Genomic DNA, 42199 nt, shown 5'->3' with positions numbered 1-42199 from the left:
GATCACGCACTGCCAGTCGCCCGGCGCGTCGGCCTCGGCGCGGCAGATCTTCGAGCCCCACCCCATCGGGTCCGCCGCCTCGACGCGGCTGACGGCGATGATCGTCCTGTCGTCCAAGATCGCGAAATCCGTCTCCGACGAGCCGCCCTCCAGCACCACCGGCTCCCCCGGCACGACCGGCGTCCACGTTCGGCCATCCTCGGTGGTCAGCCAGTGAACCTTGATGGGATCGCCGGAAAAGTCGTAGATCGATCCGCCGCCGACGTAAGTCAGCATGTAGGGGATGCCGTCCACCGCCTTCGTCCGCCACGGAATGAATCCCTCGTCCGGCTCGTAAAACTCCTCCGGCTCGGTCCAATCGCCCGCGCCCACGCGCTCCGTCACCATCATCCCGCCGGGCTCGAAGTCGAACGGGTCGGTGCCGAGCAGCGCGAAGTACAGGAACAGGCGACCGTCGAATGACAGCAACCGCGTCTCGCGCAAATCCGTGTCGTAATCGAATCTCGCCTCGAAATCCCAGTTCTCCTGATCCTCGCTCGACACGATCCACACGACGACCCGGTCGCTCGCGAAATGCGTCGGCGCGGTACGCCAAGCGAGGTAGACGCGACCGTCGTGACGCACGACGTCGAGGTTGTTGTTGGCGTCCTGCAATTCGACCTCGTCGGGCAGCCCGCCCGACGGCACAACCGTGACCGGATCGCCGAGCCGCCACGTGTCCGGCGCGTCGTCGTCCGCCGTGTCGTCGTCCGAATCGTCATCGGCGGTGGCGTCGTCGTCGCCCGGCTCTGAGCTTGTCGAAGAGTCGTCATCGCCGTCATCGGTCGAGCACCCGATCGCGGCGATCGTCGACAGGGCCAGAGTAAACACCACCTCAACAGCCGCACGCATCGTCATCATCATCCCCGCCGCCTTGGCCCGTGGCGTCGTCATCGTTCGAGGCATCATCATCAGCCGAATCATCGTCCGTTTGGTCGTCATCGGAGTCATCGTCCATCGTGTCATCGTCGAGGGAATCGTCGTCGCTCACGTCGTCGTCCACCGTATCGTCATCCGTCGCGTCGTCGTCATCCGACGCGTCATCATCGGTCGTGTCATCGTCCATATCGTCGTCGGAGTCATCATCCGTGTCGTCATCGGCCGGCGCGAGATCCGGCGCGTACAGGCCGATTTCGCGATCGAGCCCGAGTGGCTCATCCCCCACGCGCACACCGCCGAGCGCGATGAACATCTGCTCCGCGTAGTCCTGCGAGCCCGCTTCGCTCGGATGCACCTCGTCGATCAGATAATCGTCCAGCCACGCGTCGCCGTAGAACGCATCCATGTCAGCGAGCAGCGCGTCGGTCTCGCCCGCCACCACCACACGGCCGATCCCCATGTAAAGGTCGACGATCACCGCCGCGAGCGGTTGAAGATCCGGACCGATGCGGTCGTAGATGAAGGTGCTGTTCGCGAAGTTCGGGTAGATCGCGTAGACGATGTCCGCACCCGGATTCGCCGTGCGAATCGCGTCGATCAGGTCGAGCAGCCGCGGATACGACTCCAGCACGTACTCGGGATGATCGATCACGCGGCCCAGCACCTCCCACACGTCATACGGGGGCGTGAGCCCGTCGATGTAAGCCTCCATGTCGTTGCCGGTCAGCGTGATCGTGAAGAGGTCCGCGTCCTCAAGCAGCGGTTCGAGCAGGTCCTCATAGTGACCGTCGCCGCCCCCGCCCGGCAGCCAGTCCCAGCTCTTGCTGCCGCCGACATGGATATTGTGCAGATCGACCGTCGTGAGTTCACCCAGCAGATCGGCGAGGCGCGATGGATACGGCGTGCCGGTCGCGCCGATGCTGTCACCCAAGCTCACCATCACGAGCTCGCCTTCGCGGATCGCCTCTGGCACGCGGCGCGCGACGTTGCTCGACGTGGCGTCGTGCCCGCCGTCCTGCGTGTCGAGCAGGTAGAAGCCGTCCGCGACGCCCTCGAACACGAACGCACCGTCGGCGTCGGTTTGCGCCGCGACCTCGCCGACCGCGTCGATGAGCGCGACATCCACGCCGGGCAGCACAACATCGGTCGCGTTGCGATGCAGCACGTAGTGAGACCGCGCGGAGTGATCCGCGTCGTGAAAAACCACGCCGGTCACGTCATCGCCGCTCGCAAATGTCGCAACACCGACGATCAGAACGAAAACATAAATCCCGCGCGCGCGCACGTCGCCCTCCAACGAAGATCCGAAGCGATTATGAGCGCGCTGGCGGCTCGTGTTAAGAGCCCGTCGATCCGAAGAATGCCGCGATCCCCTCCGCGGCGGCATAGCCGCTCGCGACCGCGTGATCGACGCCGACGCCCGTGATGTAGTTGCCGGCGAGCACGAGGCCGGGCACTGCGCGGACGCGCGCGGCGAGCGCCTCCATCCGCTCCGGGTGATCGGGCGTGAGTTGGGGGATGGCGTGCGTGTAACGCAGCACGCTCGCGTAATCGAACACGGTGAGACCCATCAATTGCTTCTGGTCCGACTTCGCGAGCACGATAAGGTCGTCGTCGGAGAGCTTCAGCGCGTCGGGATCGAACATGCCGCCGATGAAACTCGTGTTCAGGAACTTGCCCTCGGGCGCGCGGCCCGGGAAGAGTTGCGACGCGAAAAGCGATCCCAATGTGCGGATCTTGTAATGCCTGGGAATGAGCGCGCCGAAGCCGGACGGCAGGTTCGGCGTGATCGGCCCGCCGAGATGCACGACGGCGACCGGCGCCATGGGGATGCTCCCCGCGATGCGCGCGGCCTCGGCGTCGATGGGCGCGAGGAGGCGCGCGGCGACGTGCGGCGGAGCGGCCACAACCAGCGCCCTCGCTTCGTATTCGCCGCCACCCGCGCGAACACACCAACCGCCATCGATTCTCTCGATCGCCTCGGCGGGCGCACCGGTAACGATGTTCGCCACGCCGACTTCGCGCGCCACGGCTGTCGCGAGAAACCCGAGCCCCTCGCGAAAGCTGTAGAGCCCCTTGCGCGACGTCTTGCCCTCGGCGCCGAGGCGCCTTTTCTTTTCGCGCATGAACTTGATCGAACCGCGAATCATGCTCCCGTGGTCGCGCTCGAAGTTCCAGAACTTCGGAAACGCTGCACGCGCACCGAGCCGCGCCGGGTCGCCAGCATAGATCCCCGACACGAACACGCCCGCGAGAAACGTCGTCGCCTCGACGCCGAATCGCCGGTGGAAGAACTCGAGCGCCGTGTCGTTCGGCTTCGCGCCGCCCTTGCGGAACGGCTCGGACATCAGGCGCAGTTTCGCGCGCGCCGAAAGCAGCGGCGACGCGATGAACTTGCCCGGCGACAGCGGAATCGGAATCAGCCGCCCGTCGCGGTACACGAAGCGGTTGTCGGCGGCGGCCGACGCCGCGAGCGCGCGGTCTTCCATCTTGAGATCCGCCAGCAGCCGCCAGATGGCCTCCGCGCCGCCCATGAAGCTGTGCGGTCCGCGTTCGAGCACGTAATCGCCGTCTCGATAGGTGCGGATATTGCCGCCGACCTCGCCCTCGGCCTCGATCACGAGCGCGTCGCGCCCGGCCGCGCGAATCCGCCACGCGGCGACGAGCCCGGAGATGCCGCCGCCTACCACGATCACGTCGCGCATCGCGCTCATGCCGCTCCTCCCACGCCCTTCGCCAGCGCGCCGTGCACCAGTTCCGCCAGCGCCTCGATGAAGAGCGGATGATCGCGCACCGTCGGCACGCGGATGAAGTCCTCCACGCCGTGCGCGTGCGCGATCTCCTTCATCGTCACGTCGAGTTCGTAGAGCGTTTCCTGATGCTCGCTCACGAACGCGATCGGCATGACGATGAGGCGCTTCACGCCCTCGTCGCCGAGCCGCTCGATCTCGTGGTCGATGTACGGTCCGGTCCATTTCACGGGCCCGACGCGGCTCTGATACGCGATGCTCACGGGCAGATCGGCGGGGATGCGCGCGCGCAGCTTCGCCGCCGTTGCCTCGATCTGCTTGATGTACGGATCGCCGCGCCGCACATATGCCCGCGGGATGCCGTGTGCGGCGAGCAGAACGTGCGTGCGAAGGGGCGCGCCGAGCGCCGGGCCCGCCGCTTCCTCCCAGCGCTTCACCAGCGCCTCGATCCACATGGGGTGCTCGGGATACTCGCGCACGTCGACGACCTCGATGCCCGCGCGCGCCGCCTCTTCGCGAAGATCGACAAGGGACGTCTCGGTCGTCGTACGCGAAAACTGCGGATACAGCGGCAGCGCAACCAAGCGGCGGATTCCCCGAGCGACGCACTCCGCGATCGCGTCGACCGCGCGCGGCGGCGTGTAGCGCATCGCGACAAAACACGGCAGCCCCGTGCGCCGCTCCAGCGCCTGCGCCTGTTGGCGCGTCTGCGGCAACAGCGGCGAGCCGCCGAGCTTGCGGTAGATCGGAATCATCTTCGGCGCGCGTTTGCGCGAGATCATGCGCGCGAGCGGCTTCTGATACAGCCGCCCGAGCGGAAGCTGGATGATATAGGGGTCGGCGAAGAGTTCGTAGAGGAACGGCTCGACCATGGCGTCGTCGTGCGGCGCGCCCATGTTGAGCACGACCACGCCGGTCGCGATCGCGCCCTCGGGCGAAGCGAACGGAGAGACGAACGGTGTCGCCGTCATCGAACCATCCTTATCCCGCGCAACGCCGCGCTCAGACGGTCTTGGAAAAACGCGCCGTGTCCGCGCCGAGGTAGCGGTCGAACACCATGCACACGTTGCGGATGAAAAACCGGCCCAGCGGGTGGACGTGAATCGCTTCGTCCGTGATCTCCAGCAACCCGTCGGCGACAAGCGGCGCGAGCCGTTCGATCTCCGGCGCGAACGCATCCGCGAAACGAAGGCCGTGCGTGCGCCCGAACGCCGCCGTGTCGAGATGAAAGTTCGCGAACAGATCGATGATGATGTCGCGGCGCACCCGGTCGTCGTCGGTGAGCACGTAGCCCTTGATCCACGGCAATTCGCCGCGGTCGATCGTCGCGTCGTAGTTCGTCAGTTCCTTCTCGTTTTGCACGTACACCGCGCCGACCGCCGCGATCGACGACACACCCAGCGCGACCTGATCGAGACCGCGGTGCGTGGTGTAGCCCATGAAATTGCGGTGCAGCACTCCGTGGATCTGCGCGCGATACAGCTCATCCTCGGGCTCGGCGAAGTGGTCCATGCCGATCGGCACGTAGCCCGCCGCCTGAAACTTCGTGAACGCCGTGCCCCAGATCGCAACGCGCTCGGCGTCGCCCGGCAACCCGAGCTTTTCCACGCCCGCCTGATGCGGCCGGATCCACGGCACATGCGCGTAGCCGAAGAGCGCAATGCGCGACGGACGCATCGCGATCACCTCGTCCACCGAGCCCGCCATCGTCTCGGCGGTCTGGCCCGGCAGGCCGTACATGAGATCGAAGTTGAGCGCGTTCATCACGCCGCGCCGACGCAAGTGCTCGACCACGCGGCCGACGTAATCCGACGACTGGTTCTTGCGCAGCCGGTCGATCACCTCGACGTTCAGGTCCTGAACGCCCAGACTGAAGCGGTTGAAGCCCAGATCGAGCAAGCCGTCGATGTAGTCCTCATCCACGGTGCGCACGTCGATCTCGATGGATCGCTCGCCGTCGGCGGGAAACTCGAAGCGCTCGCGCAGCCCCTCGATCAAGCGGCGCATGTCCTCGGGCAGCAAGAAGTTCGGCGTGCCGCCGCCGAGCGCGAGTTGCAGCACGCGCCGCCCGCGCCCGGTCAGAGCGGTGACGAGTTCGGCCTCGCGCAGCATGCGCGTGACGTATTCGCGGCCCACCGTGCGGTCTTTTTTGATGAACAGATGGCACCCGCAGTACAGGCAGCGCCGCTCGCAATACGGAATGTGCAGATAGAGCGATATGGCGTCGCGCTCGCGACACGCCTCGTATTCCGCGCGCGCGCGGTCGCGGTCGAAGCCATCGTGAAACTGCGGCGCGGTGGGATAGCTGGTGTAGCGCGGGGCGCGGGTGGAGTAGCGCGTCCACATCGCCTCGGGTACGTCGAGGGGGCTCGGCAGTTTCGCCGCCGCCTCGGGCGAGAATTCGTTCTGAACCTGTCCGCTCATCGTTCTGCTCCGCACGTTCAGGCGCCTAATTGCGCGACGGTTTCAACAAACGCCGCGACGCCCTCGACCGGCGTGTCGGGCAGCACGCCGTGACCGAGGTTGAAGATGTGCCCGCGCGGGCCGAATTGCTCGTGCATGCGCAGCACCTCGATCGCGACGCGCGCCGGCGGACCGTAGAGCGCCAGCGGATCGAGATTGCCCTGCAGCGCGATGCCTTCGCCGATCCGCGACCGAGCCTGCGCCGGATCGACGCGCCAGTCGATGCCCAGCACCTCGGCGCCCGACTCGGCCATGCGCTCCAGATACGGCGCCGCGCCGTTGACGAACAGGATGCGCGGCACGTCGAAATCGGCGAGCCCTTCGAAGATGTGCCGGTGCGAGCGCGCGCAAAAGCGGTCGTAATCCCCCGGGGAAAGTTCGCCCGCCCACGTGTCGAAGAGCTGCACCGCGTCCGCGCCGTGCGTGATCTGCATGCGCAGGTATTCGATGACGACGGGCGTGAGCCGGTCGATGAGCGCCTCGAGCAGATCCGGGTCGCGCTGCATCAGCATCCGCGCGCCGTGGCCCCGGTCGCCCTTTTCCGACTGCGTCATGTAGCACGCGAGCGTGAACGGCGCGCCGGAAAATCCGAGGATGGGTTTGTCGGGCCCCACGCGCCGCTTGACCTCGGCGATCGCCGCACCGACGTAACCCATGTCGGTGTCGATGTCGGGATCGCGCACGCGGTCGAGATCGGCCACTGTGCGGATGATCGGGTCCATCTGCGGCCCGCCCTTGGGGTAGCTCACGGCGATGCCCATCGCCTCGGGCACCACGAGGATGTCCGAGAAGATGATGCCCGCGTCGAGTTCGGGGAAGCGATCGAGCGGCATCATCGTCACGTCCGCCGCGAGCGACGGCGTGTGGCAGACGTCCAAAAACTCGTGCGCCGCGCGGTGCTCGCGGTACTCCGGCAGATAACGACCGGCCTGACGCATCACCCACACGGGCGGTCGGTCCACCGGCTCGCACCTGCACGCCGCCAAAAAGCGCTCCCGACAGTTCATCGCCCCATCCTTTGCCCACGGCGCACACGCGCCCGAAAAAACGGTGGTATTCTACACAATCGCCCGCACGACCCAAGCGAGAGCCGTCACGAAACGGTTAGCGGCGACCATCGCCGAGGCGGCAGCGGCGTTGTTGCGGAATGGCCGGGGGAAGTCAACGGGGTGCCGAATAGACCGGCCGCTCCTGGTTCCTCCTCGTCGTTGATTTGACGCGCACCCTCCGCTAAATTCGGGTTCTTCGTCGAAGTCAGTGGCTAGAGGGCTCCGCCCTGGTTTTCGAGGAAGAAACGCAGAGGTCGAACCGCGATGAAAGCCTCGAAAGAAGATTTGGGAAGTCTTTGAAAATACGTCGATTTGCTTGCAAACAATTCGGCCCGTCATTCCTCGAAGCGACTGCCGCAATTGGCCGAGGAACGAGGTATCCACGGACTTTGGCGAACACCCCATTTTTTTCCGGCGGGTGGATCTATTTGAACATGAGGTAGTCGATAGCGCCGACGGAGTCATAGATTTTGTCGCCGACGTCGGAGATGGTGACGATGATGGTGATCGTGGACATGTCCGTGGGGAGCGCGACCGTGGCGGTGCGACCGAGGTTGTCGTTCTCGGGCAGGCCGCGGGGCGTGGTATCGCCCGAGCCGCCCCAGACGAGATGGCCGTCGAACTGGTACGGGCCGTTGCTGTGCGGCGAGGAGCCCGACGGATTGTACTGGGCGTCGACCGACGACGCGATCTGGGCGATGGTCGCCGCGGCAGAGTCGGCCGCGATCTCCGACCAATCGTTGACCAGAGCCACGTTGTTCACGGTACGGTTGACCAGGTATTCGGGCGAACCCTGAACGATGACCGTGAAGATGTCATTATACACGCTGCCGACCCATTCCTCGTACTCCTGACTGATGAAGTCGTAACTGATTTCCAGTTCCGACATTCCATCCGGGACCACGGTCGTGAGGGTCATGGTGCAACTCGGAACCATGTTGCCGCCGGACGAAGCGTAGAGGTAGTTGGCCTCGGAGCCGCCGGGGAACGGGGCGCCGTGTGCATCGCCGCTGATGCCGTAGATCGCGCAGTCCGAAGTGACCTGCCAACCGTCGAGCGATCCATTTTCGAAATCGATACCGCCCGAGTCGTCGTCGTCAGACGTGTCGTCATCGGCCGTGTCGTCGTCGGCCGTGTCGTCATCGGCCGTGTCGTCGTCGGTGGTGTCGTCATCGGCGGTATCGTCGTCGGCGGTATCGTCGTCAGCGGTATCGTCGTCAGCGGTATCGTCGTCAGCGGTGTCATCGTCAGCCGGGAGCGGCGGACAGCAGACGCAGATTTCGGCGTCGATGGTCGGCGTGTCGTCGGGGAAGGTCTCGCACTTGGGGGTGTCATCCGGGTCATCCGACTTGGGATTGGGGTTCTTGTTGGTGTCGGTGACCGGGACGGCCGACGCGCAAACGCACTCATCGCTGGACACGGTCACGACCCCGGGCAGGCCGGCGAGCGTGGGCAGGGCCCAGGCGCCGTCACTGGCCGAATACGTGAAAAATCCGCCCGCGGTCACAACCGCCGGGGCGCCCTCGATCGGATCGCCGTTGCATTCCACGGTTCCACGGATGTAGCCGTTTTGCACATCGGCGTAGTAGATCGCGTACCATCCTTCGCCCGAAGGGCCGATCGAATCGCCGAGCAGACTGATGGCCTTGTTGTCCAGACGCAGGATGTTGTCCTTGATGATCATTTTGTTGGCGTAGCGGAGGCGCTTGCCGAATCCGGATAGTCCGTCCACCCGCGCCATCGCGATCATGTGGTCAATTTCGGACAGGTCGATCCCGTCGATCTCGTCGAGCAGCGTCAGATCGATCTTGAAGTCGTCGACCACGAGATTGACGTCGTCGCCTTCCAGCTTCACCGCGAAGAGGAAATTCCAGCCGTCCGGCGTCGATACGCCCAGATCGTCGCTGTTGAATTCAACTTCGAGCCCGAGGGCATCCTCGATCGCGTCCTCGGCATCGTCCTGGCTGTCATCCGTGCAGGCGGGCAAGGCGAAAAGCGCCGTTGCGAGAAACATCAGAAATCCGAACCTGAAAAAGTGTCTCATGAAACGCTCCTTTTGTGGGTCGGCGTTGGCGTGTGCACGTCTCGTGCCCGGCTCGCGCCGTCGTGGAAGTGCCGGGATTCACGGCCCTTTGAGAAATCGCGTTCCGAAACAACGACCGGCGGGGCGCATCAAATTGATCCGACGTCGATCATTACGGGGGTGCAACGGCTCGCCGCGGACATGCGTCGGCGTCTTCGATCACGTGGTGCCGATGAGGATGGATGACCTCGAATTCTTCGGAAGCAGACCGCCCGACGAGGGCTCCGGGCGAACCCGGCGAAAAAATGCTTGCTGAAACGATCAAATGGGCAGACCATCCATCAAAATGAGGGAATGCCATGCGAATCGACGACCTGAATATTCAGGAATTGGTGGAGTACGACGCCGAGAGCGGAACGATCCTCTTCGCGGGTCAGCGCGCGCTCATCATCGACACGACCGCGATCGGGAGTCTGCGCAAGGACCTCATCGAACATTTCGGTCTCGCGACCGCCCGGGGATTCCTCACCCGATTCGGCTACATTCACGGGTGGCGGATGGCCGAGGCGATGCAGGCTCATTACAAGTGGGACAGTGACGAGGACCAACGGATGGCCGGCGGTCACATCCACATGCTGGCGGGGATGTTCCGGTTCGATCCCGATAACGCCGATCCACTTTCGAAAGCAGGTCGAACGCTGTTGAGTTCGTACGAGGCGGAGCAGCACATCGCCCACCTGGGACGCAGCGAGTCCCCCGTCTGCTGGACGATCTGCGGCCTGACCAGCGGGTACCTGAGTCGGACATTGGGCCAGGACATCTACGTCCTGGAAGAGCGTTGCATCGGCCGGGGCGACGCGGCGTGTCACCTGCTGGGCCGAACCCGCGAAGAGTGGGGCGACGATCGCGCGGAAGAGCTGCATTTCTTTCGTCTCGAAAACCTGAACGGCTGGCTCGACGTCTCGCTTCACCAGATCACCGAGACACTCAAGGAAGTTGAACACAAGCTGCAGGAGAGGACGCGCGTGCTCGCCCGCGTCGCGAGCGAAGTCGATGAACCGCTCGGAATGGTCTCGAAGAGCACCGCCATGCGACGCCTGATCGATCTCGCCCAGCGGGTCGCCAAGGTGGACACCACGCTGCTCATCACGGGAGAGAGCGGGACGGGCAAAGAGCGCATCGCGCGGTTTGTGCATGACCAATCCGCGCGCGCGCGCGGACCGTTCATCGCGGTTAACTGCGGTGCGATCACCGAAACGCTTTTGGAGAGCGAGCTGTTTGGACACGCGCGAGGGGCGTTCACGGGCGCGGTGCAAAACCGCCCGGGGCTCTTCGAGGCCGCGAATGGCGGGACGCTGCTGCTCGACGAAATCGGCGAGGTCTCGCCGGCAATGCAGATCAAACTCCTGCGCGCATTGCAGGAGCGCGAGATCCGCCGCGTCGGGGAAAACCAATCCCGGGCCATCAACGTCCGCGTCATCGCCGCGACGAACCGCGAACTGATCGAGGACATCGCGTCGGGCCGCTTTCGCAAGGACCTCTATTACCGGCTGAACGTCGTGGAGTTGCACATGCCCGCTCTTCGCGATCGGCGGGACGATATCCTCCCGCTCGCCCGCGTCCTGCAGGCCGAGGCGGCCCTTCGACTCAAACGCCCGATCTCCAGTCTTTCGCCGCGTGTGGCGGATCAGCTCCTGCGTTACGACTGGCCGGGCAATGTCCGTGAACTGGAAAACGCCATGGAACGCGCGGTCGCACTGGGGCGCGTCAAGCGTACGGAACTCGACGATCTCCCCGAAGAAGTCCGACAGGCGATTGCGATCCCGGCGAAATCGGGCGAGGTGAAGTCGCTCGAAGACGTCGAAAAAGAATATATCCTGTCCGTTCTCGATCGGAACGGCGGCAACCAAACGCGCAGCGCCGAGCAACTCGGCATCGGATCGGCGACGCTTTACCGCAAACTCAAAAGTTACGGCGCCATCGGCGGGAAACGGGGCGATCGATCGGATGCGTAGGAGCCACCGTCTTCCCGGAATTTCGTCCGGTCATGCTGCTTCGAGTCGCGGGTTGTTCGCACGCTGCCGGCGAGATCGAGGAAGATCTCGCATCAGAGCGCGTCAGGTCGTCGGTTTCTTCTTGTAGATGTTGAGACCGATCTTTTTCTCATCGTCGTCCGGTATGGACACATTGCCTTCCGTGGTCGCGATCATGATCGTCTTTCCGGAAGCGGAAGGTCCGAACTCCCGGCTCAGGTCGACCTTGATCGTCAGGATGTCGCCGTCCCGGCTCATTTCCACGTTCTTCATTTCGATTCCCCCTGTTCTGTGAATCATGCGCGCGCGGTCACGTTCGTCCGGGCGACACGCATGTCGCCGAGCTCAGCATCGGGCCTGCCGTTAAGTCTGCCCGAATAATTCGAACGTTTCTGGACGATCCCGATCTTAAATTCGGACGGCGCCGTTGTCACGTCGTGTTTTTCCGCGTCGTCAAGCTTTCGGCGAGACGACCGAATGATCGCTCCCCGTCACTGGCGATGTGCGAACGCGCGGATCGATTCCGCACGTGTGAATATCCGATCGTTCAGGGCCCCTTGAGCTTCGAGAGCGCGTTTTGCGCCTCGGCCGCGTATGACCCGCCGGGGTTGCGGGCGAGGTAGGCCTCGTACGCCGCGATGGCGTTTCCCGTGCGTCCCGCGCGTTGCTCCAACGCACCGATCCAGTACCACGCTTCGTCGCTGCCCGCCGCCGAAGCGCGTTTGGCGGCCTCGAGCGCGCCGGTCGGGTCGGTGTCCGCCACCCACCGCGCCTTGGTCAGCAGCAGCGACGCGTTGGGACGTAGGGCGATCGCCTGATCGAGTTGCGCGGCGGCCTCGGCGAATCGGCCCTCATTCCGCATTCGGACAGCCGTTTGATAATACTGCGTGAAGGCGTCCTCGTTCGTCGTGTCCTCTTCGTCCTCGCCCGGCTTCAGCGCGGCCTTGTACTCAGCGAGTTTCTTCGCGGCGATTTCGCTTTGCGGGGCGATCGCCAGCGCCGCCGTTTGAGCCTCGATCGCTCCCTTGAAGTCGCGACGCGCGGCGCGAACCTCGGCCGCGAGATGCCGGGCTTCGAACAAGCGCGGGCCGAGCGACGCGGCTTTTTCGTACGACGCCAGCGCCTTGTCTCCCTGGCGATTCGCTTGATGGATTCGGCCGATCAGAAGGTGCGTCTCGGCGTCGGGCGGAGCGTCGCCGGACACGGACAGGATCGCGGTCGCCGCGGCGAGCGCCGGGCCGTATCGCTTTCGCGCGTATTCGCAAGTCGCCCTGGCACGACCGGCGGACGCCGGCGGTGACGGCGCGGCGAAGTGCCGCTCGGCCGCTTCGCAAGCCTTCGCAATGGCCTCGCGGTCGCGCCCGGTCTGCGCGGCGAGCAGCAACTCGATTTCCGCGATGCGAGCCTCGGCCTCCGCGGATGGCGGCGACGCACTCGCCGCAACGCGGAGTTCGACCAACGCCTCGGCCGCCTTCTCGGGACCGCGGGTCCACCAAAGCTCCGTCCCCTTCGCCAGATGATCAACCGGCGGCGGTGTCGGCGTAGGCGTCGGAGAAGGCGTTGGCGACGCCGCCGCGACCGGGGGCGGCGCGCTGGGTGCCGGGGAAACGCCGGCTTTTGTGATGTAGGCGTACCCAAGTGCCAATACGGCGAGCACGACCGCTCCCGCGACGACGAGCGCCCACGGAAATTTCTTGGGAGGAAATTCGTCGTCGAAACGCGACCCAAAGGAAACATCCCACGGACGCGGCTGTTCGCCAATCGGTTCGGGCTCCGGTTCAGGCTCCGGCGCGGGTGCCGTCTCGGGCAATTCGACCCGTGGAACGGGAGCGGGCGGGGGAGTTGGAGTGGGAACGGGAGTTGGAGCGGGAGCGTGAACGGGCGTCGGAACGGGCGTGGGTGCAGGAGCGGGAGTCGGTGCGGGAGTCGGAGCGGGTGTGCGCGGGGCGGCGGCGAGTTGCCGGTCCACATCCGCGAGCTTGGATTTCTGTTCCGCCAGCAGCTTGTCGAGGATCTCCGGCTTCGCCGTGGAGCGACGCTCCTCGAGCTTGGCGATCCGAGCAAGGATCGAACGCCGCCCTTCCTCCAGGGCGCCCCGGTCGAGCGACGCCTGGACGCCCTTCGAATCACCGGTCATGAGCCGCTCCCCCGCAATCGCGAAATCCAAGCCATTGGGATCGTCGCGAAGACGTCCCGATTCCCATCTCCCCGTTTACCACGAAACGCGGCGTCGCGCATGGAAGATTCGCGTCGCGCCCGACGGATTCTTGCACCGGCGGCACGCATCGCCAATGATGGAACGGTCGTCATTCACTTGAGGGGTGACTCCCGCGATGACCGGTCACTTCTTACGCGGTTTCGTGTTCGCCGTCCTGGGCGTGTGGTTGTTCGTCGGGTGCGGATCATCCGGCGATGGGGACTCGACGTCGCCGGATGACGACGATGCCATCGACGACGACACGGGCGACGACGACGCGATTGACGACGACGCGGACGACGACACGTGGCCGCCGCTTCCCGACGACGATGGCGATGACGATTCCGCGACGCACGAGGATCCTCCGCGTCTGCGCGCCGTGACCGGTCCGGCAGCCCATATCGCGGACGATCTCGGCCGCGAGGTACTCCTGCGCGGCGTGAACTTCAACCACCTGGGCGACTACTTCGAGACCGATCCCACGCTTCCTACCGTGGCGGAACTGAGTGACGAGGACTGGGACGACGTCGCAGCCCTCGGCCACAACGTCGTGCGTCTCGTCACCACGTGGTCCGCGTGGGAGCCGGAACGCGACGCGTTTGACGAAGACTACCTTGCGCGCGTGCGCACCGCCGTGGACGACGCCGGGGAGCGCGGCTTGTACGTCGTGATCGACATGCATCAGGACGCGTGGTCGAAGTTCGTCTTCACGCCCGCGGAAGAGGTCTGCCCGCCCGGTACGAGCCATCAGCGCGGGTGGGATGGCGCGCCCGAGTGGGCGACGATCACCGACGGCGAACCCACCTGCACGCCCGGACGACGCGAGGAGAGCCCCGCCGTGATCCGCGCGTGGGATCATTTCTACGACAACACCGACGGCATTCGCGACGAGCTCGTCGATCTGTGGGCGACGATCGCGACCGAATTCGCCGGCGATTCGCGCGTGGCGGGTTACGATTTGATCAACGAGCCGGGTCGGGGCTCCGACGTCCTCGCCACGTACCAGGGTCTGAGCCAGTATTACCTCGACGCCGAAGCGGCGATTCGCGCGGCCGAGCAGGAGGCGGGCACGGCGGGACACATCCTCTTCTTCGAACCGGTCGTCGACGGCATCCCCTCGGCGTTCGTCCCGCGAATCGACAACGCGGCGTGGGCCGTTCACCAGTACATGGAAATCTTCAACCCGCTCTCGCTGGAGTTCGGATTCCTCCTGTTCGATCTGGTGGGCCGCCTCTACGGCGCGCCGCTGTGGTACGGCGAGTACAACCACTTCGGCGGCGACGCGGAAGCCGACGACTGGATGCGAAGGTTCGCCGCGCTCGAAGATTCGTATCGGCACTCCGGCGGCGCGTGGTGGCAGTGGGAGCAGGAGTGCGGCGACCCACACAACGTCATGTGGCCGCCCACCCCCGGATGGATCGAACAGCAACAGGCCGCTTGCGGCAACGCGCGATTTCCCATCCGCGAATGCCTGAACCGCGCCTATCCTCGCGCCGCGCCGGGACGTCTCACGCGCCTCGAAGCCACGCCGTGCGACGGCGACCTGCTCGTCGAGGGGACGACCGACGCGCCCGGCGTCGCGGATTTGTGGATGCCGTCGGACATCGACACATCGCCGACCGTGACGGGCACGGGCATCGGCGTGGTCACGCCCATTCGCGTGGACGGCGGCTGGCGGATCGACGTGGAGGTCAGCGGGGAGTACGCGATCCGCGTGAGAGAGTCGTGACGGCCGGTTCCCGCGGGTGCGGATGGGAGAAATCTCGAGCAGGTTATCGCGTCCGGAATTTGAGCCTGTATCCGTTCGAGCGCATTGATTGAATGCATGACCCCATGCGTCGTATACTGGCAGTAGCCTGATGAACAGTTTCATTTGGGTCGTTCGGGCCGACGCCTAGACGAAACGGCCCGCGCGCGAAGTTTCATGATCGAACCATGACGGATTGTCGCTGCCCGAGGCGGCGCGATCAACAATGTGCGTTTTCGAGCAAAGCCCGAACCGGGGGGGAAACATGTCCGAAGACGTTGCGATGGCCAGCGCGGAAAAACGTGCGATCGATGTGGAGAGGTTTCGATTTCGGGGTGAACCCGTGTTCGCCGACTCGTTGTTGGCCACCGGCATTTTCAATTCCGGTGGGGCTGTGAATCTCGAAAAACACGACTCCGAACGTATTCGACGACGCCTGCTGACGACGCACGTGAAACTCTCCGAAAACATGGCGCCCGACGTGTTCGAATACGCCAAATCGGCGGCCGGCGCACTCGGACTCGATCGCGCGATCGAGATTTATCAGGCGAGCGGCGAAGCCCGCGCGGCGAATTTCATCTGCCCCGACGTGGTATTCATCAGTCTTCAGGGTCAGTGGTCCACGCTGCTCGACCGGGGAAGTTTCATCGCCCTGTTCGGCCATGAATTCGGCCATCATCTCGCGCACACCAACGCATTCGCGCAGACAAAGCGCCGTTTGGCCATGGATTTCGCGTCGGCTATCGCGTGGGATCACCGGCTCCCCGACTCCGTACGTGTCCTCGCCTCGCGCGTCTCGATGGCGATGGAATTCACAGCGGACCGTTTTGCGGCACTCGCCACCGGTTCGCTCGACGACCCTATCCGGCTCATGATGGCCATGGTGACCGGACTTCCCGCCGAACGACTCGCGGGCGACGCCCCCGCCTACATCGAACAGGCAAAAGTGCTCTTCGGCGAAACGGAAAAAGCCGAAACCGAAAAGCTCGGCTCGCATCCCGAACACTTGTTGCGGGCTTATGCGCTGCTGCTGTTTTCGGAGACGGACGCCTTCTGCGCCGCCACGGGCCGCGGCCCGGGAACACGAACGCTCGCCGACGTGGATGACGTGCTCGAAACGATTCTCGGCGGTTCCGCGGAGAGATTCTACGAAACTCAGGACGATGGGACGCCGGCGCCCGAAATCCAGGAATTCGCGCTGTGCGCCGCTTCGCTCGTGGCCATGGCCGACGACAGCCTTGACGACACGGAGACCAAGGCGCTCGAAGACACGTTTTCGACCGTGGTTCCCGGCTGGAAGGATCTGCTCGACGGCGAAAAGGCGCTCGCGCGGTTCGGCGAGTTGCTGCCCGTCGCCATCGCGGGCGGTGAGCCGGTCGCCGCCAGCGTCTTCAACATCATGATGCACGTGATTCTCGCCGATCGCGAAATCCACGTTCGCGAGCTCGACGTTTTGGCGGCGGTCGGTCGCAGCCTGCAGCAGGAGCACTTGTTCCGTTATCTGCTGACCGCCGCCGCGCGGGCGCTCAAGATCGAGCGCGTGGACCGGCCCGTCGAACGCCCGCTTCCATCGTTGCCGCCGGGCAAGTTCGAAGCGCGAACGGCGCTCGCGGGATTATTCGCGGGTCTCGCGCGTCGCGGCGGCGGCGCGGTGGGATTGCGCCGGTTGGCGCGGATTCTCGGGAAAGCGTCGTGGGACGAAACCGCCACGGCGACCATCGAATCGTCCGTGCAGGAGCATCGGCTGGAGGTCGAATCGCCGCCGGTCGCCGACGCCGACGGCGCGGTGCGTCTCGATCAGTCGCTCGTTTTTCGACTGACGCAGGCCGAACGCAAACGACGCGAGGATGAGGAGAAGGCGGCGCGTGCGCGGGGGCTGGCCGAGGTCAAGACACGCGACGCGCTGGCCGGCGCGCTCAAGCATCTGCGCGAGCGGCTTGTGAGCGGCGACGGCCGCAGCCCCAGCGTGCGCCTGTACAAAGCCGTCACCGGCCGGCATTTCGATCTCGCTTCGCTGGACCGGATCATCGACGGACGGTCCGAGCGCATCGTGGCGTTGCTGTGGTCCGAAAACGTCATTCCCCTTCTGAGCGGCGACGAAGCCGGTCTGCACAAGGTCGCCGCCGACACGGCGCGGACCCTGCGCAATCTGGACCGCGAGTTCCGGGCGCGGGTCGAGGAAACCGGATGTCGCGACCTGTTTGTCGGATATCCGTTTCTGGTCGGAAACGTCGGCGGATTTTTTGTGCGCGCCCCGCTGGTGTTGCATCCGTATTCTCTCGTTTCCGACGCACGTGGCGCGGGCACCTACGTGCTTCGACGGCGCGAATCCGATCCGGCCATCGCGAATCAGGCGCTCATCCGTCTGCTGTTCGCCAAGAAAAACTACGCGTTCACCGACGAACTCGCGCAAACGCTCGACGAAAAAGCCGCCGTGAGCGCCGAGACACTGCTCGACGCGCTGCGCGATCTGGGTCTGGACGCGAAGCCCCTGACCGGCACGCTGGTTCCGTTTGAGGAATTGAATGTCGCCGCGGCGGGTTTGCTGCCGGAGGGCATTGCGCTGGCGGAAAACGCCATCGTTGGGTTTTTTCCGCAATCGAGTTCGGACTTGCTTCAGGACTACGATGAACTGCTCCAGAAACTCGATCCGTCGTCGGCGACGAATCTCGAAACGTCGCTCAACGCGGCGTGCGACATTCTGCCCGCTTCGTATAGACCGGAATTTCGTCCTCCGGCATTGTCCGATTCACCCGACCAGCCCATCGTCTATTCCGATCCGAGCCAGCGCGAGGCGGTTTTGCGTTCGCGGGCGGCGCGGCTGATGGTGATGGACGGTCCTCCGGGGACGGGAAAGAGCCAGACCATTGTCAATCTGGTTGCCGACGCGCTCGCCAAGGGGCAACGGGTGGCGATCGTTTGTGAAAAACGCGTTGCGCTCGACGTCGTGAAGCAGCGCATGGATGGCGCGGGCATCGGGCACCTCGCCGCCGTCGTTCACGACGTTCACGACGATCGCAAGGCTCTGTACACGCACGTCGCGGATCGATTGGAAGCTTCGGATCGCCGACGGTTCAGCGACGCGAAGATGTCACAGTTCCGGGCCGAGATCCGCGACATCGAGGATCAGCTCGCCACGCGCGACCGGATTCTCGCGACGCCTACGCTCAGCGGCCTCGCCGTGGGGCAATTGCACACGATGGCCGCGTCGATCGCGACACCTCCGGTCGCTCTCCCGGATCTGGCATCCATCGGCCGCGACGACCTGCGCCGATTGACGCAAATGGTGAAGGATCTTCACCCCTACGCCGGGTTTTGGACGGCATCGAGCCCATATCGATCCGGCGCGTTGTTCGCCCCGCGTGCATCGTTCGCCGGAATTTCGCCGGCCGATCTTCAATCCCCCCGCGACCGGCTCGCGCGTGCGGCCGAGACCGCGGCGATTCGCGACCGGCTGCACGTGGCGATGCCGGTCCCCTACGAGGGGCTCGAAGAGGCGGACGGCGAGCGCGCCGCGGCCGCGGCCGAGTCGACGCGCGTGCAGATCGATGAATCGACGGAACTGACCGAAGCCGTTGTGGTCGCCGGCCGACTCGCATCATCGTTTTTCCGGTTCCTTCGCCCATCCTGGCGAAAGGCCAAGCGGATCATCCGCAACACGCTCGTGCGCCAGTGGCCCGAGCAGGCCAAGGCGAAGATCAGGCTCGAACTGGTCGCGGCGCTCGAGCGGCGCATTCGTGCCGCGCGGGCGTGGAGGGCTGCGGAATCCGCGTTGCAGATTCTGCGCGCGCGAACGCTCCTTCCGCGCGACGCGGGCGAATTGCTGGAACTGATCGGATGCATCACACACTGGTGGGATCTCGCATCGAAACTCGCGATTTCGAAGCGGCAATTGGAGCGCGTCGACGCCTGGCCGATCGAGCCGGGCGCGACAGAACCGCAGAACGGGTGGTTATCCTGGATTTCGCGGTGCGGACAGGCCGTGGAGTTGGCCGACGCGTTCGATGCCGCGCAATCGACCGTTGCCGCGGTCGCCGCGACGTTTCCGCACGCCGTCGGGATGGCGAGCCCCGAACTCGCGCGACTTCGCGACGCATTCGGTTCCGACGCCCACCGGCTCGTCGAGGCGGATCGGGTCCTGACAGCGATCGCGAGTCTGTACGCGGGCGCGACGTCTTTGGCCGAAGGTTTGGCCGATGGTCCGGTGAATGCGTCGCCAAGCGACTGGGCAGACGCCGTTCGCCGCGGTTGGGCCGAAGCGTGGCTCGCGCAATGCGAAGACGCCATGTTCGACCTGCGTATCCTCGATCAGGCACCCCCGATGGGGAGCCTGGAGCAGGCGTCGGCCCGTCTGTTGGAACTCCATCAGGCCATCGCCCGCGAAGAGGCCGAGCGCATCGCGGTCGAGGGGGATCGCTTCGGCCTCATGGCGGTCAATCCCGCCGAACCCCGCGCGCGGCGCACGCCCGAACAGACGGTGCGGGAGACCATCGTCCGCGAGTGCCGCAAGCAGCGAAACGTGATGCCGATGCGCACTCTCGTGCGACGGTACGCCCGCGAGGGACTGCTCGACATCGTGCCGGTCTGGCTGATGTCTCCCGAGACCACGGCGATTCTGTTTCCACGTGAGCCGATCTTCGATCTGCTCATCATCGACGAAGCGTCGCAATGCACCGTGGAAAATGGATTCCCCGTCCTGACGCGCGCCCGGCGGGCGGTGATTGCGGGCGACGACAAACAGATGCCGCCCACCTCGTTTTTCAAGGCTGCGTCCGGCATCGAAGCCGACGAATCGGACGAGACGGATCGGGACGTACCCCTCGACGTGTTCGAGTCCGAATCGTTGCTGGTGCTTGCGAGAAATGTCGGTGTCGGCGCGCCGCTGCGTTGGCACTATCGCGCGTTGTTCGAGGAACTCATCGCGTTTTCCAACCACTCGATGTACGGCGGTTCGCTGCTCACGATTCCCGCGACGCTCAGCCGATCCGCGCCGCCCGCCGTGCGCTGGGTGAGGGTGCCCGACGGGGTGTGGGCGGAGAGTGTGAATCTTCCCGAGGCAAAACGCGTGGTCGATGTCGTCGGCGAGATCCTGCTGCGTCCCGATCACCTCAGCGTTGGCGTCGTGACGTTCAACATCTCGCAGCGGCGTGCCATCCTCGATGAAATCGACGTTCGGCGCAGCGCCGACGCCGCGTTCGCCAGGGTCTATGACGCCGCCGCGTCCGCGGAGCAGATGGACGCGCGGCCGTTCGTGAAAAATCTCGAAGGTGTACAGGGCGACGAACGCGATGTGATTGTGTTTTCCCTCGGCTACGCGCCGACGATCCGAAAAAAGCGGGACGGAAGCGAGGAAACGTACGTGCCGGCCCGGTTCGGCCCGCTCGGGCAAAAGGGCGGCGAACGGCGGCTCAACGTTGCCGTGTCGCGTGCCAAGGTCGAGGTGGTGGTTGTCAGTTCGTTCGACCCGTCGATGCTGTCGGTCGCGAACACGCGGAACGACGGCCCCCGCCTGTTCAAGGCGTTTGTAGAGTTCGCGCATCACATGGGCGAAGGTCGACGGAACCAAGCCGAAAAAATCCTCTCACTCGTGAACGATCAGACCAAACGGCGTGTCGACGGCGGCGGGACGACTCACGCGGACGAACTGTATCTTCCACTGCACCATCAAATCGCCCTCGATCTCGAAAAAGCCGGTTTGCCCGTGGAGACGACGGTTGGCACGTCCGAATTCCGACTTCCGGTCGCCGTGGTGCACGGCGATGATTCGCGAAAATACTCGCTCGCAGTCCTGTGCGACGATGGCGGCGCGCCGACCCATGTTTACGAAAAGTACGTCCATGTTCCGAATGTGTTGAATCACCGACGCTGGCGTCACCTGCGGGTTACGGCGCGCGAGTGGCACCGGGATCGCGTCCGCGTGATCGAACGGATCCGGCAGGCGTCGGCCGGCTGACGGGCGGCGGCGTATCCGCCTGGGTCAGCCGAATCGCCGCGCCCGCAGCAGCCACACCGACAGCGCCAGCGCGGCCATCTGCGGGATTGCGAGAACGATCTGGAAAAGGTCGATGTGCGCGTTCGGTGCGAGGGTCACGGCGGTGACGCCGCCGACCGGGCCGAGGATCGCGATCCACAATCCCTCGCGGCGGCGGAGCAGCGCGAGGACTCCGGCGAGCGTGTAGAGCAGGATCGCGAATCCCGCGACCGCGTGCCGCGCGCCGAGCGGCGTGCCCGCGAGCGTGACGAGGCGCAGCGCGTGGCCCGCCGCCCCCGCGCCGAGCAGCAGCCCGGCCGTGAGTCCCCACAGGTGATCGATCGAAATGCGATGTGAATACGTCATGCGCCTGACGTACCGGGTTTCGGCGTCGCGATCAACCGGAACGGTCGCCGCGCTTGGCCGGTTTGGGGGCATTGTGTAAGATGCGCGGCGGAAAGGGCCCCGATCGTTGAAGTCCGGACGCATCGCCATCGTTGCATTCCTGTTGGCCGCGCTCGCGGCCGCGCCCGCCGCGTTCGCGAAGACCGAGGCGCGCTGCGGATTGTCGGCGGGAATCGTCGCGGGGCCGAGCCTGCCCGTGGACCGCGAGGTCAAGGACGAGTTCGACTACCTCATGCACATCGAGGCGAACGCCAAGTATTACTTCCTCTACGTCTTCTCGATCTCCGGCGATCTGTCCTATGAATATGGGCAGGGCGCGCCCAAGCGCCTGTGGAAGGACGGCGAGACGATCGAGCTCGACGTGCCCGGCACGAGCTTTTGGCGGGCGATGCCGGTGTGGGGAACGCTGCGTTTCGAGCCGTTTCGCAAATGGACGGTGAATCCCTTCGTGGGCGGCGCGGCGGGGTACAAATACATCGTCATGGAACGCAAGGGCACCGAGCGGCTGATCGCGGTGGAGAACTCGGACGAGGAATGGGTATTCCACTGGGCGGCCCTCGGCGGCTTCGACTGGATGCTGTCGGATTTCGTGGCATTTCGACTGGAAGGGCGATACACGTCCGGGACGCCGACGCGGGAGTTCTTCATGGAGAAGAATCTCGGGACGCTGGACATCCTGGGCGGCATCAATATTTATTTCTGAACCAGCCGCCTGAGCGGCGAACGATGGTGGGACGTACGGATTCGGTCGCTGCGCGCGGCCAGGAGAGGGATGAAATGAAACGCTTGGGATTTTTGCTGTTGTCGGCGCTGCTGGTTTTCGCGGCGGCCTGTGACGATGTGGACGTGAGCGAGGACGGCATTGGCGCGACCGGCACGCTGCCGCTCGTGCCCTTCAATCTGCCCTTCTATCCGTCCGACGTGACGCTCGACGGGCTCTCGTCGTCGCTGGAAGATCTCGCGGAGGATTACATCCCGAGCAGTGTATTCGACAGCGACGACATCGAAGATGCTATGAAGGACGTCGAGGACGAGCTGCGCGACGCGTCGCTCGAAATCCTTCAGCCGGGCGTGCTCTCGGTTTCGGCGGACAACCAGATCGCGGAAAGTATTCGCGGCGTCGTGAAGGTCACGAAGGTCGGCGTGAACTTCGAGGTCTCGAACGACACTGAAGAAATGGCGGCTGTGCCGGTCGAGTTTCAGATCTTCATGGGCGACGGCGAGCTCGCCGAAGCCTGGGACGAGAGCGTGATGATCCCGTTCTCCGACCCCCGCGTGGATGAAGACGGCAAGTTCATCGTGCAGCCGGGCGAGTCGATCGAGCTGACGATCGACGACGTCCCGCACCTCGTGGACGCGCTCAACGAATCCGAGTCGTTCGGTGTGGGCTACAAGTCGATCTACCGCGTGGGCGATGCGGAGAACGGCGCGGATATCGGTGCGGTGATCGACGTCTTCGGCTTGTGCATCGTCTCGCAATTCGTGAGTTTCATCCCGGGAGACTGCCCGTCGCTGGAGGAACTCGTGGCGTGGCATTTGACCGTGAAGAAATTCGAACTCGTGATCTCGGCCGAGGCCGACTGGGAGATTCCGTCGATTGAGGAGTGCAGCGAGTTCGCCGATGACTTCGGTCTCGACTACCTCGCCGAAGCCTGTACGGAATAATCCGGGGCCGACCGGGGGCGCGTTGATTCGCGCCCCTGCGGAACAGAGATGACGTTCGATCCGAGCATTCACGGCCGGCGATCGATTCGATTGCGTGGGTATGACTATTCCCTGCCCGGCGCTTACTTCGTGACGCTTTGCGTGTCCGGGCGTCTCTGTCTATTCGGAGACGTTTTCGATGACGAAGTCCGGCTGACAACTGCGGGAGAGATCGCACGAATTCGGTGGTCCGAATTGCCTGGTCGATTCGGTCACATCGCGCTCTCGGATTTCATCGTGATGCCGAATCACATCCACGGAATCCTCATCAACGAACTGGATACGTACGACCGAGCGCCCGATTCGTCGACGGTTCGGACGGTCGTAGGGGCGCGATTCATCGCGCCCAATTCCGAGGCCATCGCGGCCAATTCGCCGTCGACCGCGCACAGCGCTCGCGCTCCGACCCTCGGCAATATCGTTCGCGCATTCAAGGCGACAACCGCGCGCGAGATCCGCGAACATGTCGACCCAGCCTTCGCCTGGCAGCGGAACTATTACGAGCGCGTCATTCGCGACGACGACGAGATGAAACGGATTCGAAAGTACATCATTGAAAATCCGATCCGCTGGAATATCGATCGGGACAACCCGGATGCAACGACGGATGGCGATGAGCCGATGTTGTAGTGGCGCGATTCATCGCACCCGCACGGTAACGCGTTGGCGGCCCGATGCGCGGTGCGCGGGGTGCGATTGAACCGGGCGCGATAAATCGCGCCCCTACGTCAGGCGCGCCGCAAGCGACAGGGCGTGTCGCGGGAGGTACGGTGGACTGGTCGAGACGCAACGTATTCGGATGGGGTTACGCGGACGAGACCGTTCCCGACGCCATGAAGCGGCGATACGCGGCGCTGCTCACGCAGGCGTTCGGCGGAATCGAGCTGCGCGAGCGCCCGATCCCGCGCGTCGAGGATCTCGCGCTTCGCGCGCCGCGTTTCGCCCTTGCCGACGAGCTCGCGGCGTACAGTACGGACGCCTTGTTCGACCGCGCGAACCACACCTATGGGCGGGCGTGGCGCGACGTCGTGCGCGCCATGCGCGGAGACTTCTCACCCGCGCCCGATTACGTGGCGTATCCCCGCGACGAGGCCGACATCGCGGCGCTCATGCGTTTTTGCGCCGACCACGCGGTCGCGCTGATCCCGTTCGGCGGCGGGTCCAGCGTCGTCGGCGGCGTCGAGCCGCGCGTCGGCGACGCCTACGCGGGCGCGATCGTCTGCGACCTGCGCCGATTGAATCGCATCCTACGCATCGACGCCGTGTCGCGAACTGTGAGCGCCGAGGCGGGCATTTACGGGCCGGATCTTGCCGACGGGCTGCGCCCGCACAGTCTCGTGCTTCGTCATTATCCGCAGAGCTTCGAGTTTTCGACGCTCGGCGGCTGGATCGCCACGCGCGCGGGCGGGCACTTCGCCACCCTCTACACGCACATCGACGAATTCGTGCAGTCGGTGCGCTTGGTCACGCCGCGCGGAATCTGGGAGACGCGCGAACTGCCCGGCACCGGCGACGGCCCCGACGCCAACCGATTCGTGATCGGCTCCGAGGGCGTTTTCGGCGTCATCACGCGGGCGACCATGCGCGTTCAGGCGATTCCGACGTTTCGCGAAGGCGCTGTCGTGCGTTTCGACGAACAGGACGGCGCGGTTGACGCGGTGCGCGCCATCGCGCAGTCGGGCCTGAATCCCGCCAACTGCCGCCTGATCTCGGCGCTCGAGGCGTTCACGATGGGCATCGGCGACGGCGCGCGTACGGTGCTTCTCCTCGGATTCGAGTCCTCGGATCACACCCAGGTCGACAAGCTTCGCCGTGCGCTGGAGATCGCTGCGATGCACGGCGGCGTCAGCGACGGAGCGGGGAGCGGGGCGTCGGAAGGCGACCCGGATGCGGGCGCGACGTGGAAAGATCGGTTCATCCGTGCACCCTACGTGCGCGACTGGCTCGCGCGGTGCGGCGTCATCACCGAGACGCTTGAGACCGCGACGACGTGGGATCGCATTGCGGCGTTTCACGACGCGGTCATGAACGCGGCGGTCTCGGCGGTAATGAAGGAGTGCGGCGCGGGTTTCGTCTTCTGGCGTTTCACACACGTCTACGCCGACGGCCCGGCCATCTACTACACGGTCGTCGCGCCGGGCCGCGAAGGTGACGAGATCGCGCAGTGGGACGCGATCAAGGCAGCGGCGTCGGACGCGATCATCGCGAACGGTGGACCGATTACGCACCACCACGCGGTCGGGCGTGACCATCGTCGATGGTTCGAAACGCAGCGCAATCCGCTCTTCGGCGAGGTGCTGGAGCGCGTAAAGACGACGGTCGATCCGTCGTGGGTGATGAATCCGGGCGTGCTCGTCGATCGTCCGCAGTCCTAAGGACGGCGCTTACAAATCCAGGTAGCGAGCACGAAATCGTTCGAGCCAGTCTCGGTGGCTTTCGGACGCGACGGCGATCCACTCGGCGACGAGCCGATCGAGCGGCATGTCGATGAACGTGTCGTCACCATCGCGCAGTAGCTCGCGATAGCCGACCACAACGCGCGCGCACTCCGTATCCCCGCCATGCCGAACGAGCATGAAACGTCCATGCGTGTACTTCGACGACGCGTGGCGGCGCACCGCGACCGCCAACAGGTGGTCGCGCCAGAGTTGGTTGTGTACGTCGTCGTCCACGCGATTCCACGCCTCGGGTTTCCAGGGCGTGTCGTCGACGCGCATCCAGCGGCGATAGGCCTCGTTGTCGTAGTGCTTCTGAGAGAACGGTTCGGTCAGCTTCGTCTCGATGCCGACGAAGGCCGACGTCCCGTCTGGGCGTTCGTATTCGACAAAGGCGTCAAACGCGGTCCGATCGTCGAGGTATTCGAAGCGTGGCTCCGGATTCCATTCGATTTCGACGCGCGTGACGCGCTCGACCTCGCCCGGCAGAAGCTTTTTCCACAGCGTCGTCGCCAGATCGAGATCGTCGACCAGCGGCCCGAAGAGGTTGAAGCACATGGGTTGGCTCGACAGCATGTTGCAGTACAGCCGGAATTCCGCGACCATTCCCGTCGCCCGTGAGACGCGGCGCCTCGCGATCTCGTAGATCTGCGGCGTCAGGAAATTGAGCCCCCGCTTCCCATCCTCGACCGTAAGCATGTTCCCGTAATGTGCGGCGCTCGTGACTTCGGGACCGGTGCCGTAGGGAGCGCGCAGAACCTCGGCCCGGTAGCGGCTCTGATGGAGGCGCATTGCCCGCGTAAAGGGCTTGTCGCCGGAGTATTGCGGCCCAATCCCCACTCGGTCGCCCGCGTCATCGGGAGCGGCGGTCGTGGCAACCCGGGCGTGGTGATTCGATGGCTCAGCGTCGCGTTTGCGCCACACCGAACCACGCGCGGTCTGCTTGCGGATTTCTTCGAGCACCAGTTGCCCACGTCCGTCGCAAAGCACTTTCAACTCCTTGCCGACGAATGCGTGGTAATGGCTGTGCCGGGGCTCGGGATGCGTGGCCAGCATCGTGGGATGATCCGAGACGTCACGCGTCGAAAACTGCGCCGGCATCTGCGCCACTGTGGCGAGCACCACCCCGGTGACGATTCCCCCGTAGCCCATGGTTTCCCTCCGAAGAGACTCTCGAATCGACCGTACAATAGCCGTGCGACATCCGGGGTCGCAATCGCAACGCAAGTGTCCGTGCGAGACCCCGTCCGCAGGCCCGTTTCGCTTGATTTTCGAGATATCGCGTGATAAGCAGTCGCGGCTTTGGCCTGGGAAAATGCGGTCGGTATACGGGTGTAGCTCAACTGGCAGAGCACCGGTCTCCAAAACCGGGGGTTGGGAGTTCGATTCTCTCCACCCGTGAACGTGTCGGGCACCGAGGTTTTCTCGGTGCCCGTTTTCTCTCGCCGAACGCTTTTCGCGTGACCGCGCCCCGCTTTTTTTCACGTGATCCCTCCGGGTAAAAGAACTCCATGACGACATCGAAGAACATCTCGCAACGCCCCCAATGTTCCGTGTTCATCGCCATGAGCCTCGACGGATTCATCGCCCGCCCGGACGGCGGTGTCGACTGGCTGGACTGCGTGGACATGCCCGACGAAGACTTCGGATTTTTCGCGTTCTTCAACACGGTGGACGCGGTCGTGTTCGGACGGAACACGTGGGACGTCGCATGCGGATTCTCGACGTGGTTGTACGGGGAAAAGTCCTGTTTCGTGTTGACGCACCGCGAAGCCGAACCGAAACACGACGAAGAGTTTCTTCGCGGCGCCCCCGCCGAGATCGTCGCTGAGCTCGCGAGGCGCGGGATGCGTCGCGCGTATATCGATGGCGGCGCGGTCATCCGGCAGTTCCTGGACGCGGGTCTCATCGACGACCTCACGGTTTCGATCATCCCGATCTTGCTCGGCGACGGGATCCCGCTGTTCGCCCGGGGGTTCGAGCACGGCCTGAAGCTGGAAGAGTGCCGGTCGTGGCCGACGGGCCTCGTGCAGGTTCGTTACCGAGTCGGGTGACGGGGCGGTGCCGGCGAATCTCAAAGACATTCTGAACGAAACCGCGATCCGAGCGATGGGTCGGGCTCTGCGCGGCGTGGATGCGTCTTTCGATGCGGACGCGTTTGCGCGCGATGCCATTTCCGGCCTCGCCGATCGTGAACTTCTCCAGAGAGCCGCGTGGATTGCGGATGCCATGCATCGGCGCCTCCCGAAGGAATACGCAACAGCGATCGATATCGTGGTCCGTTCGCTGCCGCCCCCTCTCACCCGTACCGACGATTTCGGCTACGAAATTTTGTGCATGCTGCCGCACGTGATGTTCGTCGAACGGCACGGCCTGGATCACTTCGAGTCGTCGATCGCGGCCCAGTACGAACTGACGAAACGCTTTTCCGCCGAACGCAGTATCCGCGCATTCCTTGTCCGATACCCGGCCGAAACGTTGAGCGTCCTCAAGACCTGGGCCACCGACGCCGACCCGCACGTGCGCCGTCTCGTCTCCGAGGGCATTCGCCCCCGGCTGCCCTGGGCTCCGCGACTTCGGGATTTTCAGGTTGACCCCTCGCCGGTCATCGAGCTGCTGGAACTGCTTCGCGACGACGACGAGCGATACGTTCATCGATCCGTCGCCAATTGCATGAACGATATCGGGAAGGATCACCCGGACCGTCTTGTCGATCTGTGCCGGAAATGGATGGACGGCGCTCCGAGCGGCCGAAAGTGGATCGTCGGCCACGCCCTGCGTTCGCTGGTCAAGGCGGGGCACCCCGGCGCTCTCGAAATTCTCGGCGCGGGCGCGAAACCGCGCGTCAGCGTCGCGTCGGTCCGATTCGATCCGCCGCGTGTGAAAATCGGCGGGCGAGTGGAGGCGTGGATCGAATTGCGTAGCGAAAGCCGAGTCGCACAGGATCTCCTGATCGATTTCGCGGTGCATTTCGTCAAGTCCAACGGGACGCGCCGGCCGAAGGTGTTCAAGCTCCGTCGACTCGAACTCGATGCGGGAGTCACGATCACGTTGCGGGCGAACGTCTCATTCGAGCCGATGACCACCCGGCGGAGTTATCCCGGCCGGCACGCCATGGACTTGCGCATCAACGGCGTTGTTTTTCCGGTCGGAGAATTCGACGTGAAATGAGAAAGGCCGCCCGGACGGACGGCCCTTTACGTTCCTGACAAAACGCGCGCTACATCAAGCGCACCTGCAAAAAGACGTCGCCGATCTTCACCTTGTCGAGGTGGTTCAGCCGTTCCTTCTTGATGCGCTTTCCGTTGACGTACGTGCCCTTCCGGCTGCCCAGGTCTTTAATGATGTAGCGCCCATGCTCGAGCTTGATGCGCGCGTGCTTCTTGTCCACCGACGCGTGTTCGATCATCACATCGACCTCGCCCATGCCCGCGGAGCCCAGCGTGGTGATCTCGTGGGCCATTTCGAACACGCGCTCGCGCCCGTTCGCGTCGTGCATGATGAGGCAGGGATTCACGAAGAAGCGGTGATCGGCGGAGCTTTCAAAGAAGCGGCGTTCGACATCGCTCCAGTCGCCCTCGAGGGTTTCGACAACCTCCTCGTGCAGGTCCTCCGCCTCGGCGGATTCCTCGACCTCCTCGACGGCGGCTTCGGCAACCGGAGCGGATTCGAGCAGTGTCTCGATCGCCGCATCCGTTTCCGCAGGCGCGAGTTCCGCGGCGGCGGCGGGAGATTCGATCTCGCCGGGCGCTGGGCCGACCGGCGATTCCACGCCGTGGGCGGAGGCCAATTCGCGGATCTGCACGTCGATCCCCGCAATGCGATCGTTGAGGCCGGCGAGCTTTTCGCGCACCGATGCGGCGGCTGCGTCGTACTCGTCGTCCGACTCGAACTCGCCCATCTCCTTGCGGAACTCGATCTCTTCCATCTCGTTCTGGGGACCCGCCATCTCGGCCATGACGGCGTCACGGTCGGAAACGAGGGACGCGATCATCTCGCGCGCGGCCTGACGGTCTTCTTCGCGCCGTCGATTCGCCTCCGCGTTGCGCGCTTCGTCCTCGCGGGCCGCCCGTTCGGCTTCTTCGCGGCTCCGCGCTTCTTCCTCGGCCCGGAGGCGCTCTTCGGCTTCGCGCGCCGCTCGTTCGGCTTCCTCTCGGGCCATGCGCTCGGCTTCTTCGCGCGCCCGACGTTCCTCTTCTTCCCGTGCGATACGTTCTTCCTCGGCGCGTCGGGCAGCTTCTTCCTCGGCGCGGCGAGCTTCTTCTTCCGCCCGACGGGCGTCTTCTTCGGCCGCGGCCTTGGTCGATTCGATTTCGGCGTGTGTTGCGGCGATATTGGCTTCGATCTCGTCGAGCTTCGCCTGCGCGGCGTCGCGCGCCGCGACGTATTCGCCGACGACCTTCTGATAGATCTCGGGCTTGACCTTGTCCTTGCGGGCTTCGGCCTTCTCGATCTTTCCCTGCGCCGTTTCGAGCTCGGCCTTGGCGAGGTCGCGATCGATGTCCAGGTCGTCGAGCAGGTTTTCGAGTTCTTCAACGGTCGCCACGATTCATCCTCCCAGACCGGCGCCGCGCGCCGCTCCGGCACGCGTGTTCATTCAAATCCGCGAAAACACGAGAAAATGGCCGTTCATGACGCGCTACGGATGTGCACGATAAGGTTCCGCCCGTCGCGCGTCAATACGAAACGGCGCGAGAAGTGACCATCTCGCGCGATTCGGTCAGCACGGACTTTCGCGGAATTCGGCGCGGCGCGGGCTCGTCACTCTGCGGCGTCGAAACTGTATTTCACCATTTGGAACTGACCGCGGAATTCCTCGACGCGCGCCTTGACGTTCTCGCCGCGCAGCACGCACGTGGCCAGCAGCGACGCGATGGTCTTCATCTCCGCCGCGCCCATGCCGAACCGCGTCATCTCCTGCACGCCGAGTCGCAGGCCCTCGGGGTTCATCGCGTTTTTCAGCGGCTCGTGCGGCAGCATGTTCATGTTGCAGATGATGTTGTTGTCGGCCATGAGCCGGCTGACCGGTTTGCCGCCGCCCTGGTCCTTCACCGACACGATCACCTGGTGGCTGCGCGTGAAGCCGAAACTTTTGCCCTGAACGTCGAAGCCTTCCGCGGCGAGAGCCTCCGCGAAGTGCCGGGCGTTCTCGACCACGGCCTTGGCGTAATCGCGGCCGAACGCCTTCCATTCCTCGACGGCGAGCGAAAACGCCGCGAGGGTGTCGAGGTGGTGGTTGCTCGTCGAGCCGGGGAACACGCCGCGGTCGAGCGTCTTCCACTGCTCGTCGTCCCAATTCGACATGATGACGCCGCGCTGCGTGCCGAAAAAGGTCTTGTGCGTCGAACCGGTCATGATGTCCGCGCCCTCTTCGAGCGGCTTCTGGAACTGACCGCCGGCGATGAGGCCGAGCACGTGCGCCGCGTCGTAGTGCAGGACGATATGGCGCGCGCGGCAGATTTCGGCGATCTCGGCGACCGGTTCGGGCAGCAGGATCATGCTCTTGCCGAGGATCACGAACGTCGGCTTCGTTTCGTCGATCAGATCGCGCGCCTTTGCCACGTCGATCGAGTAGCCGTCTTCGGAGCGGGGGAAGTCCACGATGAGCTTGGTGAACTTGCCGACCGATCCGGCCTTGTGGTGGCTGATGTGTCCGCCGCCGGGCGTGGAGTTGACCATCACCGCCCGGTCGCCCGAGATGAACCGCGAGAAAACCGCCTCGTTGGCCACGTTGCCGGAGTACGGGCGCACGTCGGCGTGCCGGCATCCGAAAATCGCGAGGATCCCCTCGCGTGCCCGGGCTTCGAGCATGTCGATGTACTGCGTGCCTTCGTAATACCGTTTGCCGGGGTGTCCTTCAGCGTAGCGATGCCCGAAATCCGATCCGAGGACGCGGCGGACGCGGCGCGAAACGACGTTTTCGCTCGCGATCAGGTTCACGCAGTGGTCTCGCCAGGTGTTGTGTTCCTCGATCGTCCGCTCGATCTCGCGCACGTTCTCGACCGACATGAAGTCTCCCGTTGAGGGCGGTTGGATTGGTAGGGGCGGCGATCATAGGAAAAGGCGCGGGGGGTGTAAACCGGTTTCGACGGAGTCTCCTCGCCGATCGCCGCGCGGCGACGACGCGGCGCGCCGACAACCTTCCGGCTCACCGGAAGTCACGGTTTTTCGGGCGGAACGTCGCGCGTTGATTGACAGGTTCGGGCGCTGATGCAAATAATGGCCCGCAGGTGACAAAGGCGATTTGAACGAAAGACGAGGCGATGCCCGAGACCTTCAACGCCGTCATTCTGGGACGCACGCTGCCCCTGAAGGCGAACGGCAATGAGGACTATCTCCGGGAGGTCGTCGACTACGTCAATGGCAAGGTCGACGAGGTCAAGGGGAAGTCGACGGGCATGACGGACCTGAACGTCGCCCTGCTCGCGATCCTGAACATCGCGGACGACTACTTCGTGGCCCTCGGCAAGCAGCGCGCCGTGTTCTCCCAGATCGAGCAGCGATGCGACGATCTGATTGAATATATCGACTCCAAACTGTGATGGTGAGGAGAGCCAAAGACGAACGAACAAGGAATCCCCTGCCGGCTTCGTGATTTGGGTTGCGTTTTGAGCCATCTCTCACGATCAGGGAGCCGCTTCGTTGCGGGGGTGAGCGATGTCCACTCGTGGATGTCCCTGAACCCGCGCCGCGGCACCCGCCTGTTGCTCGTCAACAGGTTCAAAGCTAACCAGACACGGGCTGCGCGGGGGATCTTCTTTTTCTTCGGACAAGGCCGGGAGTGACGTCGGACCTGGTTCCGGATCGCGTCGTCCGGGAGATGACGCGAACCGATCGAATGGACGCGCACGGCGCGCCGCGACCCGTCGAATCATGAATTCGACGCGGATGCGTGTGCGACCGGGCCGCCTTGCGTGGGCGGGTCGCGCGTCAACGTGGAACCGGCTTCGCCGAAGGCGCGGAGTGGTCGCGGGCCGTTCGCAAGCGCGGCCGGGACTCGACGGCGTTTCTCCCTTGCTCCCCATCATTCGATTGGACCGACTTCGGTCGGGCACGCACGCGGCGGTCTCGTCGTCGGATCGACGAACGCCCCGCGTTTGACATACAGGAGGTCCGCATGGGAACCATTGTCACGGCCGTAGCGGTCGTGTTGGCGCTCGCGGCGGGACTGGGGATCGGCAAGACCCTCGCCCGCGGCGCCGGCCGGCAGAGAATGGCGGAGGCCGAGGAACTCATTCGTCGGCGGGAAGAGGAAACCCGCGAACGGATGGCCACGCTCGAAAAGGAACTGGAGCTCAAGGGCAAGGCCAAACAACTGGAGCTGCGTCAGCAATTCGACAACGAAGCGCAGGCATCTCGGGAAAAAATTCGAAATCAGGAACTGAGAAACAAGCAGAAGAACGACGTCCTCGAGAAAAAAAGCGAGGTGCTCGACCGCCGGGATCTGGAGATCACGCAGCGCGAACGGACGGTCATCGTTCGTGAAAAGGCGCTGGTGCAGCAGGAAAAGAAATATCAGGCCCTCGTGGACGACTGGTACACGAAGATCGAGAAAGCCGCGGGCCTGACCTCGCAGGAGGCCAAGAAGCAGCTCGTCGAGTCGGTGATCTCCGAGGCGAAACACGAGGCCGCCAAGTCCGTACGGCGTATCGAGGAAGAAGCCCGCGAGAGCGCCGAGAAAAACGCCAAGAAGATCATCGCCCTCGCCACGCAGCGCGTCGCCGTCGATTTCGTCAACGAGAATTCGGTCAGCGTCGTCCATCTGCCCAACGAGGAGATGAAGGGACGCATCATCGGCCGCGAAGGGCGCAACATCCGCGCGCTCGAGGCGGCGACCGGCATCGACTTCATCGTCGATGACACGCCCGAAGCGGTCATTCTGTCGGGCCACAATCCGGTCCGCCGCGCGGTGGCGTCGCGCGTCCTGCAGCAGCTCATTCAGGACGGCCGCATTCACCCCGGTCGCATCGAGGAAATCGTCCAGAAGGTCGAACAGGAGATCGAGAAGGAAATGGCGCAGGCGGGCGAACAGGCCACGTTTGACGTGGGCGTCCACGGTATGCACCCCGACCTCATCAAACTGCTGGGCCGACTGCGTTACCGCACCAGCTACTCGCAGAACCAGCTCTCGCACGCGGTCGAGGTGGCGTTCATCAACGGCATCATGGCGGCGGAACTCGGGCTGAACGTGAAGATCGCGCGCCGCGCCGGGCTTCTGCACGACATCGGCAAGGCCGTGGACCACGAGGTCGAGGGTTCGCACGCGCTCATCGGCATGGAGCTCGCGCGCAAGTACAACGAGCACCCCGACGTCTGCCACGCCATCGGCGCCCATCACGAGGACATCAAGATGGAGAGCGCCCTCGACGTCATCACGCAGGTGGCCGACGCGCTCTCCGGCGCGCGCCCGGGCGCACGGCGCGAGATGTTCGAGAGCTACATCAAGCGGCTCAACGACCTCGAGGGTATCGCCCAGAGTTTCGAGGGCGTCGAGAAGACCTTCGCCATCCAGGCCGGCCGCGAGATTCGCGTCATGGTCGAGGCGGAAAAGGTGGACGACGACGGCAGCCTCGTGCTTTCCAAGGACATCGCGCGCAAGATCGAGCAGGAGATGACCTATCCCGGCCAGATCCGCGTGGTGGTCATTCGCGAAAGCCGCGCCGTGGAATACGCGCGTTAGGCGGCATCCTCCCAAATTCGATCGAAAGGCGGCTCCGGCCGCCTTTTGTGTTTTGTCGTAAGATATTGAAAATAGGCCATTATTTCTCTCGCCGGTTCGCGGCCGCGATGGGGCCTAGAAAAATTTCTAGATGACCCTTCAGGGTTACTCCCATAAGGTCGATAACAAAACCGCGTAACTCCGCGATTCGCGGATTATTTCGATAGGTGTGGATGGATCGCGATCCGCCGCCGGGCAACGGCGGGGATCGATGTGTTGGGGGAGGCCGGATGCGGGCGTTTTCGCCGAGGAATGCACGCGGCGCATTTGATTTTTCGGAGCCGGATCATCGGCCGAAACTGCCGCTGGAACAGCGCATCCGCCGATTCGTCGCCCTGATTCTGGGCGTGAACGTCATCCTGCTGATTCTATTTCAGACTTCGATCCTCCAGCCCTCCGTGGAGCGGCTCGAACAGTCCTTGTTGTTCGATGACCTGGAACGCGTGGAAAACGCGATCGAGCAGGAATCCGCATCGCTCGATCTCAAATGCCGCGAGTGGTCGGCGTGGGACGACCCCTACGAGTTGATCGAGAAGCCGGAATCGCCCGAACTCGCGCAATTTGTCGCGGATAACCTGGTGGATGAGTACTTCGCGGCGGGTCAGATCGCCCTCATGGGCATGATCGACCGGAGCGGAAACATCGTCTGGGGCGAGATTCACGGCCCGAACGGCCGTCTGATCGAGCCCCTCGCCGATTTGCGGGAATTTTTCGGACGGGACCCGTCGGCCTTTTTCGATTTCCGGAATACGACCGACCGGTATTCCGGCGTGGTCGGCACGCGCCTCGGACCGATGATCCTGGCTTCGCGGCCCCAGCTCAACGGCAAATTCGAGGGACCGATCCGTGGCGCGTTCATCATGGGAAAATTCCTCGACGGCCGGTTGACGGCGCGGCTTTCCGAGCAGACTCGGGTCCTGTTTCGCGGATGGAATGCCGGTTCGCAACACGACGGATCCGGCGATCCTGCCGGGCTGCGTGCCGGCGAGCGCAGCTTCGACGTCCGCGACGGCCAGACGATCGACGCGTACACGGCGATTGCCGACGACCGCGGCGAGCCCGTATACGTCGCGCACGCGATCATTCCCCGAACCGTTCAGCTTCAGGCCGAACGGTTCTTCCTGCTGATGCACGGCTCCGTCATCGGCGTCAGCGTGGCGGTGTTTCTCGCGTTCGGATTCGTGCTGCGCCGTCAGGTGGTGCGCCCCATCGTGGAGATGAAAGGGGCGATGCACTCCCTCGGCGAATCGAAGGACGTCACGCATCGGCTCTCTTCGGAGGACCCGACCGAGATCGGCCTGCTCGCCGGCGACATCCACCGACTGCTCGAACGGACCACGCGCGACATGGACTTCATGCGCATGACGGAGGACGCGCTGCGTCGCAACGAGCACATCCTTCGCCTGATGGCCGAGCGAACCCCCAGCGGATTTCTGCTCGTGGACGGCGCCGGGGGGAGCGTGCTCTATCACAACCGTCTCTTTTGCGAGATCTGGGCCGGATCGGCCTACGACGCGGAGTCGAACCTGTGCGAACCCACACTGACGGAGCTTCGGGATCGGGTGGGCGCGACGCTGCAAGACGCCGGGGTCGCGCGCGTGTTCGCCGATACGCTGCTCGATGCCGGCGACGACCGGGTCATCGATGAGGAATGGGGCCTGACGGACGGGCGCACCGTCAAGACCTATTCGACGCTTCTTCAAAGCGGCGACGGCGTCCTCATCGGCCGGTACTACGTCTTCGACGACATCACCGCGCAAAAGTGCGTGGAGGTCGAACTCGTCCGTCGTGGCCTGTTGCTCGAAGCCGTCGCCACGGCCTCGAATCTGCTGATTTCGTCATCCGACCATCACGCCGCGATGTCCGACGCCCTCGCGGTGCTCGGAACCGCCATCGAAGCGGAGCGCGTGGAGATTTGCGAAATCCTGAGCTCCGTCACGGCGACGTCGCCCGTTGTCGAGCGGCGTCATCGGTGGATCGCCCACGAAGACGTCGGGGGCGAAGAAGGCTCACGGGAAGACCGAATGGGCGAAATCGACCTGAGAGCGACGATCGACGCGCTCGGAGACGGTCGCGTGATTCGCACGGGGTCCGGCGGACGCGCGGAGGAATGGTCGGAGGCATGCGTCATTCTCGTGCCGGTGCACGTGGACGCCCGACTGTGGGGATTCATCCGCTTCGACCTGATGAAAGGCGAATCGACCCGGATCGAGGAGGACGACGCGATTCTGCTCGTCGCCGCCGGCAGCATCGGGGCGGATATCGCCCGCAAGGCGTACGAGAAAAAACTCGTCGAAACGGTGTCCGAACTTGAGCGGATGAACCGTCTGATGCGCGGACGTGAAAACCGCGTGCTGGAACTCAAAGCGGTCATCAACGAACTGCACCTGCGCCTCGGAGAACGTCCCCGCTATACCGTCCCCGAGTCCTATTACGGTGCGGAAGACCGGAGGGTGTCGTGACGGCGGCCGAGCTGATCGATACGCACCGCGAAAAACCGCAGCCCGAATTTCGCGCCGATCCGGACGACCCGTACGCGCGCATCGCCGAACTCGAAACGATCGTCGCCGCGCGCGACGGCGATCTCGCGAGGGCGCGGGCGGAAAACGAGGCGAAGCTGCGCGAACGTCAGACGACCCAGGAGCGCGTTCGCCGGTCGAACGAATTGATGGAGCTGCAGGCCGAGGAGTTGCGGGAGAGCCAAGCGCAGCTCGTGAGCATGATCGAGGATTCTCTCGAAGCGAAACAGCTCGCCGAGGATGCGAACCGCGAGCTTCAGTCGGCCATCGAGCGCGCGAACCGGCTCGCCGAAGAGGCTGAGCAGGCCAACGCGGCGAAAAGCGAATTTCTCGCGATGATGAGCCACGAGATCCGGACGCCGATGAACGCCGTGATCGGGTTTCTGGGCCTGCTGCAGGACACACCGCTGAACGGTCAGCAAAAGGACTACGCGACGACCGCCGTGAACAGCGCCCGGGCTCTGCTCACCATCATCAACGACATCCTCGATTTCTCGAAGATCGCGGCGGGGCGGCTGGAGCTTGAAAACATCGATTTCGATCTCTGGGCCACGCTGGAAGAGTTTTCCGCCGCATATGGAATTCGAGCGCAGGAAAAGGGGCTCGAATTCGTCTGCGACATCTCGCCGGATGTTCCACGGGGCGTGGTCGGAGACCCCGGACGCCTGCGCCAGATTCTGACGAATCTCGTGGGAAATTCGATCAAGTTCACGGCGAGAGGCGAGGTCGTCGTGCAGGTGCGACTGGGTCGTCGGCGCGCCGAGGGCATCGGGCTCGAGTTCGAGGTCCGCGACTCCGGCATCGGAATCCCCGAGGATAGGCGGAAGAACCTGTTCGAAGCGTTCTACCAAGTGGATGCCTCCACGACGCGCCAATACGGCGGCACGGGCCTCGGCCTGTCGATCAGCAAACAGCTCACCGAGATGATGGGTGGCCGAATCGGCGTACGCAGCGAGCCGGGAAGGGGATCGTGTTTCCATTTCGACATCACCCTCGGAGCGGCGAAAGCGCCCGGGGCGCTCGAGCCCGACACGGAAGAGCTGCGCGGTCGGCGCATCCTGGTCGTCGACGACAACGCGGCGAGCCGGGAACATCTGGTCCGCGTGCTCACGCGCTGGCAGGCCATCGTCATGGAATCGCCCGATGCGGCGAGCGCGCTGGAAGAACTCGGCGGTGCGGTGGAATGCGGTCAGCCGTTCGACCTCGTACTGATCGATCGGGAAATGCCGCACGTGGGTGGCGCGGAACTCGCCCACTGGATTCGAGTCGATCGCCGATTCGACGATCTGAAGGCGATTTTTCTTTCCCACCAGTACGCGGATCGGAATGCCTCGACCGCGACGGACGGCGTGTTCGGTTGCGTCACGAAGCCCGTCCGGATCTCCCGTCTGAAGAGCGCCCTGGTCGCCGCCGCGAAGGGGCTGCCGTTCGATACGGATCCCGAAACTTCCGAAGTGAGTTCTCGGCGTGAGTCCTCCCGGGCTCAGGGCGAAGGCCGACATGTCCTGGTGGCGGAGGACAATTCCATCAACCAGCGTTTGGCACTCACGTTGCTCGAAAAGATGGGCTATCGAGCCGAAGCGGTGGGTAACGGCGCCGAGGCTCTGCGCGCGCTATCCCAGATTCCGTACGACCTCGTCCTGATGGACGTGCAGATGCCCGAAATGGACGGTGTCGAGGCCACCGTTGCGATTCGCAACTCCGATCCGGCGGTGCTGCGTCACGACATTCCGATCATCGCGCTCACGGCGAATGTGATGACCGGCGACCGGGAACGATTCCTCGCCGCGGGCATGGACGACTTCATCGCCAAACCCATCGATCCGGATATCCTCGCAGCCAAGTTGCGCGAATGGATCCCGGCGGAATCGTCCGCGGCGAAGGAGTCGTCGTCCCCTTCTGCGAAATCAACTGTCGCGCAAACAGCCGACCGCACCGGAGATCAGGCGGAATCGTCCATCGACATGCCCGCCCTGCTGCGTCGCGTGATGAACGACGAGGCGCTCGCCCGACTGGTGCTCGGCCAATTTGCGGAGCGCGTGGAGGGGGATCTGGACGAGATCGAGGCGGCACTTTCGACCGGCAACGCGGCCGAGGTCGGACGTCTGGCGCATCGCATGAAAGGCGCGGCCGCCAGCGTTTCGGCCATACAAGTCGCCCCCATTGCCGGCGAACTGGAAAAAAAGGGAAAAAAAGGCGATCTGGCCGGTGCGGACGGTTTGTTGAAACAGCTTCGGCAACGCGCTCTGCGATTTCGCCGGGACGCGCTCGAGTTGCTGGGTCAAGGTCGAACCTCGGCCCCATCCGAAGCCGGCGCCTGAAAACGAGTTTCGGGAGCCGAATTGCGCGTACTCGTCGCGGACGACGATCCCATTCTTCTGCGTATCGTCGAATCGATTGTCGAACGGGCGGGATTCGTAGCCGCCGTGGCTTCCGACGGCGAAGAAGCGCTCGCCAAGATCCGAGAAATGGAAAAGCATGGCCACGTGCCTCCTGAAAAGTCCGTGAAGATCGTCATGGCCACGATTCACGACGACGCCGAAATTCTTCGTCAGGCAACCCGTGGGCGATGCAACGGATACTTCGTGAAGCCGGTGACCCCACAGGCGGTGGGAGAGATCCTGACCGATCCGGGGCTGATTCGCGGATAAATGTGAGATTACTCGCATTTTTGTTCGACGAATGTTGACAATTTCGACGCGCTCGAAAAGCTGTCTGTCCATCACACTCTCGCGCGGATGTTCGATATGTGGAAAAGCCTCGCGTGGCCGGCGTTGTTGGCGATCGTTTTGGGTGCGTGCGCCGGATCGTCCGGCGACGACGATTCGGGCGACGGGACCGACACGGATGACGACACGGATGACGACGTTCAGGACGACGATACGACGGACGACGATACGACGGACGACGATACGACGGACGACGATACGGGTGCGTGCGAAGGCTGCCTGATCGACGGGGAGTGTTTCGGCGACGCGCAGATGAACCCGGAAAATCCGTGCGAAGTGTGCCGGATCGGCGACGCGGTCGACGACTGGACGGCGAACGACGACGTGTTTTGCGATGACGGCATCTGGTGCAACGGCGAGGACTCGTGTCTTGACCGATCCTGCGCGGTGCATTCGGGAACGCCGTGCGGCGACGACGGCGTCTGGTGCAACGGTCTGGAGATTTGCGACGAGATCAACCGCGCGTGCAGTTCGCTGGGCGATCCGTGCATCGACGACGGGCTGTATTGCAACGGCGGAGAGTCGTGCGACGAAGGGAGCGAGGCGTGCGTTCACGATGGCGATCCGTGCGACGCGTGGGAGACATGCGACGAGAGTACGGACACCTGCGCGACCACAACCACGACCACGACCACGACGACCACCACGACGATGGGCTCGACGACGACCACGGATACGGGCTCGACGACGACGACGACCACGAGTTCGACCACGACGACGTCCTCGAGCACGACGACGAGCGTGCCGACCACGACGACCACGACCACGACCACGCAGCCCGGATGCAACGGCTGGCAACTTCAGGGGACTTCGGGATTCAATCAGGCGCTGGACCTGTGCGTGAATCGGGACGATCCGGACAACCCGTACATCGAAGGCGAATGGGCTCTGGACACCGGGCGGCCGGTGGACGACTGGTACGAGATCGTTTCGGTAACGTTCCCCTCGATTCCGCTCGATCTCGACGAGGCTCATTCCACGACCGAGTTCGAGTACTACACGTTCAACCTGGGATCGATCTGGGGTCAGCTTTCGCGATGGGTGACGACGGACCGGATGGCGCTGGTGGTGTTGATCGAGGGAGCGGTCGGCCCGGAGCCCGAGGTCACGGACTCGATCTACGCGATTTCACCGGATGCGAACTGCCCGTCGAATCACCCACCGCTGCTGTTTTATCTGTGGATCGCGCACTACGACTGCGCCACGGACGAACTGATCGACTTCTACGACTGGGATCCGCTCGAGGGCTGGACCGTGCCGGTCGGCGACTGCTACGCGATGCTGTTCGCGTACGCGAACCCGGATTGTGATTGGGAAGGCGGCCAATTGTCCTATGACTGGTACGGCAACTGGATCGACGTCGGTACTCCATACGGCCCGGACGAAATCGGCTGTTCGTGGTTCGACACGGACGGCGTGGCGGTCGGCATCCTGTTCAGCGCGGAGGCCGCGCCCGTCACGCGCGATTGGAGGATTCGCGCGCGGGACGCCTGCGGCACGAACTCGGCGATCGTGCTGACCACGGTGGAGTACGAATAACGGTCGGCGCGAGGGGCCGGGAGGCGAAAAAAAGTCCGCGCCGACCGGCGGGCTCGGCGTCCCGCGCCGGGGTGCGAACGCGCGAAACCCTTGGCAGACGGGCGTTTCGTGCGTTTTTGAAAAAAATACGACGGCAAAAATACGGTGCTTGACACGCACGGCCGATTTCCGTAGATATACGCCCCGCTGCGAGGCGATGGATCTTTCCCAAACGACGCGAATCCGGACCTGCCCACTTCCCACAAGGGGCGCACGCCCCGTCATACCCACCCGTCAGAAATCGACGCGAATGCGGAGACGAAGACGGTTTTGGCTTGACACGGGAATTGGGATTGGCTAAAGTCAAAGGTCCGAGCGCGTCTGACTCGTGGGAAAATCGAAGGTCCAAGTCGGTCTTTGAAAACTGAATAGTGACGTACGCGTAACGCTAACGTGCGAGCAACCATGTTTGTCATGGAGCTTTAGCGGGGGAGCTGATCCCCCGCACCAGGTTTCAACTGGAGAGTTTGATCCTGGCTCAGAACGAACGCTGGCGGCGTGCCTAACACATGCAAGTCGAACGAGAAAGGGGCTTCGGCCCTGAGTAAAGTGGCGCACGGGTGAGTAACACGTGGGTAATCTGCCCTCGGGTTCGGGACAACAGCTGGAAACGGCTGCTAATACCGGATAAGCCCACGGGATCACGAGATCCTGGGGGAAAAGGTGGCCTCTCCATGGAAGCTACTGTCTGAGGATGAGCCCGCGGACCATTAGCTAGTTGGTAGGGTAACGGCCTACCAAGGCGATGATGGTTAGCTGGTCTGAGAGGATGATCAGCCACACTGGGACTGAGACACGGCCCAGACTCCTACGGGAGGCAGCAGTGGGGAATTTTGCGCAATGGGGGAAACCCTGACGCAGCAACGCCGCGTGGAGGATGAAGTCCCTTGGGACGTAAACTCCTTTCGATCGGGACGAATTATGACGGTACCGGAAGAAGAAGCCCCGGCTAACTCCGT

The 42199-nt window shown here is 64.1% G+C and carries 28 protein-coding genes, 1 tRNA gene, 1 rRNA gene and 1 other RNA gene; 18 read left to right on the top strand and 13 right to left on the bottom strand.

The window, feature by feature from the left end:
- From IT350_09975 to IT350_09945, 7 genes are all read right to left on the bottom strand, one after another.
- The coding region (locus tag IT350_09975) for a hypothetical protein (GenBank protein MCC6158367.1) at positions 1-897 on the bottom strand (897 nt) is incomplete at its 3' end.
- Entirely contained in the window at positions 875-2203 is a 1329-nt protein-coding gene (locus IT350_09970; protein MCC6158366.1) for a hypothetical protein, read from the bottom strand. The genes IT350_09975 and IT350_09970, both read right to left, overlap by 23 nt.
- 52 nt (positions 2204-2255) lie before the next feature.
- A complete protein-coding gene (hemG, locus tag IT350_09965; GenBank protein ID MCC6158365.1) occupies positions 2256-3632 on the bottom strand; it encodes a protoporphyrinogen oxidase in 1377 nt (458 codons plus the stop codon).
- Entirely contained in the window at positions 3629-4639 is a 1011-nt protein-coding gene (gene hemH / locus IT350_09960) for a ferrochelatase (protein ID MCC6158364.1), read from the bottom strand. Before hemH ends, hemG begins: the two co-directional genes overlap by 4 nt.
- Positions 4640-4670: 31 nt before the next feature.
- Positions 4671-6092 (bottom strand): oxygen-independent coproporphyrinogen III oxidase, encoded by a 1422-nt coding sequence (gene hemN, locus IT350_09955; protein MCC6158363.1) that lies wholly within the window; start codon positions 6090-6092, stop codon positions 4671-4673.
- 17 nt (positions 6093-6109) lie between these two features.
- A complete protein-coding gene (gene hemE, locus IT350_09950; protein ID MCC6158362.1) occupies positions 6110-7138 on the bottom strand; it encodes a uroporphyrinogen decarboxylase in 1029 nt (342 codons plus the stop codon).
- A gap of 466 nt (positions 7139-7604) precedes the next feature.
- On the bottom strand, positions 7605-9224 hold the full coding sequence (locus IT350_09945) for a choice-of-anchor L domain-containing protein (protein ID MCC6158361.1): 1620 nt from the start codon (positions 9222-9224) through the stop codon (positions 7605-7607).
- Positions 9225-9562: 338 nt separating this feature from the next.
- On the opposite strand from IT350_09945, the gene IT350_09940 reads away from it, so the two are divergent.
- Entirely contained in the window at positions 9563-11218 is a 1656-nt protein-coding gene (locus tag IT350_09940; protein ID MCC6158360.1) for a sigma-54-dependent Fis family transcriptional regulator, read from the top strand.
- A 102-nt stretch (positions 11219-11320) separates the two neighbouring features.
- On the opposite strand, the gene IT350_09935 is transcribed toward IT350_09940, so the two are convergent.
- Positions 11321-11509 (bottom strand): hypothetical protein, encoded by a 189-nt coding sequence (locus IT350_09935; GenBank protein MCC6158359.1) that lies wholly within the window; start codon positions 11507-11509, stop codon positions 11321-11323.
- A 274-nt stretch (positions 11510-11783) separates the two neighbouring features.
- A complete protein-coding gene (locus tag IT350_09930) occupies positions 11784-13373 on the bottom strand; it encodes a tetratricopeptide repeat protein (GenBank protein MCC6158358.1) in 1590 nt (529 codons plus the stop codon).
- Between the two features lie 196 nt (positions 13374-13569).
- On the opposite strand from IT350_09930, the gene IT350_09925 reads away from it, so the two are divergent.
- Together IT350_09925 and IT350_09920 are read left to right on the top strand one after the other, a co-directional pair.
- Positions 13570-15162 (top strand): cellulase family glycosylhydrolase, encoded by a 1593-nt coding sequence (locus IT350_09925; GenBank protein MCC6158357.1) that lies wholly within the window; start codon positions 13570-13572, stop codon positions 15160-15162.
- Between the two features lie 283 nt (positions 15163-15445).
- Complete coding sequence (locus IT350_09920) at positions 15446-21133, top strand: DUF4011 domain-containing protein (protein ID MCC6158356.1); 5688 nt, start codon at positions 15446-15448, stop codon at positions 21131-21133.
- A gap of 24 nt (positions 21134-21157) precedes the next feature.
- On the opposite strand, the gene IT350_09915 is transcribed toward IT350_09920, so the two are convergent.
- Positions 21158-21517, bottom strand: coding sequence for a hypothetical protein (locus tag IT350_09915; GenBank protein MCC6158355.1), 360 nt, complete (start codon positions 21515-21517; stop codon positions 21158-21160).
- A gap of 106 nt (positions 21518-21623) precedes the next feature.
- Between IT350_09915 and IT350_09910 the strand changes: the two genes are divergently transcribed.
- From IT350_09910 to IT350_09895, 4 genes are all read left to right on the top strand, one after another.
- Positions 21624-22259 (top strand): outer membrane beta-barrel protein, encoded by a 636-nt coding sequence (locus IT350_09910; GenBank protein ID MCC6158354.1) that lies wholly within the window; start codon positions 21624-21626, stop codon positions 22257-22259.
- A 74-nt stretch (positions 22260-22333) separates the two neighbouring features.
- Positions 22334-23221 carry a hypothetical protein gene (locus IT350_09905; GenBank protein ID MCC6158353.1) on the top strand — a complete coding sequence of 296 codons (888 nt, stop codon included), beginning with the start codon at positions 22334-22336 and terminating at the stop codon, positions 23219-23221.
- A 48-nt stretch (positions 23222-23269) separates the two neighbouring features.
- Positions 23270-23890, top strand: a complete 621-nt coding sequence (locus IT350_09900) for a transposase (GenBank protein ID MCC6158352.1) — start codon at positions 23270-23272, stop codon at positions 23888-23890.
- A gap of 44 nt (positions 23891-23934) precedes the next feature.
- Positions 23935-25635: an FAD-binding oxidoreductase gene (locus IT350_09895; protein MCC6158351.1), complete on the top strand. Its 1701-nt coding sequence runs from the start codon at positions 23935-23937 to the stop codon at positions 25633-25635.
- Between the two features lie 9 nt (positions 25636-25644).
- Here IT350_09895 and IT350_09890 read toward each other — a convergent pair whose 3' ends face one another.
- On the bottom strand, positions 25645-26847 hold the full coding sequence (locus tag IT350_09890) for a hypothetical protein (protein MCC6158350.1): 1203 nt from the start codon (positions 26845-26847) through the stop codon (positions 25645-25647).
- A 176-nt stretch (positions 26848-27023) separates the two neighbouring features.
- On the opposite strand from IT350_09890, the gene IT350_09885 reads away from it, so the two are divergent.
- The 3 genes from IT350_09885 to IT350_09875 all read left to right on the top strand — a co-directional run bounded on the left by IT350_09885 (position 27024) and on the right by IT350_09875 (position 28866).
- Positions 27024-27096, top strand: a tRNA-Trp gene (locus tag IT350_09885).
- 110 nt (positions 27097-27206) lie between these two features.
- Positions 27207-27749, top strand: a complete 543-nt coding sequence (locus IT350_09880; GenBank protein MCC6158349.1) for a dihydrofolate reductase — start codon at positions 27207-27209, stop codon at positions 27747-27749.
- A gap of 7 nt (positions 27750-27756) precedes the next feature.
- A complete protein-coding gene (locus IT350_09875) occupies positions 27757-28866 on the top strand; it encodes a DNA alkylation repair protein (GenBank protein ID MCC6158348.1) in 1110 nt (369 codons plus the stop codon).
- A gap of 49 nt (positions 28867-28915) precedes the next feature.
- On the opposite strand, the gene IT350_09870 is transcribed toward IT350_09875, so the two are convergent.
- Together IT350_09870 and IT350_09865 are read right to left on the bottom strand one after the other, a co-directional pair.
- Positions 28916-30241, bottom strand: a complete 1326-nt coding sequence (locus IT350_09870) for an FHA domain-containing protein (protein ID MCC6158347.1) — start codon at positions 30239-30241, stop codon at positions 28916-28918.
- 215 nt (positions 30242-30456) lie between these two features.
- Positions 30457-31704 carry a serine hydroxymethyltransferase gene (locus IT350_09865; GenBank protein ID MCC6158346.1) on the bottom strand — a complete coding sequence of 416 codons (1248 nt, stop codon included), beginning with the start codon at positions 31702-31704 and terminating at the stop codon, positions 30457-30459.
- Positions 31705-31958: 254 nt separating this feature from the next.
- Between IT350_09865 and IT350_09860 the strand changes: the two genes are divergently transcribed.
- From IT350_09860 to IT350_09825, 8 genes are all read left to right on the top strand, one after another.
- Positions 31959-32237 (top strand): cell division protein ZapA, encoded by a 279-nt coding sequence (locus IT350_09860; protein MCC6158345.1) that lies wholly within the window; start codon positions 31959-31961, stop codon positions 32235-32237.
- A gap of 32 nt (positions 32238-32269) precedes the next feature.
- Positions 32270-32451, top strand: a non-coding RNA gene (gene ssrS, locus IT350_09855) — 6S RNA.
- Positions 32452-32812: 361 nt separating this feature from the next.
- The gene (rny, locus tag IT350_09850) at positions 32813-34375 is read left to right on the top strand and encodes a ribonuclease Y (GenBank protein ID MCC6158344.1); all 1563 of its coding nucleotides are present in this window, start codon (positions 32813-32815) and stop codon (positions 34373-34375) included.
- A gap of 269 nt (positions 34376-34644) precedes the next feature.
- Positions 34645-36876, top strand: a complete 2232-nt coding sequence (locus IT350_09845) for a HAMP domain-containing protein (protein MCC6158343.1) — start codon at positions 34645-34647, stop codon at positions 36874-36876.
- Positions 36873-39254: a response regulator gene (locus IT350_09840; protein MCC6158342.1), complete on the top strand. Its 2382-nt coding sequence runs from the start codon at positions 36873-36875 to the stop codon at positions 39252-39254. Before IT350_09845 ends, IT350_09840 begins: the two co-directional genes overlap by 4 nt.
- 21 nt (positions 39255-39275) lie before the next feature.
- Positions 39276-39584 carry a hypothetical protein gene (locus tag IT350_09835; GenBank protein ID MCC6158341.1) on the top strand — a complete coding sequence of 103 codons (309 nt, stop codon included), beginning with the start codon at positions 39276-39278 and terminating at the stop codon, positions 39582-39584.
- A gap of 96 nt (positions 39585-39680) precedes the next feature.
- Positions 39681-41201 carry a hypothetical protein gene (locus IT350_09830; GenBank protein MCC6158340.1) on the top strand — a complete coding sequence of 507 codons (1521 nt, stop codon included), beginning with the start codon at positions 39681-39683 and terminating at the stop codon, positions 41199-41201.
- Positions 41202-41695: 494 nt separating this feature from the next.
- Positions 41696-42199: ribosomal RNA gene (locus tag IT350_09825) — 16S ribosomal RNA — on the top strand; the annotation flags it as partial.

The organism is Deltaproteobacteria bacterium (assembly GCA_020845895.1).
Lineage (GTDB): Bacteria > Lernaellota > Lernaellaia > JACKCT01 > JACKCT01 > JADLEX01.
This window is presented reverse-complemented; position numbering and strand designations above follow the sequence as displayed.

What these genes read in the sequence shown, in the direction of transcription:
- hemG (MCC6158365.1), bottom strand. Translation starts at nt 3,632, where the DNA reads ATGAGCGCGATGCGCGACGTGATCGTGGTAGGCGGCGGCATCTCCGGG.
- hemH (MCC6158364.1), bottom strand. Translation starts at nt 4,639, where the DNA reads ATGACGGCGACACCGTTCGTCTCTCCGTTCGCTTCGCCCGAGGGCGCG.
- hemN (MCC6158363.1), bottom strand. Translation starts at nt 6,092, where the DNA reads ATGAGCGGACAGGTTCAGAACGAATTCTCGCCCGAGGCGGCGGCGAAA.
- hemE (MCC6158362.1), bottom strand. Translation starts at nt 7,138, where the DNA reads ATGAACTGTCGGGAGCGCTTTTTGGCGGCGTGCAGGTGCGAGCCGGTG.
- IT350_09945 (MCC6158361.1), bottom strand. Translation starts at nt 9,224, where the DNA reads ATGAGACACTTTTTCAGGTTCGGATTTCTGATGTTTCTCGCAACGGCG.
- IT350_09940 (MCC6158360.1), top strand. Translation starts at nt 9,563, where the DNA reads ATGCGAATCGACGACCTGAATATTCAGGAATTGGTGGAGTACGACGCC.
- IT350_09935 (MCC6158359.1), bottom strand. Translation starts at nt 11,509, where the DNA reads ATGAAGAACGTGGAAATGAGCCGGGACGGCGACATCCTGACGATCAAG.
- IT350_09930 (MCC6158358.1), bottom strand. Translation starts at nt 13,373, where the DNA reads ATGACCGGTGATTCGAAGGGCGTCCAGGCGTCGCTCGACCGGGGCGCC.
- IT350_09925 (MCC6158357.1), top strand. Translation starts at nt 13,570, where the DNA reads ATGACCGGTCACTTCTTACGCGGTTTCGTGTTCGCCGTCCTGGGCGTG.
- IT350_09920 (MCC6158356.1), top strand. Translation starts at nt 15,446, where the DNA reads ATGTCCGAAGACGTTGCGATGGCCAGCGCGGAAAAACGTGCGATCGAT.
- IT350_09915 (MCC6158355.1), bottom strand. Translation starts at nt 21,517, where the DNA reads ATGACGTATTCACATCGCATTTCGATCGATCACCTGTGGGGACTCACG.
- IT350_09905 (MCC6158353.1), top strand. Translation starts at nt 22,334, where the DNA reads ATGAAACGCTTGGGATTTTTGCTGTTGTCGGCGCTGCTGGTTTTCGCG.
- IT350_09900 (MCC6158352.1), top strand. Translation starts at nt 23,270, where the DNA reads ATGACGTTCGATCCGAGCATTCACGGCCGGCGATCGATTCGATTGCGT.
- IT350_09895 (MCC6158351.1), top strand. Translation starts at nt 23,935, where the DNA reads ATGCGCGGTGCGCGGGGTGCGATTGAACCGGGCGCGATAAATCGCGCC.
- IT350_09890 (MCC6158350.1), bottom strand. Translation starts at nt 26,847, where the DNA reads ATGGGCTACGGGGGAATCGTCACCGGGGTGGTGCTCGCCACAGTGGCG.
- IT350_09880 (MCC6158349.1), top strand. Translation starts at nt 27,207, where the DNA reads ATGACGACATCGAAGAACATCTCGCAACGCCCCCAATGTTCCGTGTTC.
- IT350_09865 (MCC6158346.1), bottom strand. Translation starts at nt 31,704, where the DNA reads ATGTCGGTCGAGAACGTGCGCGAGATCGAGCGGACGATCGAGGAACAC.
- IT350_09860 (MCC6158345.1), top strand. Translation starts at nt 31,959, where the DNA reads ATGCCCGAGACCTTCAACGCCGTCATTCTGGGACGCACGCTGCCCCTG.
- rny (MCC6158344.1), top strand. Translation starts at nt 32,813, where the DNA reads ATGGGAACCATTGTCACGGCCGTAGCGGTCGTGTTGGCGCTCGCGGCG.
- IT350_09845 (MCC6158343.1), top strand. Translation starts at nt 34,645, where the DNA reads ATGCGGGCGTTTTCGCCGAGGAATGCACGCGGCGCATTTGATTTTTCG.
- IT350_09830 (MCC6158340.1), top strand. Translation starts at nt 39,681, where the DNA reads ATGTGGAAAAGCCTCGCGTGGCCGGCGTTGTTGGCGATCGTTTTGGGT.